At 64.8% G+C, this 57,671-nt stretch carries 44 protein-coding genes and 1 pseudogene (2 of these 45 only partly in view); 18 read left to right on the top strand and 27 right to left on the bottom strand.

What is annotated here, in order from left to right; genetic code table 11:
• On the top strand, positions 1 to 629 hold the 3' portion of the coding sequence (locus AC1MEY_RS28400) for a TerD family protein (RefSeq protein ID WP_480228656.1). 1,006 nt of this gene lie to the left of the window's left edge; the window shows 629 of its 1,635 coding nt (coding positions 1,007-1,635); its start codon lies off the left edge, out of view; its stop codon occupies positions 627 to 629.
• Here the strand turns inward: AC1MEY_RS28400 and AC1MEY_RS28395 are convergent.
• Complete coding sequence (locus tag AC1MEY_RS28395; protein ID WP_480228655.1) at positions 626 to 1,177, bottom strand: HNH endonuclease family protein; 552 nt, start codon at positions 1,175 to 1,177, stop codon at positions 626 to 628. The two genes, AC1MEY_RS28400 and AC1MEY_RS28395, sit on opposite strands and share 4 nt — an antisense overlap.
• A gap of 862 nt (positions 1,178 to 2,039) precedes the next feature.
• A complete protein-coding gene (locus AC1MEY_RS28390) occupies positions 2,040 to 2,615 on the bottom strand; it encodes a TerD family protein (RefSeq protein ID WP_480228654.1) in 576 nt (191 codons plus the stop codon).
• 251 nt (positions 2,616 to 2,866) lie between these two features.
• On the opposite strand from AC1MEY_RS28390, the gene AC1MEY_RS28385 reads away from it, so the two are divergent.
• Positions 2,867 to 3,445, top strand: coding sequence for a TerD family protein (locus tag AC1MEY_RS28385; protein WP_480228653.1), 579 nt, complete (start codon positions 2,867 to 2,869; stop codon positions 3,443 to 3,445).
• A gap of 989 nt (positions 3,446 to 4,434) precedes the next feature.
• Here AC1MEY_RS28385 and AC1MEY_RS28380 read toward each other — a convergent pair.
• The 10 genes from AC1MEY_RS28380 to AC1MEY_RS28335 form a co-directional block, all read right to left on the bottom strand.
• Positions 4,435 to 5,664 carry a TerD family protein gene (locus AC1MEY_RS28380; protein ID WP_480228652.1) on the bottom strand — a complete coding sequence of 410 codons (1,230 nt, stop codon included), beginning with the start codon at positions 5,662 to 5,664 and terminating at the stop codon, positions 4,435 to 4,437.
• 423 nt (positions 5,665 to 6,087) lie between these two features.
• Positions 6,088 to 6,732 carry a hypothetical protein gene (locus tag AC1MEY_RS28375; RefSeq protein ID WP_480228651.1) on the bottom strand — a complete coding sequence of 215 codons (645 nt, stop codon included), beginning with the start codon at positions 6,730 to 6,732 and terminating at the stop codon, positions 6,088 to 6,090.
• A gap of 535 nt (positions 6,733 to 7,267) precedes the next feature.
• Positions 7,268 to 8,413, bottom strand: a complete 1,146-nt coding sequence (locus AC1MEY_RS28370; RefSeq protein WP_480228650.1) for a hypothetical protein — start codon at positions 8,411 to 8,413, stop codon at positions 7,268 to 7,270.
• Between the two features lie 3 nt (positions 8,414 to 8,416).
• Positions 8,417 to 9,262 carry a hypothetical protein gene (locus AC1MEY_RS28365; protein ID WP_480228649.1) on the bottom strand — a complete coding sequence of 282 codons (846 nt, stop codon included), beginning with the start codon at positions 9,260 to 9,262 and terminating at the stop codon, positions 8,417 to 8,419.
• 210 nt (positions 9,263 to 9,472) lie between these two features.
• Positions 9,473 to 12,106: a GAP1-N2 domain-containing protein gene (locus tag AC1MEY_RS28360; RefSeq protein ID WP_480228648.1), complete on the bottom strand. Its 2,634-nt coding sequence runs from the start codon at positions 12,104 to 12,106 to the stop codon at positions 9,473 to 9,475.
• Positions 12,103 to 14,526 carry a SaeA-related protein gene (locus AC1MEY_RS28355; RefSeq protein WP_480228647.1) on the bottom strand — a complete coding sequence of 808 codons (2,424 nt, stop codon included), beginning with the start codon at positions 14,524 to 14,526 and terminating at the stop codon, positions 12,103 to 12,105. Before AC1MEY_RS28355 ends, AC1MEY_RS28360 begins: the two co-directional genes overlap by 4 nt.
• The gene (locus tag AC1MEY_RS28350) at positions 14,477 to 17,164 is read right to left on the bottom strand and encodes a hypothetical protein (protein WP_480228646.1); all 2,688 of its coding nucleotides are present in this window, start codon (positions 17,162 to 17,164) and stop codon (positions 14,477 to 14,479) included. The genes AC1MEY_RS28355 and AC1MEY_RS28350 overlap by 50 nt, the downstream gene beginning before the upstream one ends.
• Positions 17,165 to 17,166: 2 nt before the next feature.
• Positions 17,167 to 20,706 (bottom strand): tubulin-like doman-containing protein, encoded by a 3,540-nt coding sequence (locus AC1MEY_RS28345; RefSeq protein WP_480228645.1) that lies wholly within the window; start codon positions 20,704 to 20,706, stop codon positions 17,167 to 17,169.
• 126 nt (positions 20,707 to 20,832) lie between these two features.
• Positions 20,833 to 23,667 (bottom strand): vWA domain-containing protein, encoded by a 2,835-nt coding sequence (locus tag AC1MEY_RS28340; RefSeq protein WP_480228644.1) that lies wholly within the window; start codon positions 23,665 to 23,667, stop codon positions 20,833 to 20,835.
• Positions 23,664 to 23,936, bottom strand: a complete 273-nt coding sequence (locus tag AC1MEY_RS28335) for a hypothetical protein (protein ID WP_480228643.1) — start codon at positions 23,934 to 23,936, stop codon at positions 23,664 to 23,666. Before AC1MEY_RS28335 ends, AC1MEY_RS28340 begins: the two co-directional genes overlap by 4 nt.
• Positions 23,937 to 24,327: 391 nt before the next feature.
• Here AC1MEY_RS28335 and AC1MEY_RS28330 point away from each other — a divergent pair, with 391 nt between their 5' ends.
• The 3 genes from AC1MEY_RS28330 (at position 24,328) to AC1MEY_RS28320 (ending at position 26,270) form a co-directional block, all read left to right on the top strand.
• Positions 24,328 to 24,948 carry a TerD family protein gene (locus AC1MEY_RS28330; protein WP_480228642.1) on the top strand — a complete coding sequence of 207 codons (621 nt, stop codon included), beginning with the start codon at positions 24,328 to 24,330 and terminating at the stop codon, positions 24,946 to 24,948.
• A gap of 160 nt (positions 24,949 to 25,108) precedes the next feature.
• Positions 25,109 to 25,564 (top strand): tellurite resistance TerB family protein, encoded by a 456-nt coding sequence (locus AC1MEY_RS28325; protein WP_480228641.1) that lies wholly within the window; start codon positions 25,109 to 25,111, stop codon positions 25,562 to 25,564.
• Positions 25,565 to 25,574: 10 nt separating this feature from the next.
• Positions 25,575 to 26,270, top strand: a complete 696-nt coding sequence (locus tag AC1MEY_RS28320) for a TerD family protein (RefSeq protein WP_480228640.1) — start codon at positions 25,575 to 25,577, stop codon at positions 26,268 to 26,270.
• A gap of 3 nt (positions 26,271 to 26,273) precedes the next feature.
• Here the strand turns inward: AC1MEY_RS28320 and AC1MEY_RS28315 are convergent, their stop codons facing one another.
• Positions 26,274 to 27,842 carry a TerD family protein gene (locus AC1MEY_RS28315; RefSeq protein WP_480228639.1) on the bottom strand — a complete coding sequence of 523 codons (1,569 nt, stop codon included), beginning with the start codon at positions 27,840 to 27,842 and terminating at the stop codon, positions 26,274 to 26,276.
• Positions 27,843 to 27,848: 6 nt separating this feature from the next.
• Entirely contained in the window at positions 27,849 to 29,147 is a 1,299-nt protein-coding gene (locus AC1MEY_RS28310; RefSeq protein WP_480228638.1) for a TerD family protein, read from the bottom strand.
• A 169-nt stretch (positions 29,148 to 29,316) separates the two neighbouring features.
• Here AC1MEY_RS28310 and AC1MEY_RS28305 point away from each other — a divergent pair, with 169 nt between their 5' ends.
• From AC1MEY_RS28305 to AC1MEY_RS28295, 3 genes are read left to right on the top strand one after another with little or no spacing between them, the layout of a single operon-like run.
• The gene (locus AC1MEY_RS28305; protein ID WP_480228637.1) at positions 29,317 to 29,940 is read left to right on the top strand and encodes an AIM24 family protein; all 624 of its coding nucleotides are present in this window, start codon (positions 29,317 to 29,319) and stop codon (positions 29,938 to 29,940) included.
• Positions 29,941 to 29,954: 14 nt separating this feature from the next.
• Positions 29,955 to 30,653: an AIM24 family protein gene (locus tag AC1MEY_RS28300; RefSeq protein WP_480228636.1), complete on the top strand. Its 699-nt coding sequence runs from the start codon at positions 29,955 to 29,957 to the stop codon at positions 30,651 to 30,653.
• Positions 30,654 to 30,680: 27 nt separating this feature from the next.
• Entirely contained in the window at positions 30,681 to 31,442 is a 762-nt protein-coding gene (locus tag AC1MEY_RS28295) for an AIM24 family protein (RefSeq protein WP_480228635.1), read from the top strand.
• Position 31,443: 1 nt separating this feature from the next.
• Here AC1MEY_RS28295 and AC1MEY_RS28290 read toward each other — a convergent pair whose 3' ends face one another.
• Genes AC1MEY_RS28290 through AC1MEY_RS28270 form a run of 5 tightly spaced genes read right to left on the bottom strand, consistent with a single transcriptional unit; the run spans position 31,444 to position 37,085 of the window.
• Positions 31,444 to 32,286 (bottom strand): HAD family hydrolase, encoded by an 843-nt coding sequence (locus AC1MEY_RS28290; protein ID WP_480228634.1) that lies wholly within the window; start codon positions 32,284 to 32,286, stop codon positions 31,444 to 31,446.
• Positions 32,283 to 33,395, bottom strand: coding sequence for a cysteine protease StiP family protein (locus AC1MEY_RS28285; protein ID WP_480228633.1), 1,113 nt, complete (start codon positions 33,393 to 33,395; stop codon positions 32,283 to 32,285). Before AC1MEY_RS28285 ends, AC1MEY_RS28290 begins: the two co-directional genes overlap by 4 nt.
• Entirely contained in the window at positions 33,392 to 34,696 is a 1,305-nt protein-coding gene (locus AC1MEY_RS28280; protein WP_480228632.1) for a phosphoribosyltransferase family protein, read from the bottom strand. The genes AC1MEY_RS28285 and AC1MEY_RS28280 overlap by 4 nt, the downstream gene beginning before the upstream one ends.
• Positions 34,693 to 35,862: an HpcH/HpaI aldolase/citrate lyase family protein gene (locus tag AC1MEY_RS28275; protein WP_480228631.1), complete on the bottom strand. Its 1,170-nt coding sequence runs from the start codon at positions 35,860 to 35,862 to the stop codon at positions 34,693 to 34,695. Before AC1MEY_RS28275 ends, AC1MEY_RS28280 begins: the two co-directional genes overlap by 4 nt.
• Positions 35,859 to 37,085 carry a hypothetical protein gene (locus AC1MEY_RS28270; RefSeq protein ID WP_480228630.1) on the bottom strand — a complete coding sequence of 409 codons (1,227 nt, stop codon included), beginning with the start codon at positions 37,083 to 37,085 and terminating at the stop codon, positions 35,859 to 35,861. Before AC1MEY_RS28270 ends, AC1MEY_RS28275 begins: the two co-directional genes overlap by 4 nt.
• Positions 37,086 to 37,246: 161 nt before the next feature.
• On the opposite strand from AC1MEY_RS28270, the gene AC1MEY_RS28265 reads away from it, so the two are divergent.
• From AC1MEY_RS28265 to AC1MEY_RS28255, 3 genes are all read left to right on the top strand, one after another.
• Positions 37,247 to 37,822 carry a TerD family protein gene (locus AC1MEY_RS28265; RefSeq protein WP_480228629.1) on the top strand — a complete coding sequence of 192 codons (576 nt, stop codon included), beginning with the start codon at positions 37,247 to 37,249 and terminating at the stop codon, positions 37,820 to 37,822.
• 93 nt (positions 37,823 to 37,915) lie between these two features.
• Positions 37,916 to 38,995, top strand: a complete 1,080-nt coding sequence (locus tag AC1MEY_RS28260) for a DUF475 domain-containing protein (RefSeq protein ID WP_480228628.1) — start codon at positions 37,916 to 37,918, stop codon at positions 38,993 to 38,995.
• Between the two features lie 254 nt (positions 38,996 to 39,249).
• Positions 39,250 to 40,302 (top strand): aldo/keto reductase, encoded by a 1,053-nt coding sequence (locus AC1MEY_RS28255; protein WP_480228627.1) that lies wholly within the window; start codon positions 39,250 to 39,252, stop codon positions 40,300 to 40,302.
• Between the two features lies 1 nt (position 40,303).
• Here AC1MEY_RS28255 and AC1MEY_RS28250 read toward each other — a convergent pair.
• A pseudogene (locus tag AC1MEY_RS28250) lies at positions 40,304 to 40,681 on the bottom strand (nitroreductase/quinone reductase family protein); the annotation flags it as partial.
• A 130-nt stretch (positions 40,682 to 40,811) separates the two neighbouring features.
• Here AC1MEY_RS28250 and AC1MEY_RS28245 point away from each other — a divergent pair.
• Entirely contained in the window at positions 40,812 to 42,416 is a 1,605-nt protein-coding gene (locus AC1MEY_RS28245; RefSeq protein ID WP_480228626.1) for an MFS transporter, read from the top strand.
• Between the two features lie 147 nt (positions 42,417 to 42,563).
• Entirely contained in the window at positions 42,564 to 42,734 is a 171-nt protein-coding gene (locus tag AC1MEY_RS28240; RefSeq protein WP_480228625.1) for a hypothetical protein, read from the top strand.
• A gap of 1,428 nt (positions 42,735 to 44,162) precedes the next feature.
• Here the strand turns inward: AC1MEY_RS28240 and AC1MEY_RS28235 are convergent.
• The gene (locus AC1MEY_RS28235) at positions 44,163 to 44,567 is read right to left on the bottom strand and encodes a very short patch repair endonuclease (protein WP_480231709.1); all 405 of its coding nucleotides are present in this window, start codon (positions 44,565 to 44,567) and stop codon (positions 44,163 to 44,165) included.
• A gap of 105 nt (positions 44,568 to 44,672) precedes the next feature.
• Between AC1MEY_RS28235 and AC1MEY_RS28230 the strand changes: the two genes are divergently transcribed.
• The gene (locus AC1MEY_RS28230; protein WP_480228624.1) at positions 44,673 to 45,770 is read left to right on the top strand and encodes a DNA cytosine methyltransferase; all 1,098 of its coding nucleotides are present in this window, start codon (positions 44,673 to 44,675) and stop codon (positions 45,768 to 45,770) included.
• A 91-nt stretch (positions 45,771 to 45,861) separates the two neighbouring features.
• On the opposite strand, the gene AC1MEY_RS28225 is transcribed toward AC1MEY_RS28230, so the two are convergent.
• The 6 genes from AC1MEY_RS28225 to AC1MEY_RS28200 all read right to left on the bottom strand — a co-directional run bounded on the left by AC1MEY_RS28225 (position 45,862) and on the right by AC1MEY_RS28200 (position 54,140).
• On the bottom strand, positions 45,862 to 46,716 hold the full coding sequence (locus AC1MEY_RS28225; protein WP_480228623.1) for an NgoMIV family type II restriction endonuclease: 855 nt from the start codon (positions 46,714 to 46,716) through the stop codon (positions 45,862 to 45,864).
• Between the two features lie 390 nt (positions 46,717 to 47,106).
• Complete coding sequence (locus tag AC1MEY_RS28220; protein WP_480228622.1) at positions 47,107 to 47,847, bottom strand: DUF6339 family protein; 741 nt, start codon at positions 47,845 to 47,847, stop codon at positions 47,107 to 47,109.
• The gene (locus tag AC1MEY_RS28215; protein WP_480228621.1) at positions 47,844 to 48,587 is read right to left on the bottom strand and encodes a hypothetical protein; all 744 of its coding nucleotides are present in this window, start codon (positions 48,585 to 48,587) and stop codon (positions 47,844 to 47,846) included. The genes AC1MEY_RS28220 and AC1MEY_RS28215 overlap by 4 nt, the downstream gene beginning before the upstream one ends.
• A 146-nt stretch (positions 48,588 to 48,733) precedes the next feature.
• Positions 48,734 to 50,209, bottom strand: coding sequence for a hypothetical protein (locus AC1MEY_RS28210; protein ID WP_480228620.1), 1,476 nt, complete (start codon positions 50,207 to 50,209; stop codon positions 48,734 to 48,736).
• Positions 50,210 to 50,543: 334 nt separating this feature from the next.
• Entirely contained in the window at positions 50,544 to 51,518 is a 975-nt protein-coding gene (locus AC1MEY_RS28205) for a PD-(D/E)XK motif protein (protein WP_480228619.1), read from the bottom strand.
• A gap of 15 nt (positions 51,519 to 51,533) precedes the next feature.
• On the bottom strand, positions 51,534 to 54,140 hold the full coding sequence (locus AC1MEY_RS28200) for a Z1 domain-containing protein (protein ID WP_480228618.1): 2,607 nt from the start codon (positions 54,138 to 54,140) through the stop codon (positions 51,534 to 51,536).
• A 344-nt stretch (positions 54,141 to 54,484) separates the two neighbouring features.
• On the opposite strand from AC1MEY_RS28200, the gene AC1MEY_RS28195 reads away from it, so the two are divergent.
• The 4 genes from AC1MEY_RS28195 to AC1MEY_RS28180 form a co-directional block, all read left to right on the top strand.
• Positions 54,485 to 55,507: an HNH endonuclease gene (locus tag AC1MEY_RS28195; protein WP_480228617.1), complete on the top strand. Its 1,023-nt coding sequence runs from the start codon at positions 54,485 to 54,487 to the stop codon at positions 55,505 to 55,507.
• A gap of 388 nt (positions 55,508 to 55,895) precedes the next feature.
• Positions 55,896 to 56,411, top strand: a complete 516-nt coding sequence (locus AC1MEY_RS28190) for a 2Fe-2S iron-sulfur cluster-binding protein (RefSeq protein ID WP_480228616.1) — start codon at positions 55,896 to 55,898, stop codon at positions 56,409 to 56,411.
• The gene (locus AC1MEY_RS28185) at positions 56,408 to 57,400 is read left to right on the top strand and encodes an FAD binding domain-containing protein (protein WP_480228615.1); all 993 of its coding nucleotides are present in this window, start codon (positions 56,408 to 56,410) and stop codon (positions 57,398 to 57,400) included. The genes AC1MEY_RS28190 and AC1MEY_RS28185 overlap by 4 nt, the downstream gene beginning before the upstream one ends.
• Positions 57,397 to 57,671: the 5' end (the start) of a xanthine dehydrogenase family protein molybdopterin-binding subunit gene (locus AC1MEY_RS28180; protein WP_480228614.1), read on the top strand. The gene runs 1,819 nt beyond the window's last position; only the first 275 of its 2,094 coding nucleotides appear in the window; its start codon is at positions 57,397 to 57,399; the stop codon falls past the right edge of the window. The genes AC1MEY_RS28185 and AC1MEY_RS28180 overlap by 4 nt, the downstream gene beginning before the upstream one ends.

Genomic DNA, 57,671 nt, shown 5'->3' with positions numbered 1-57,671 from the left:
CCTACGCGCTCACGCCGTTCGCCGAGTGGCTGGCAGCTCGAGACCGGACCGACGCACTGGTCGCCGCCCCAGCATCGCGTCAGCAACGGTTGGTCGCAGGGCAAACACTTGTGCTTTCCGAGCAGGCGATATTCGAAGCGCAGGTGACGTTTTCGTACCGAATGCGGACCCGCGATGCCGATGCCGACCTCGCAATCATTCTGCTTGAGCTCGACGGGAAGGTCGGCAACACCGACGATTTCGTGTTCTACAACCAACCAGCAACTGCCGATCAAAGTGTCCGGCTCGCACGGAAGGTCGTCGACTCCGGCGCGGTTACCGAGCGCGGTGAGCTACACCTATCCATGCTGCCGCCTCGGGTGGTGAGAGTTCTGGTGGCACTTAGCATGGATACCGACGGCGGCTTGTCATGCGGGGCAATCGATTCAATAACGCTTGCGGTCACGTCAGGTGACGACGTCTGGCTGTTTCACCCCGACCCTGACTCAGCGATCAAGGCGATGATCGGCGCTGAATTCTACCGGCATCATGGACCCGACGGTTGGGTGTGGAAGCTACGAGCGGTCGGTCAAGGCTGGGCGGGCGGGCTCGCCGAGTTGGCTCAGACACATGGGATCGACGTCGACTAGGCCGAACACGCCTGTGTCGCCACCATCCCATCGTCGGCAGTGATGGCGAGTTGGTACTTTGCGGCTATCGTCAAATATTCCGTGACGTATTCGCATCCGAACGCCTCATTCGGCGGCATCCAAGTGTCTGGCCCGGAGTCCGACTTGCGTGAGTTCTCTTTTCCTGACACCGCACGGAGATTGTCGGTGTCGTTAGCAAAGGCAACGCGTCGGTCGTAGGGCCAACTCGATGCGCCGGCATCCCAGGCTCGCGCCAGGGCAAAGACGTGGTCGATTTCTACCTTCCGCGGGTTCGCCGTGGTGAAATCGATCGTCGCGCCGGTGTATGGATCGTCGAGCAGGCCAGCGACGACCTTGCAGTCACGCGTCCCGGGCTTGAACTCCACTCGGCGCAACTGGCTTGCGAGCACGCGGTTTCGCGTGTCACACCCGGTGCGCGCGACGTCCGTCCACGCAGGGCCGAAGACGCAGCCCTTGCCCGGGCTGCAACTGCGTTCGTAGCCATCCACATTCGGAAGGTCGGGGACGACGCGGATGCGTCCGAGCAACTCGTTGACCCTCCCGCCAGACGCCCTCGACGGGAGGGCGGCCGGCGGAGTCGCGCCAGAAGTCGACCGGTCGGGCGACGGAGCAACCGCGGACGGCCGTTCGATCAACCAAAGGGCGCCCGCTCCCGCGCACACTAGTGCAATGACGACGCTAACCCACAGCGCCAAGCGGGCTCTCCGCACCGGTGCGCGGGTCTCCGTGTGAAGCGAAGACGTCAGCGATGCGGGGACCGGTGCCTCTTGGTCTCTGCCGTAGGTGGAAGCGTCATGCAGCGACCCGCCAACGAACGGACTGACCGCACCAGGTGGGCATTCGAATGGGTTGACCGTGACGGGCGGGACACTCCCGGTTTGCCCAGTTACGGGAGGACTTGACGGTGGGCCACCAGAACCCGTTGAGGCTGCGATCTCGCGGAGCCGCCTCGACCATTCCTCGTTCATGCTGATCCGTCCATCAGATACCGCCAAACGCGCCAAACGCTGGGCACCGCTCTAGCGTAGGCGGTCTTTGCGATCGATTCCGTACTCTCAAGAGCGCGATCTTGGCAATCACCCGCGCAGCACGCAAACCTTATTACACAAGCTCACCGGCGGGTTGACCGATTGAGGGCGCCGACGTCGATGCAGCGTGTCATATCGCCTACGAAATCGCCGACCGAGTGTGGCCGCGCATTGACCCGCCTCCGAAGCCTTAGCCGCTCGATCGGATTCCTCAGCCTGGTGTGTGCCGTCCAATACCTGCCTGCTGCACTGCGGTATTGACGGCCTTCTCCAGCCAATACGCGCCGTACTGTAAAAGACACCGCATCCCGCGTAATTGCACGGTGGCTCACCGACCAGCGGTGGACCAGACGACGCCGAGTCAGACGTGCGGTCGGACAGCTGGTTCGAGATCCCTAAAAGTCTTCCCGTTCGCGACCGCGCCGATGGCCTTCATGGTCCAACCTCCGCCGTCGCGCGAGACCTTGGCCATCACCTGCGAATTGTGCGTCCCCGACCCAGTGAGTTCGTAGCGAGCTATCTCGGTCTCCGTTGCGTTATCCACAAGGCGACAAGTGGCGTTCTCGATCTGCGAAAAATCTTGCCCTGTAAACGAGTTGACGACAAACACAAGGGTACCGATGTTGGCGGGAAGCGCCTGAAGGTCAACGATGATTGACTCGTCGTCACCGTCACCGTCGCCGGTTCGGTTGTCGCCGGTGTGAACGATCGAGCCGTCCTTGTTGGTGAGCTGCTTCCACCAGACCGCATCGATGAGCGTGCCCTGGCGGTCATAGATCATGCAGGAGGCGTCGAGGTCGATCTCTTGTGCCTTCTTGCCGAAGAAGCCACGCTTCTTCACGGCATCCCAGCCGAGACCCATGCGGACCCTGGTTAGGGTCCCACCATCAGACTTAACCATCGATACGCTCTGCCCTTTGGTCATCTTTACGCTCATAGTGGACACCTTAAATCTTCTCCGGAGGGACCGGATGGCTTTGTCGCCCGTCACCTTCACATTGACTTGCGACGACACCTCCTCTAGCTGGGCTGACATCTATCCGAGCCTGCCAACGACGGCGATCCTTGAGCCTCAAGGTGGACAACGCGCTGCCCTTTCCCGCTGATACCTGAGGTATAACGGCTACGGTCAAATCTCGGATTGGCACTCCGTGCCCGGAAGTCCAACGTTGCGAAAGGTGTTGCGATATGAGCGTCAGTTTGACGAAGGGCAGCAATGTCTCGCTCACCAAAGAGGCACCAGACCTCACCATCGTGGCCGTTGGGCTGGGGTGGGACGTTCGGGTGACTACCGGCGCGAATTTTGACCTCGATGCCAGTGCTATTGCGTGCGGCGACGACCGAAGGGTGCTATCGGACTCTTACTTTGTGTTCTTCAACAACCTGTCGTCGCCCGATGGCTCGATCCAGCACACCGGTGACAACCTCGACGGCTCGGGCGACGGGGACGATGAGATCATCAAGGTCGATCTAGCTGCGGCTCCGCCCGCCATCACCAAAGTCTTCTTCGCCGTGTCAATCTACGACGCCGATAATCGCAAGCAAACCTTTGGCCAAGTGGATAACGCCTATATTCGCGTCGTCGATACTGTCACTGGAGCGGAGCTAGCCCGATATGACCTTTCAGAAGACGCATCGACTGAGACTGCGATGATATTCGGCGAACTTTATCGACACAGCGGCGAGTGGAAGTTTCGTGCAATTGGTCAGGGGTACGCCTCCGGCTTAGAGGGCATAGCGCGGGACTACGGCGTTGACGTAGCCTGAGTCCTCATTTCGTTGCTCGCTAGGACAGCACCGCGCGTAGATCCAGGACGCAGTACGGCGCAAAGCCCATCCGGCTGGAGTTCGGTTGAGCGGAGAGTCTCTCAGCGCAAACACTGCCATTTGTGGGTGGCGCCGGGTCCTCTGCGCTCGGTGTCCGGCTCGACTGCGCTGCGCAACAGAGGTGGCGCTACGCGCTTCTGCGCCCTCGGAGTGAAACAGGTATCCGAGGCATTCACTCGGGTGGGGCGGAAGATACCTCGGCTGACTGGATGCGTCGCCCAGGAGAACGCCGACTTGCGCGGGGTCGAAGGAATTCTCATGACGGCACCTGCGCTCTTCGCCGTGGCGGAGGTCGACCGCCGTATTCGGTGAACCGTCGGTTACATCGACCTTCACCGCGACCGGTCCGGGATCAATTCGATCCGCTCCGTGCTCACCGAGTGCGCCGTGAAGATCGCCTCGTTCACCTACTTCACGACCAAGGCCAGGGGCCCGGTAAGCGAGGCTGTTTGGGCTGAAGCCCCCGCTCCCGATATTCTGCACCAGCTCTGCATGCCAAACGTTGGCTCTCGTTTCCGCGAGATAGGCACACAAAGGAACATTGGTCACGACATGGGCCGTGAACCGGGTGGCCGACTGATGCAAATCTACGGTTTCCAGGGGATCGTGCGCGGCAAGCTGGGGCGTCGTGACCGCCCACCGCAGCCGCTGGCGCACCGCGGCACCCGGATCCGGTTGACTGTCAGTCGGGTGCATCGAGCCGGCCGGATCAGTGGTGGCTGCTTACTTTACCGTTATCGCTCGCCAGTTCGCGGTGCCGTTTCGCCCGCTCTCGAGGCCATTCGAACTACCCATACCGCCCCTCCTCGCGACAGTACTCGGCTAGGACGCGGGCGCTCCGAACCCCCGAAACGTGATGCTTGACTCCAATGCGATGTTGGGTGGCGCCCAGAACTGGCAAACCAACGCGAGATTTAAGAACGCACGGTCTATTTCCGTCGTTTAGACGGTGTGGGACATGTACCGGCGTAATGGGTAAGGCCGATGCCGTCGTTGTGCTTTTTGCTCTGCCCAGACGGGCCGCCTCTTGGTGTTCGTACCCAAGTACCGGCGGTGTCCAGACCTGGCATCTGTTCGCTCATGGTGCGGCTGTATCGGGTTTCACCGTCCACGGTGAGGATGCCGTCCTGCACGTCGATGTGCGCGACGGTGGCCCAATAACTGTTTTTGTTGTTCCCAACGAAAGCAGTTATCTCATCAGCGTCCGATCCCGGAAGCCCGTCCTTTCCAGCGGGGCCGTATCGGATGACGCACCGGGGTCGCCCGAAAGTGTCAATCGCTCCGGCTCCGTTGTCCAGACTCTGGTACACGTTGACGAGCAGATCACCATTCTCCTGCGGCAACACTCTCACCTGTTCCACCGCTGGCTTCTTGTTCTTACCCGGCCCGGTACTGTCGCCGTAGTGAAAGACGAAAGGCCATTTATTTATATCGCCTCGGTGACCTCGGTCACCGCTGATGACGACGAATTCATTGGTTTCTTCATTGCGGCAAAAGAAGTAGACGTCGAGATCACCGCTGCCGAACTTCTTAACCTGCCCGTTCGGGTGGTAGGTGGCGTCGCGACCATCCCATTCGAGGCCGACGGTGAGAACCCAGTTGGGGTTGCCCTGGCTTTTTCGCAGGTCAATGGTCGCCGTTTTCGTCGGTGAGTCCTTCGTCAGAGTGACGGACACTTTACGCAGGTCTATTGGAGCAGGCACCAGGGTTGCGGGCGGTGGAGGAGGCACCGCCGGCTCGTCAATGGCGTCCACTGCGCCTGGTTCGTCGACCGCAATACCGAAGTCCTTCGCGAATGAGGCGAGACCGTTTGCATAGCCCTGGCCGATAGCGTCGAGACGCCAGCCGCTTCCACGCCGGTAGAAGGCGACGAGTTGGAGCACCGTCTCGTTGGTCAGCGAGGGTGGCTGAAACCGAAAGCGTTCGGCGTCAGCGCCGTCTACGATGATTTGTAGACCTGTCACCTCTCCGAAATTCTTATGCTGCGCCTCAGTGCTCGCGGCGATGATGACGCGGTGCACACCGGCGGGAAGGTTGGCGAGTCGTACCTCGATGACCTGATCAGACAGCAGCGCCACCCCCGGCGCCGTGCGGTTATTGAAGAAGACGAGGTCGTCGGCGTGGCGCACCTGTCCGGAGCCGCCGATCAGCACTGCCATCAAGTCAGCGGCTTGGGCGCCCCCACCTGTGACCGCAACGGTGTATGTACTGCGATCCAGATCGGTCTTAGATCCCTTGATCAAGTCATGTTGTTCCGACACTGCCTGTCCCGCTCCCACTCTGATTGCCCGCTGACTGACGCGAGGACGCCCGGCCGGGGCCCCCACACGGCTCCCCGCCAACACAGACGTGCTCTTGGCGAAAATTGACCCCGCTATCGCAGATAGCCAGCCCTGTACGCGAGAACCGGGCGACCAGAGCCGATAGTGCGACTGATGCCATCCTGCGCAGCCCACGTAAGTTTGTAGGTCATTGCGGGCCGCCCCACGCTCGGCTCTATGACCGCAGTCCTTTGCAGGCAGCAAGGAAAGTGGCCCCCGACGGCTTCCAGGACCAACTGACGGCGAACCGTCTGCACCCCGTCACGCTCGCACGGCGCAGCAACCGGCTGTCGTCTCGAGGGCGAACTGCCGAGCCGTCGGCGTCCACATCGCGATGACCGCGGCGATACCGAAGAGCACCATGACCACCATCGGCCCGGCGAACACTAGCGGCAGCGACAGCACCGCCAGGACGGTGCCGACCCAGCGCGGCCAGCGGTGCCCGCCTCGGACCGCCCACCCGATGAGGGCGTAAGCGAGGGCGCAGACCAACCCGACACCGACGCTCGCGGAGATTAGCCAGAACTGTATGTCGTCGGCGTAGCCGCTGGCGAACGCCATCGCCGTGCCGGACGGATCTAGGTGCAGCGCCCGGTCGACGTTGTCGCGCAGTTCGAACAGCCAGACGATGCCCATGACCGCACTGACCAGCGCGCCGAGCGCGGCGATCCACAACGCGAAGTAGGCCACCCGCACGGTCATAGGCCTGGCACCCTGTCCCACCGCAGCAACCGGGGCGATCTCGACGTAGGGCGTCGAACCGCCGAACGGGTTGGCGGGCGCGGGCGGGACGCTGCCGAACGGGTAGACTGCCGGCACCGCGGGCAGCCGCTCCTGGGGCGGGACGCCGTTCGGCATCGCCGACGCCCCGATCTCACGCAGCCGCTTCGACCAGTCGTCAGTCATGTTGATCCATTCACATCCCGCCAGTGCCAAACTCGCGTCCCAGGATAAGTGATTAGCCAAGGTGCAGGCGCGCAATCGCCTCCAAATCCTTGGAGTTGCGGCCGTTCGCGGTGGCGCCTATCGCCGTCATCGTCCAGCCCGCGCCGTTACGGGTGGCCTTCGCCATGACCTGGGCGTTGCGCTTGCTCCATCCGATGAGTTCGTAGGGGCGACCTCCTGCTCGTGGGTCGAATCGACCAGCCGCCAGTACGAGTTCTGGATCTGCGAGAAGTTTTGCGACTAAAGGATTTCACGACGAAGACCAGCGTCTAGGTATCACTCGGGAACTTCTCCAAGTCGACGATGATCGACTGGTCATTCCCGTCACCAGCCCGGGTCACTTGTTGTCCCCGTGTGGACAATAGGCCCCGTTCTTGCCGTGCAACTGCCTATTCACACCAATGAATGGGCCGTTACGTTGCAATCGCGTTTTTGATGACGACATCCTCTTCGACCGTTACGAGCGCTATCGACAACCGTCTATCGGTCACTCGACTCATAGCAAGCCGCGCTCCGCCAGCACCCACCGCACGGGGTCCATGCACCGGAACGGGGAGATCCCGCTCGCGTTGAGTCGCTGCCCCTGCGGCGAGTCGCCGAGTGCCGACACCGCGAAGTACCGGGTGACCTGGCCACGACCCGACGCGTTAACAAGGTGCAACATCGAGCCCGCATCGAGCTTGGTCAGTAGGCTCCGAACTTCCGCGTCGAGCAGCCGGCTGTCGACGTCGTCGTAAGGGCCCCGCAACACGCCCGGATCACGCGAGAACGCGGCACCCGCATGCGACATGACCTGCCCCCATGAGTGCGTGGCAACGCGCCGCATCGCCTGCAGCGCATCGAATTTCGAGAGCACGATGGCCAACCGCGGCGCTCCTCCACTCATCAGTCGGAGCACGGTCCGCAGGACGTCGCGGGGATCGCCGCCCGTGTATTGATTCGTCGGCACCAAACCGGCCAGGATGGCCTTGACCTCCTGCACCCGCATTGGGTCGAACATGAAGATCACCGCATCGGCGGCTGAGAAGAACTCCCATTGAGTGCCACCAACGTTTGGGTCTTCCAAATCCTCGCCTGCGACATCGCGGATCGCCACGTACTGCGGCACGTTGTACCACTGCCCGATGTGGAAGATCAACGGATCGTGTTGATAGGTACCCTCAATGCGACCCGACGACGTGGACGGCATCAGACCGCGCTCCTCGAAGAGCGGTGTCTCGTAGTCCTTGCGGTATCGGGTCTGCGTCTCGACGTTGGCGGGCTCCAAAACCATGCCCAACTGCTCAAGACGGCGTTCGAGTTGTTTGACCATCACCGCGATGTACACGGTCTTGCCCGTGAACCGCGCACCGGCCATCGCAAGACAGGTAACCTGCCCCCAGCGCCAACGAGCGGGAAGCTTGTAGTGGCAGATCGGACAGACCTCGACTGAGGGGCCACCGAGTTCGGCGCTGGCCTGCTCGATCGTCGGATACCCATTCGGGGTGGTGGCGGTGTTGATGTCGAGGACGCGACCCATCTTCACCGGATGGCCGCGATACGCCGAGGCCGCCTCGTCGGGTTGGGTGTCGTCAGGCGATACTCGCGTGAACGACCAGATGTCGGCGGGCAGGACGTTGAAACAGCGCGGACACTTCGTCACACGTCACCGACCTCGGATCGGCGTCAGGATTCCGGCGACGATGCTGTCGAGCAACCGGGGATCGGACATGAGATGTTCGGCCGCGCCAGCACCGGGGGGCGGTGGGGGAAGCAACGCACCGGTGAAGCCCAGATAACTTAGTGCAGATCGTGATTGCGATAGCACCAGCCGAGTCACCTTGCCATGCGAGGAGTTGCGCAGCGTCGGCCCCGGCGCGTCGGTTACCACGACCGTCAGTCCGGCCACCCCTGCCAGCGCGTCGACCGCTGCGTCCAGATTGGCACCGACTCCGTAACCGACCTGCTCGATCGCGGAGCCGATGCGAACGGCGAGCTCACCCGAACGTCCCGCGGGAACTGCAGTATGGCGTTCGTCGGCGAGCAGCACGTTCACGGGTTTGGCACCCGATACCACCGCCGAAATCCCCGCGATCACGTCGGCCACCGCTGCCACGGAGCCGTTCGCGACCGGTAACGACATGGACGCAGAGGTGTCCACCACGCAACCGATCGCGACCTGCTCAGCCGATGGCAGCCGATCCAGACCCAGCACGCCACGACAGGCGATTCGAGCACGCGTCGCCAGGGGCGGGAGCTCGTCGTCACGCTGGATGAGACGCGTGGTGACCACCACTTCGTCGGCGCCAGCGGGAGCGATGCTCGCCAATTCGATCGACGCCAATCCCGAGACATCACGTGGCGATAGCTGCGCCACATCGGAATCGAGGTCACCGACCGCGTCAGGCCCAATCGACACGTACAACACGGTGTTCGGGTCGAAGCGCTCGCGGCCGGCCTCAGGCACAGCCGCGATTACGATCTCTTCCTCCACCCTGGGCACGATCAACATGCCCGCACTATGGCGCCGCACGCCTGGCGCCTCCGCCAGCGAATCCTCTAACCGGGCGACCAAGCGCACGCCGGCCTGCGGACCCTGTAGCGACAGCGTGACGGTCAGCGGCCTACGAGGCAGACGCGCAGATGCCGTGCCTTCGAGAAGGTACGTCGACATCCTCAAAGTTCCTCTCGGTCAGGGCGCCAACGGGTGCGGCGCCGGGGCTCAGAAGCGGTGGTCGCGGAACCAGTCACGGGCCGCCCTGGGAAAACGCTGGAAGAAGTCCTCGGCGCGTTCGGCGGTGCCGAGGCGCACCGTATCCCACGCCACGGTGCGCAACGCCCGCTCGTCACGCGGCCCGCGATAGGCCTTCCGCTCAACCAATCGCGTCACGACGTCATCGAGTCGATGTCGATCGAACGGCACGGATGGACGCTCGGCCCCGCCGTCCATCGTGGACAGAAATGCCTGACTCGCAATCCAATCGACGTCAACGAGGTCCGCAATGACGAGGTCGGCGATCAACTCCACCACCCGTCCGGCCCCGCGTCCGACGCGGTGCCGTAGCGCCTGTGCTACCGGCCCCTCGACACTAGCCCACAGCTGATCGGTGGATTGCGCCGCGACGAACGCCGCGCACAGCGCGATGGCCAGCTCGTCGTTTAGCGGGCTGATGTGCTCAGCAGTGAGATTTGCGACGACGACGGGTGCGGCATCCTCGAGCGCCGTCCTCGCCACGGCCGTGGTCAGCGGCTGAGCCGTGACCAACTGGCGTAACTGCGCCGCGGCTATTGCACTGTCAGACTGAGGATCCGCACCGCCGGGATCGACCGGCAGGCCGGCGACCAGCGCGATAAGATCCGCCGACACGGGCTGATACAGCATCGTCGACCCGAGCATCGCAGGGGTGACACGGTGCCGCCAACGGTTGAACACGTCGCTGAGAGCAGCGCTGTCGAACTGGGCGTGCACCGCGAGCCGCGACGCGAGTTGTCGGCACTCGGCATCGGAGATCCGTTCCGACTCCAAGGCCCAGAGGAGCGCGTCCTTGGTCACATCCCCCAGCTGACCCTGCGGGATGTCCGCGGCATCGTAATCACGGAGTAAGGCATCGACGAACCACGGGTACAACGCCAGGTCCACGGGCTTCGGGTTCGGCGGCAGCACCAGCGTCTCATCCGTCCCGTCAGCCATCACCCAGCGCCAGGTGGCGGAGGACATCGTCGCCAGCGCACCGCTGGGTAGGTCCGCGACAGCCGGACGCAGGATGGCCCTCCTGACATCCGGTGGGATGTCCGGCTGGCCGGTCACGATTGCGGCGGCGGGCCCGCCCAGGCAGCTGAGGTCGGAATCCGTCAGCAATGACCTGACACGGTCCTCGGCGGCGTGGGATTCGGGTTCGTCGACAGCGAGTCGGTCCAGCAGCGTGATCACTCGCAGCAGACGTCGGGCGGCATACCCCGTCGCGTCGGGCAGGCGATCCTCGAGCTGGTCCAATATCCGGCTGACGAGCGGTCCCCATCGGTGCGCGGGCACCGTACGGACCCGTTCTACGTCGGTCAGCGTCAACTGCTCTAGATTGCCCGGATCGGCGAATGCAATTCTGGCGAATTGATCTGCTGCACGCGGGTATCCGCCGCGGGCCTGGGCAGTGCGAAGCCGCTCAAGCGCCTCGTTCATGTCGGTTGGCGCGGTCGCCTCTGCGGCGTCGGCGACGAGATCGGACATCGGACCGGCCAGTGGCAGATGTACAGGGGCCTCGTCGGCGACAGCACGCCGCGCCTCGTCGTGAAACTCGTCCAACTCTTCGCTGCCGAGCACGGCCACCGCCAGTGGCCAGAGCGGCGATAGGTCGTAGTCGCCGATCTCCAAGGCGATGGCGTCCTGGCGTGCCAGGAGCGCTACCGCCGTGGATTCATCGTCGCCGAGGACTCCTTCGGTCAGCGTCGACCAAGGCGTCACCACGATCTGCGCGTGTCTGGTGGTGTGCGCCGCCCCCAACTCGCGGACCGTCGGCTCGTCATCCTCGTCGATTATCACCCAGTCTCGGTGGTCGAGATCCGCCGCCGACTCGCGAGGGATGACCACTACGTCGACGCCCCGAGCCAGATCGATGGCCGCTTGCTCTGCCCGGTCGAACGTCGACCAGCTGAATCTGCGCGCAGAACCGGGTGACATGAAGAAGCTGATGGCGGCAAGCCATTTGGGCCCGTGCTCCTGATCGCTGGTGACGAGAACAACCTTGGGACCGCCGGACATCGCGCTGTACACGGCGTCCAACAGAACCCGGAAGACACCCTGCCTATCGACTGTGGTGCCAATGAGGAAGTCGATGCTGGCGCTCGCGGTGATCTCGGGGTTTGGCGCGGGCGGGCGATCGGAACTCAGCTTGGTCTCCAGCACCTCCGCCGCCCCGTACGGTCTACGCCAGTCGGGCGAACGCCACAGTTGGATCGGCCTCAGCGTCGACGGCAAGCGCACGTCGCGGTCGAGCAACACGTGCGCCATCACATTGCCGGGTCTCCCCGTCGCGTCCGCGCCTGCGGCGGCGGTGTGCCAGTATCCGGCCACCGTCGGACTGAGCGTCCCATACGCGAGACGCGCAGGACGATCTGCGATTTGATCGGTCGTCGGATACTCGGGGAGCGCCGGGTCGACGTCGAACTTCGTGACCACCCTGGCGGTCAGTGCGTCGCGTTCCGCGGCCGTCAACCCACCGAGTTCGTCCTTGACCTGCCAGCCGCCACCGACCCCGCTGACGTCATCGAACGACGAGTAGAGCATCTGCGCATAGCGGACCGTGGACTCCGGAGTGACCTTCGTCGCGGGCGCGGCTGCCGGCAGCGAGTACGACGTCACTGCTGAGCCCCCGCACGAGGTCGCCATAGCTCGTTGAGATCAGGATCGCGTAGCGCCATGGGGACCGAGGTACTCGACTGCCCGAAGAACAGCCGAAAGAAACCCTCAACCCCACTGAGGTCAGCGGTCCACTGCGTGTTCCACCCGTCGTGCCGCGGAATGCGGTCGAGCACGCACTGTGGCACCCCCTGGCCGCCCTCCGGCGGCCGAAGGTAGATGAAGCGGCCATCGTCGGGCGAGAGCGGGAAGCGGTCCGGGTTGTTAATGAGGATCAACGGTGGCGGTACCTCGATGTCCAGCTCCGACTGCAACCAGATCGCGGCCACCGCGCTGTCCTCGCGCACGACGAGCTTGTAGTCCACCCGTGCGAGTCCGGGATACTGCAGCGTGGTGATCTCGCCGCGGATCTCGGTGGCCTCGGAGTACGCGACGGGCACAAGGCACACCGCAACGCCCGTCGCCGTAAGCGGCGGAGCGAAAGTCATGCCACCGTCTCGCTCGTACCGCGCCTCATTGATCTCCGCGAGGGCTGTTCCGCTGCAGATCTCCTCGGGGGAAGCGGAGCTGCGGCCCACGAATGCCTTGACGCTCGCCGCGCCCGCGGGCCAGCCGAAGGTGGCGATCTCGGCGTGGTACCGCTCGATGAGTTCGGCAGCGGTGACGGGAGGCAGGGCGCGGGCAGTTATCGCGATCTTGCCGACGTGCGCTCGCCCGTTGAGCAATGTGACTGGAACAAGAAAAGCACGCTGCCACTTCAAAGGCCATGGTACACCTCGCATTTGGGACCGCACAGCGTCGACCGGGTTCACCGGGTGCTTGATCCGGCTCTCCTCGGTGAGACCCATCGGCCCGAGTGCGTTCTCGTCGACCTCGGCGCCCTCGACCCCGCCGAAGGGCTCGGACGGCAGCCGGTACACCCGAACCGTACCCGCTTCCGGCGTCGTCCAGCTCACGTCGAACTCGGACTTGGCGTCACCGGCGACCGACACGGTCAGATCGTTGACCGGTTGCAGCACAACAGAAACCAGAACTTCCTGTTGCGAGTGCTTGGACAGTCGAGGCGAGTCACCGACCGTCACCTCGGCGAGGGCACGGTACAGATAGCGCTGACCGCGCTCGGCGGTGGTGTCGACGAATCCGGTGAGGTTGAGTTCGTCGGCGCAGATACGGTAGCGTTCATCGTTCATTGCGCCGATATTGCCGCTCAACGGCAGCCGGTATATACGCACACGGTTGGTACCCTCATACACCGACCACTGCCCGATGACGCGGCCCTCGTCCTCGGTGATCACAAATTCGTCGACAGGACTGACCTGTTCGCCCTCGGCCACTAGGAACGGCTGCGATCGGCAGGCGTCCTCCTGGTCGCGTCCGATATGGCACCACACCTGATAGGTCCGCACCGCCGATGTGAAGAAGCGCGGGTCGTCGACGAACAGCCCGGTCGTGACGGCGATCAGGTCACCGATCTCGGGCTTGTACGGCACAGAGTCCTCGCCTGAGACGATGCGATAGAGCACCATCTTTCCTGCGTCCGCGACGTGGGCGTCGAACGACAGTGACACTGTGCCGTCGGCTGCGGTCTTGAACCTGACCTTTGTGGGTTGAACTTCGGAATCGCCGAAGTCGTAGGTCGCGAAGTCGCGGTGCTGCAGGTTGAGGAGTGTCGCGGAAGCACGCGGCTCCTCTTGTGGGACAGGACTTGGCGGGAACGGTTGCGTCGGAGGCGGTTGGGAACCAGTGGGTGGCGCGGCGTGCCGCGGTTGTGTCGGCGGCGGGATCGGCTCGACCGGAGGCGGACTTGGCGGCGGAGGCGCCGACGTCCCGTTGAACGCCGCCATGATCGCGGCGACTTGGGGAGCCAGGTGCGCCGCGGGTCCGCCGATCCGCTTGCCGATTTGCTCCGCCTCGGTGTGGTTGAACTTCACCAGGTTGCGCAGCGTGGCGTCCTTGATGGAGTCTGCGCCGTCGACGCCGTCGGCGATCGACTTCGCCCGCCACTTCATGAGTTCCTCGACGAGATCCTGTGGTACTGGCGGTGCAACCGGATCCGGCGCCGGCTCGGGCGTCGGGCTGGGGGCGGCTGTAGGCAGGGGCAGATCGCGGCTGGGGCGCAACAGATGCGACGTCAGCTGATCGTTGGCAGCCGTCGCGTCCACACCGAACTTCACCTGTGTCAACAGGTGGGCGATGGTCTCCTCCCACGCGGCCGCCTCTGGCGAGGTGACGCGCTGCTGCCAGTTGTCCGGATTCGTCGCAATATCGATCACATCCGCGTCCGACGGAACCCGATGCCCCGCCGCCCGCGCACGCGCGCTGAACAGCCTGAGCACCGCGATACGCCGCGCGTACTTCTTGTCGACTGCCGGATCAGGCACGGAAACCGCCGCCCAGGTCAGGCGGACGGAACTCGCCAGCATCTTTCGACGCCGGGTTCGACGACGCCTGGCCGTCGAAGCCAGCCGTGGGGATGGCGCCCTGCCAACTCTGCTCACGGTACGCGTCGACCGCACCCACCGCTAGGTAGTCAAGAGGCATCGCCTCACTGAACTGCGTTGCTACACAGATAGTTCCGATACCGTCAGCCACACGGTGACGGACGTCGTCCACGACTGCACCTGCGTTCGAGGTGGCGGCCAGGTCGGTGAGTAGGCTGCGGTCGAACGCGCCCGCGGCGGGCACCGGTGCCGGTTGGTCGACCTCGGCAAGGAACTCGGGGCGGGACATCGGTGCGCCGCCCGGCACGTCGACGCGGTTGACGAGGGTGTCGACGAGACCGGCCAGCGGTCCGTGCAGCGCCGACTGCGCCCGGTCCCACACCACGTCGGCGCCGTCAGATGTTCTTGTCCCCGCGAAGAGTTCGTCTGACCACCGGTCCAGCGTCGATCCACTACCCCGGCCGGGCTGGGTCCACACGGCGGCGCTGTCCGCCGTAGTCTCCCGGCCGTTCGTTGCACCGGGTTGGGTGGACAGGACGAGGTTCTCCCAGGGCCCGCTGAGCCAGCTGACGTTGAACAGTTCACGACGCAGGTAGCCCACCGCCCCGTCGACGTCTGTATCCGCAGGCGAGGCATAGGCGATGGCCGTCGACATCGGCAACCCCCACCCGACCCGCAGATCCACGTCGGGGCGGTAGATGTCAGGTCCGAGCGGAGCGGCGAAGAACGCCCCCAGTGCGCGGCTCCAGGAGAGGAACTCGCCATAAGCCTGAGACAGTCGATTCAGGTCCCGCAGCGCGGCCCGCAGGTTCTGATGGTCGACCTCGCGACGATCGATCATCGCCCTGCGTTTGTTGAGCAACTGGAACAGTTCCTGCTGGCTGCGCCAGAACGCGTTGGCGCACAACCCGATCCCGAGCAGGTAGGCCACCAGTGCGATGACCACTGCCCACCACCACTCGAGCTTGTCCTTGTACGCCAGGAAGGCCACCGCGGCCGTCACGACGATCAGCAGGAGGACCGTGACCTGAATCCACCGCGCGAGCCGGGTGTTGCGGCCCGGCTCCGGCGGGAGATCGCCCGCATCCCGTAACTGCTGTAACAGTTGGCGCACCTCGCCGTACGCGTCGGCGAACGCGTCGGCCAGCCTGCGCCCGACCGTGACGCCGAAACTCTGCGAGTTCTCACGCTGCCAGGCGTCAAGGGCGTTGAGCGTGGATCGCGCCTGTAGTCCGTGCTCGGGGGTGCGCTCCAGGTCGTTGAGCTTGTTCCGCAACGACAGGACACCGAGGGGGTCGGTGCTGTCGACACCGTCGGTGTTCACACTCGCCGCGACGGCACCGGGGATCGCGGTGAACCGTTGTGCCGGACCGGGAACGACGGAGGCGGCGTAGGCGAGAATGCCGCGGTTCGCGCCGACCTGAACGGGCGGTAAGTCGCTCGCGCGGACTCCGGCGTCAGCGATGGTCATGGCGGCGCGGCTGTAGTCCTGCCACACACCGGAGAGGTCGGTCCGCACGTTGTGGTCGCCGCGGTCACCGGACTCGAGCAAGTCGTTGAGCCGGCTGGTGGCCTGGGCGATGTCGCCCCACTCCGCGCGTTCGCCGCGCGCCGTGCGGCCGTTCACCACGACCTCGTACTCCGAATCGGATCCGAAGACGGCCTTGTTGACGCTGGCGGCGATGCTGGTCGAAACACCCTCGACGACAGCCTGGTACCAGGCGCTCGGCGCGTTCTTGATGGCGGCCCACATGAAGCCGAAGAACATCTTCAGCGCCTTCCACGCGCCGATCTTCTCCGTGGTGCGGGTCGCATAATCGCGGCGCGGCCCCTTGAGAATGCCTGCGTACTTGCGCCACAGGCTGTCCGACATGTTCGCGGCTGCCAGGCCGACGTCGTGCACGTGGACGACCGGCGACCGCTGATCGCTGGGCAGCGGCAGGGTGCCGTCCTGCGCCAGCAATCGCCGGCGCAGGCCCGCCTCAGCGTCACCGGTCTCGACCTTGCGGTAGAAGGAGCGGGCCAGCCGGACGACCTCGCCCGGCGGAACCGAGGCGTCGTCGAGCGGACGGTGGTCGATCTCCGACCACAACCCGAGCAGCGCGGCGATCACCGGCGCCGCGTGCCTGCCGATCGATTCGGCGGACGAATCGCCCGCCAACTGCACGTGCCCCATGCGGGGCCCGCGGCCGTCTTCGGGGTTGACGAGGATGTTGTGCCAACCGTCAATGGCCGCACGGGAACCTGTGGTCCTTGGTGCACCGGGACGTGCCAGCAGGCACCGCACCCGCACGGTCCTGCCGACTCCGGACGTCGAGGCCAGGAGGTCGGTGGTGAACCGCTCCTGGGCGAGCGTCAGCGGAACGTCGGTGCCCGTCAGCGGCACCACCGCGCACACGCGCGTGATGTCGGCGCGCTGGCTCGACACGATCTGCTGGACGGTCACGTCAATCTGCCGCCCGGCAATCACCTGCACCATGGTCGACGGTGGCGAGACGTCGGTCGGATTGGTCACCCAGTAGAACGGCTCGATCAACTTAGCTGCCGACAAGTCCGTCAGCGCGGACAACACCCCGTCAGCGGCTCCAGCGGGTGCGAGGAACACCGTCAAGGCCCTCATGATCAGAAACTCCCTCCCTTGGGGACCTCGAACGTCGTTCCCATCTGCGGAGGTTCGAAGGTCGGACCGCCCGGACCCGACGGCGGTCCGGGCGGAAACTGGTCGCCTCCCGCCTCCGGCTGAATCGCGGCCTCGGCGCAGTCGGGGATGAACTCGATCAGTCGCCGCGTCGCCCAGAAGACGTCCGGCGCGACGTCGCGGAAGATCGGCGTCTGCGACGCCTGCGGCCGAATCGAGATCGTGGAGAACGTCCCTCGGCCGGGCGCGCCCGGCTCACCCGGCCCGCCGCCCTCACCGGGCGCCATGTAATGGGCACCCGCGAAGTCGTGGAACTCCTTGAGGTAGGCACGCACCCGCGTCGCACGCTCATCGACGGACACGCCCTCTCCGGTGCCAGAGATCACCGACGGCACGCCAGTCCCCAGATTGCCGTTGCGCAGGAAGCGGGTCAGGTGGGTCTTCGCGGCGAGCGTGTGCAGACCCGCCACCGGATCCTCGTACGCGTCGTCGTAGATGCGGCGCAGCGCACGATAGGGATGCATCGACGTCAGCACCGGTGGCTGATGCGACTGCGCGATGGCGATCAGCAGACCCTCGAGAATAGCGGGCAGCCAATCGTAATCGGCGAGGAAGTTCCCCGGCGGCGTCAACAGCGGGTTCGGGAACGGCAGCCACCGCTGGTCCTTGGTGTCCCATACGTGCGCCGGTTGCGTGAACGGCTCCGCGGGCAGGTTGATGAAACCCAAGGCGCGGCCGAGGACGTAGCCCGCGACCATGGTGCGTCGCTCGATCTCGGTCATCGGCAGCGCTGCGGCCAGCGGGCGCGCCCTGCGTCGCGTCCAGAACGCCTCGCGCGCAGTCGGCGACGCGGCCAGCCACTGTCGGGCGGCTCCTTCGACCACAGCGGTGTACGCGAGCGGCGAGTAGTTGGGGTACGAACCGAAGATGTCGATCTTCTTGATCTTGGCCTCGTCGCTGAACGCCCGGCGCAGTCGGTCCCCACTGTTGTTGTCGATGCGCTTCTTGTCGGACAGCGAGGTCACCAGCGCCTCGCCGACCGCCATCTCGCGGAACGGCACTGACGAGAACTTGTAGTGGTAGACCATCTGGCTCACGCCGTGGAGCGCCTGCATGGCGTTCTCGTTGACGCTCGCCAGCGGGCGGGCGAGATCGATCGCCTCGCCGAACTTGAGCAGCACGTCCTGCGCCCGCTTGGCCAGTTCCGACTCCGGTGGCCTATCGGCACCGGTGACGTACTCGCGCAACGACACCGAGCAGAAGTTAGCGAACGAGGCGCCGGGACGCGCGACGAAATCGCGTGCCCTCGCCACCAACTCGAACGGTCGCACGTGGACGTTATAGCCTGCGCGCTGGGCGATGAGCCCCTCTCGGGTCTCCGGATGGGTGGGAAACGCGCTCGAGCGCCATTCCGTCGTACGCTCGATGACGGGCTGGACGGCCCCCGGCGCGGGGATGCCGCCGACGGCGTTCCAGAGACCGGTGATCACGTGCGACACCGCACGCGCAGTGCCCTCCTCGAAGCTGCGCCGGTCGGTCGTCTGAATGTCGACCGCCTGCGGCAGGTCGATCTCGTACCTGCCCTTGAAGGCCGCTGAATTCGTCAGCATGACCTCGTTGGTGGCCTCCGAGAAACGCGCTGCCACAGTCTCATCCGCGTCCGACGGCCACGCCGAGTAATGATCGGTCTTGAGGTGGGCCAGGCCCAGATCGCCGGATGTCGCGGCGGCCGCCTGGCGCAGCACACGCTGGGTCTCGTCGAGAGCGTCGACGAGGGGGTCGAGCACTTCGCCGGTCATCTTCCCGACGGCCACGCTGATGAGTTCGGCGAGCGACGCGTAGATCTGCCGCTCCACGGTTCCGCCGGTACTACCGAGCACGCGTTCGAGTACCTCCGGCGGATTTCCGAGCGTGCCCTTGCGCTGGGCCAAAGCGGCGACGTCGGAGGGCATGTCGGCGATGTCGGCGGGTGCGTACTTGGCGAGGTCCTGCCCGCCGGGAAGAACCACGTCCTGCAGGGCGCGCTGCACGCGTTTCAGGAGACCGGTGGCGTAGGGCATCCCACGCAGGGCGAGGGCGTCGGCGACGGCACGCTCGAGCCGGGTGACGAAATCCTGCTGCCAGTGGAAGGCCACGGCGTACGCGACCTCCTGAGCACCGCTGCGCAGGAACTCGCTCCGTTCGGTGAGCACCTGGCGCACCCGGCCAATCCACTGGCTGGCGGCGATACCGTCCGTCTGCGGCATGTACGGCCGCAGCGTCCCGTTGACGACGTTGCGCGCGAACTGGGACACCGCATCGGCGGGAAGGACGGTGCTCCCGATCCACGGCCCGACGCCACTGCCGGCGTCGGGTAGCCCGAGTTCGCGACCGATGTTGATCCACTGGTTGTCGAGGATCGCGTTGACCTGCTCCTCGTCGGAGGCGGTGTTGCCCGGCTGCTTGTGCCCCCACAGCAGTTTGTCGACACTGCCGCGCGCCAGTCGCTGCGACGCGTACTCGGCGTACCGGTCGCGCCCCATGCTGAGGCTGGCGAATCCGAAAGAGCCCCAGGGCAAATTGTTCCACTGCGCGTTGCCCCAGCCGAGGAACTCGCGGTAGCCGGCTACACCGCCGCCGTTGGTGAGGTCGTACTCGACGAACTGCTGACTGGCCGAGGCACTGAGAATCAGCGCCGCCAAGCCGCGTCCGAGACCGCGATACACCGCGTTGGGGGTGCCGTCCCCGAACACCGTGCGATCAGCGCCGACATACCGGCCGACGGGGAACACCCGCGCGAACGGAATGATCTCACCCTCGCCGTTGTCATGACCGAGGGCACGCAGCAGGTTGACGTCGTGTTCGCGCGCGGCGCCGGTCTGGCTGGCCACGATCTCCCCCAGCATCGCCAGAGCGTTCGCCCGAACACCGGTGCGCGACGACTCGTCAAGCGTCTCGAAGATGTCCGGCGCCACCATGAAAACGCCCATCAGGCGCGGGTCGACTCCCGAGACCATAGTGAGCACGCGGCAGATATCCAGTGCCATCGACGCTCCCGCGCCACCGGCCATCGAGGACACCACCAATACGACGGGCTGATCGCCGGACGAGTACTGCCCGGCGCCGGGGATCGACAGCGATTTCATTTCGGTGTCAGTCGATGTCAGATAAAGCTTGTCCCAGGCTCGTTGGAGCGAATCCCGAACCTCACTCACCCGACTCAGGGTGATCATTCGCCCGAGTGAGCGGTACTGGCCGGCACCGGTGCTCAGCGGAACGTGCACGGCTTCCGGATCCCGTGGCGCCCAGGTCGCGATGGTGTCCAACGCCGCCTTGCTCGCCAATTGCGCTGACATCGCATTGTCAAGGACCTTGTAGGAATCGCTCAGCGGTCCGGTGCCGACGTACGTGCCCCCCTGGTCCTTCACCGACCCCACGTCGCGCAGCGGCGACGGCGACGTCGGGACGTCGAGGTGGACGAACTGCCATCCCGCGGGGATCTTGTTGATGCCGACGTCGGACAGTTCGGACCGGAGTTGATCCATCATGTATGCGAGCGCGGCCCCGCCAGAGCCTCCGCATCCAACGATGAGATACCGGTTCATTCGTCTCCAATCATCAAGTGCGAAAAGTACCTATCGGGCGCCCGGCCCAGCGGGCGCCTATCAGGTCTAGTTAGGACGGAACGGATTCGATGAATCAGGACCTGGACCCGGTTGAGAGCCACCCCCGAAGGGATCCGGATTCGCCGGACCAGGCCGTGGTGGCGGCGGGGTGCTGCCGGGCGCGCCGAACGGATTCGGGTTGCCGGTCGGAGGTGGCGAGTTCAAGCCGAACGGATTACCCGAGGGCGCTCCTCCTGCGAACGGATTGCCCGACGGCACCGCGTTGCCACCGCCGGTGCCGAAGGGATTGCCTCCGAACGGGTCACTGTCGCTGGGCGGTGCGGTCGAACCGTTCTGCGGCGCCCCCAGTTTCGCCCGCCGTCGGAGGTCGGGCAGGACGCGCGGGACGGCCTCCTTCACCTCGGCGACGAGCCGGTCGATGACCGACCTGCCCGCATCGCCGCCGACCAGGAGCACCACGACCGCGGCATCCTCGGGTCCGTTGGGATCGTGCAGCAGGAACCAGGTGTTCTGCACCGCGAGGGGCAGTTTCGCGTCCGGCGTCTTCTTGTGCGTGTCGCCCGACCGGCCGCCCGCACCCGCCAGGCCCGGCGCCGAAGCGACGACGAATCCCGCACCGAAGGGCGAGAGGCCGATCCTAGCCCGCAACTCGACGTCACCGACGGCCAGTCGACGCGTCGGACCCGCGAGACCCTCGACGAGGCGCACTAGCTCCCCGTCGCGCATACTGAACGGCTGGTTGTCGCGGAGCACCGAATTGCCACTAATGCGTACCGGAATCCGTTCGGAGCGAAGCGCTTTACCGGGGATCCGGGACGCGAGCCACTTGGTGAGGTAGAGCAGCCCGATCGGGATGCCGGGGCCGAGGATCAAGCCCACGACGATGGCGATCCACAGCGTCATCTGGTCGAGAGGCTTCTCCATGCCGAGGGTGAACGGCACGTCGACCGTGACCGGCGGCCCCTCGCCGTCCTTCGGCGCGAGGGACACCTGCACGGTGCCGTTCACTGCACCGTTGCCAGCTTGGGACACCTCGACCGTCAGCGGAAGCAATTGCGTATCACCGTCATCGACCCTTGTGCAGTTCGACTGCCCGTTAGCGGTGGACGTGATCTTCGGCGTAGGCAGACCATCGGGGCCTGCGACCACCGTCACGGGCGCGTCCCCTGCGACCCACGCGCAGCCGGGACCCTTGACCTGGAGTTCGGCGGTCCGGGTTCCCACTCCCTCGAGCTTGCCGAAGTCGACCGACGCGCTGACCGCGGGATAGCCGACCGGTGCGTTGACCACGACCGGCAGGTCGACGGCCTGCGGCGATAGCGACGTCCCCGGAACGGCTGCACCGTCGGGCCCGGTCGCCGCGGCGGTGGTCACCCCCAGAACCATGTGGAGCGTCGCTCGGCCGAGCGGGACGTCCTTGAGGTCGAGCTGCTGCGATGTCAAGATCTGGTCCTTGGGAAGGGCGTTCGCGACGGGGTGTTCCTTGCCCTCGGCGTCGATCAGCGTCACGCTGAGATCGGCGGTGCCCAGCAGAGCACTCGGATCAACCGGGCCCTGCTTGCCGTCGATTACCGAGAACGTGACCGGCACAACCTGACCCTGATTCAGGGTCGTGTCGCCGCTCTGCGGCCAGGCCGGGTAGAGGTCCCCGGAGATGTGCAGGCTCGACTTGGTCTTGACACTTGTGTCGCCCGAGGGATTCTGGAAGACAAGGGCCCACTGCCCCTGCCACGTCGGCGCGGTCGAGTTGACCATCCGGAACGACACCGACTTCTCCGAGCGCCATTCGTAGTTCACGTTGACGCCACCGAAATCGAGGGTGCCGGGCGCACCCGTAGGCAGGTCCTGCGGCGGCCCCGTCGGCGGCACGAGGACGGCGGTCAGTCCGGGAGCACCCGCGGTCGCGAGAGCGTTGACGCTGCGCACCGACCGGTCCAGGACGAAGCTGTGCTTGCCCTCGTCGCAGATCTCCTCACCCGGGCACGCGTTTGCCTCGGTGTCCACGGGGGTGTTGCCCGGCGCGCCCAGATTGTGAAAGGCCTGCAGCAGGTCGTCGATGTTCTGCGCCAGGTAGAACTCCCCCGGCCGCGGCGTAGCGACGTCACCACAGGCGCCGGTTGGTGTCTGTTCGCCGGTGACGATCGATTTCAGGACGTCGAAGTCGGACGGATTCTTGCCCTCGGGCGAGAGTCCGATGCCGAACGTGATGATGTCGGACGTGCGCAACTGGTCGGCGACGCCCCCTGGTCGGCAGATGTCCTGTTGCGCGGCACGGATTGTCGCGTCGATGCCCCCTTGACTGCCGAGGTCCACACCCGGCGCATAGGGCTTCTCGACACCGGGTTGCGTGTCGAAATCGATCTTGCCGTCGGTGAACCAGGCCAAGGCGTGGCACGGACGTGCCCCGGGGTTATCGCTAGGTTGGTCGGCTAACGCCTGCCTCGCACCGTTGAGCGCCTGCCAGTAGTCGGTGTCACGGCCCGTGTTGCGATCGCGGAAGTTCGCGATCTGGGACTGCACGGATCCCAGGCTGCCCGGATCAAGCCGAATCCATCCCGATGGTGGGGTGAAGTCGGAGGAGAAACCCGACACCCCCACCTCGAGCGCGACGCCGGTGTCCGCGGCGTACTGCGCGAGTTCCTCGACGAAGAAGTCCGCCGCCTCGACGCGCGCGGCCTGCGGGTCGGTGGCGGTCAGGCTGCCCGACTCGTCGAGCATGATCAGAACCTGGCCTGCCTTCTGGGCGTTCATGCAGGCGCCGAACCGCTCGACGGCGTTGTCGGAGGCCGCGTTGGCAGGGGGCGCGAGCAACATCGTGGCCACGCTGGCCAGAAGAGCCAGAAGGCCGGCGACGGCGAGCCTGCCGAACTTGGCGATCACAGGCGTCCCATCCACATGGCGAACCCGACGGCACCGACGATGATGCCCGCGATTGACGCCACCGCAACGAGCGCATACGCCGCCCCAATCCAGGTGGGACGGAGGTAACCGGATTCGGCGCGACGATCGGTGTCAGCCCGGACGAACGCGCCCATGAGGCTGATCGCGATAGGCCCGGCCAATGCCCAGCCGACGATCGCCAGCACGTCGCCGAAGAACAATGCGCTCACCGCGGTACCGACCACGGCGACGACACCGGCGACGATCAACGTCACCAGGGGCGGTCCCGTCTGCTGCAACGGCCCGTCAGATTCGGACGACGTCGCCATCCCCGGCATGGGTCCGCTCGGCGGGGCGGGTCCCCAGCCGGGGCCGCCCGTCGGCGCCGGTCCCGGTGCTGACCCGCCACTTTGAAACGGATTGAACGGTGACCCCACGCTGCCCCTTTTCAGCTCGACGTACTCGCCCCGACGTTACGGCCGACGGCAGACATCTGCGGACCATCCTGGCATAATCGCGGCCAGGTTGAGGGCGGTAGTAGCAACGAATTGGTACGTACAACCGACAGCGTGTCGCCGGCCTCGGGTTGAGCACAGATCAGTTTCACCACCGGACCAAACAACCCGCCGCTCGCTGAAGCAGCGGGGATACCATCGACCCATGAGCGTCTCTCTGGCTAAGGGTGGGAACGTATCGCTGTCGAAGGCAGCACCGGGGCTCACCAAGGTGATGGTCGGCCTGGGCTGGGATGCCCGCGAAACGGACGGGGTGCAGTTCGACCTCGACGCCAGCGCGCTGGCGTGTGGGGAAAACAAGAAGGTGCTGTCCGAGGACCACTTCGTGTTCTACGGAAGCAAGACCCGCACCCCACCAGATCCCGAGAATCCGAAGGGTCGCCCCGTGTCGCCGGACGGCTCGATCATGTGCGGGCCGGACAACCTCACCGGCGAAGGTGAAGGCGACGACGAGTTCATCGACGTCGACCTCGAATCGGTGTCGGCCGACGTCACCAACATCGTCATCGTCGTCTCCATCGACGAGGCTGAAGCTAGGAGCCAGAACTTCGGCCAGGTGTCGAACGCCTACATCAGGGTCGTCGACAGCACCAACGCCACCGAACTCGCTCGCTACGACCTCGCAGAAGACGCGTCCACGGAGACCGCCATGGTCTTCGGCGAACTGTATCGACGCGAAGGAGAGTGGAAGTTTCGCGCGATCGGAGACGGCTACGCGTCGGGCCTCGCGGGGATTGTTCGAAGCTTCGGCGTCGACGTCGCTTAAGGCGCATCGCAGGTTTGAGGTTGATAAGCCCGACGCGCGAGGAACCATCTTCAATCGCCACTCGTTAGCCCGTGGCAGACTCGCTCGGTAGAGTCGTCGCACGTTCCTCGCGCATCCCACCCGTGCGTTCTTGTTCGATCAACTCAAGGAGCAGCCAACAGTGGCATTCTGGGACCAGCTCAAGGTCAAAGCGCAGGAGCTGAATACGCAACTCGCGACGAAGACCAGCCAGTTCAAGAACAAGGAATTTGCTAACGGGTCGATGGCGATGTGCGCCCTCATCGCCGCTGCCGACGGCAGGATCGACCCGTCCGAGCGGCAGAAGACGTCTGGCCTCATCGCGACCAATCAGTCGCTGAGCCACTTCCCGCCTGCGGAGCTGCAGCAGAAGTTCGATTGGTACTGCGACAAGCTCTCCGGTGACTTCGAGTTCGGCAAGGTCGAGGCCACGGCCACCATCGGCAAGCTCAGGGCGAAGCCAGAGCAGGCACGCGCAGTCATCCAGATCGGCATCATCATCGGCGGCGCCGACGGTAACTTCGACGACCATGAGAAGGCCGCTGTCCGCAGCGCCTGCCACGCCGTCGGCATCGATCCTGCTGAGTTCGAACTCTAGAGGAGTCACCATGGGAATCGACTACTCCAAACGTCCCAGCCGTAACTCCGCCTCGCCGAGCGCACCGACTTCTGCACCTCCGGTGTCGCCGACGGCTCCTACCGCGATCAGCTTGACCAAGGCTGCGCCCCGAGTAAACCTTGCAAAGGGGGGCGACGGTCAGGGGCCCATGCGGGTCAACCTGAACTGGTCGGCCCAGAAACCCGCGGGTGGCTTTATGGCCAAGCTGGGCGCAGCCGTCAACAAGATCGATCTCGATTTGGGCTGCCTCTATGAACTCGCCGACGGCAGCAAGGGTGTGATCCAGGCGCTGGGCAACAGCTTCGGCTCACTTGACCGGCCGCCGTACATCCAGCTCGACGGAGACGACCGCTCCGGAGCCAGCGTCGCCGGCGAAAACATGCATGTCAATCTTGCTCGGCCGGAACAGTTCCGCCGCATCCTGGTTTTCGCCATGATCTACGAGGGCGCCCCGAACTGGGCCGCCGTCGACGGCGTCGTGACACTCTTTCCGACGTCGGGGCCGCGAGTCGAGGTACGCCTCGACTCCGCTGAGAACAAAGCCCGCATCTGCGCGGTAGCGCTTATCGAGAGCGACGGGCGCACCGTGTCAGTCCAGCGCGAGGTGAAGTACGTAACGGGCAACCAGGCCGAACTCGACAATCTTTACGGCTGGGGCATGCAGTGGAAGACCGGCCGAAAGTAGTCCTTAGGGCCCAGCGAGGCTGCTGATGAACTGCGAGATCGGCTCAGCGTCGGCGGGCAACGCATCGGGAGTGAACATCCACTCGTTGCCCGCCCACCGATCTCGCACCCGCGCCTCGCCGTCCACGGGCAGATGTTCGCAGAACTGAGCAATGTTCTGCAGCAACGGTTCGGACGAGCCCGATGCATCGGCGCCAACAATCAGTAGCGACAGTCGGGCCGCGGCCCCGTGAGCCGCCAACGCGCCGATCTGCGTGAGGTCGTCGACCTGCAGACCGTGCCCGAAGTCCGACAGCACCACCACCCTGGGCGGCAGGTCCGCCGGACTGAGCCCGCTCTGCACCCCCAGCAAGGCTAGGTCCACGGCGTGTGCGAGCGCCGCCAATTTCTCCGACACCTCGAGATGGCTCCGCACCACCTCGCCGATCATCATCGGGCGCAACCGGCTGGTCAGCCCGTCCAGCCCCCCGGTGAGATCGACGACGTCGAGGATGGGCGGCTTCGGGACGGCCGCCAACAGCCGCAGGACCAGCGCAGAGACGACCGGTGCGGCCGCCGCGGACGACGGCGCGTCCACCCACAGTGGCCGCCGCAGCGGCAAGGGCAGACAGAACGGGATCGCGAGCCGCTCGGCGCCCGGGGCGCACACCTGCCCGAGGCGGATGCCGTCGGCAACGCGCGGCGTCGTGGCTGCGGCTCGCCACGACGCCGACTGCCAGGACGACAGCGACCGCGGGAGCTCGTCGTCGATCACGACCAGCTCGCCGATCAGTTGGCGTGCATCCGCGTCGTAGCGGGCGTCGGCGTCGGCGATCAACCCGTCGTGGCGTCGTTGCGCAGCAGCTCTCGCGAGCTCAGCGGCCGGGCCCGTCCGCGCCGAGGGATTGGCGACGGCCGCTGACAGGTCCTCGTCGAGCCGGTGGGCAGCGTAGCCACGTGCCGACAGCAGAGCCGCCGTCGAGCGTGCGGCGTCCTCGAAGATCATCTCGATGCGTTCCAACGGATGCTCGCGGTCCAGCGGCTCGACGAAGCCGGTCCCCGCGCTGGACGACTGACCGGGTTGGCCCACCGCCGTCGGGGTCGCTGGTGCCGCGTCGTCCACCTCGACTCCGTGCGTCGCCAGCAGCTGCGCCAATCCCCCGGCGTACCCCTGCCCGACCGCCCGCACCTTCCACTGCTCGGCCCGCTGGTACAGCTCGAAACAGACTACGGCGCAGGTGGCTTCGTCCCACGGGATCGTGAAATCCGCGACCACCGCGCCCTGGGTATCGAACAGGGCCGCTTCGATCGCGAGCCCGCGGCGCGTCGTGTCGCCGTCGGCGCTGACGATGCAGAGCACGCCTTGGGCGTGGGCTGACAGGCCGTCGAGATCGACGTGCACGCCGTCGGGGCGCAGCTGTACCCCCGCGGTGCCGGGCTGGTTGTAGAACACGAAGTCGTCCGACGACGCCGCGGTCAGGTGTGCGCCGACGACGATCGCGGAGACGTCGAGGTCTGCCGCGGTTACCACCGCGAAACGTAGGACACGCTGCGCCAGTGGCGCATTCTGTCCGGAAACCAGCCGCAGCGTCATCTTCGGCTACTGCGTCACGAACCGCGTGAGCAGCGGCGCGGCCTCCCCTACGTGCTTGGCCTGGATCGGCTCGCCGATGGCCTGCAGCTTCCAGTCGCCGCCGGCGCGGAAGAACTTCGCCATCACCATTCCGGTGGTGCGCAGTCCCGCGCCAGCGAGGGTGTACCGCGCCAACTCGCCGCCATTCTTGCTGTCGTCGATCAGTCGGCAGAAGGCGTTGGACAGTTGGTCGAAGGTGTGCCCGCGGTAGGAGCTCACGATGAACACGACGGTGGTGACGTGCGACGGAATGCGTTGCAGGTCAACGACGATGACCTCGTCGTCGCCCTCGCCCTCGCCGGTCAGGTTGTCGCCCTGGTGCTGGACCGAACCATCCTTGGACTTCAGCTGACCGTAGTAGCAGACGTCGACCATGGTGCTGTCGGCGAACAGCACCGCCGACGCATCGAGGTCGACGTCGGGGGTGCGTCGGCCGAACATGCCGCCGGCCTTCACCGGATCCCAGCCCAGGCCCATCCGGACCCGCCCCAGCGCGACCCCGCCGTCCTTCTTCAGCGTCACCTTCTGGCCCTTGACCAGGCTGACCGGTCGACCCTTGGTCAGGTTGACCTCGCCGCCGGACGAGCCGCCAGCGGCCGGAACCGGTGGCGTTACAGGTGGGGGCGGGTACGCCGGCGGCGGGTAGTTGGGGGGCGGGGGATACGCGGGTGCCGCGGGCGGCCGCGGGTAGGCCGCGGCCGGTGGTGGGGGCGGCCCGGGCGGCGCGGGCGGTGGTGTAGCCGCCGCGGCCGGTGCCGGTGCGTCGTCAACGGACACCCCGTGATCGGTGACGAGTGCGGCGAATCCACCCGCGTAGCCCTGCCCGACGGCCCGTACCTTCCACGAATCCTGGCGCCGGTAGATCTCCAGGGCGATGACGATGGACTCGCTACCGAGACCGTCGATGCGGTACTCGTACAACGGGTTTCCCGCACCATCGCTGACGAAGGCCGTCGGCGGCGCCGATTGGCCGAACGTGGAGTTCGTGTCGTCGAGGGTGATCACCGCCCTAATCTGCGTGATGTCGGCCGGCACCGCGGCGAGTGACACCGCGAGGCTGGCCGGTTGCCCGGCCTGCCCTGCCTCTAGCCGTACACCCGGCCCCGACGGTTGGTTGAAGAAGACGAAGTCGGCGTCCGACCGCACCTTGCCGCTGTCGGTGACGAGTAGTGCCGACAGGTCAGCGGCAGCGCTGAGCTGCACCGACACCCGCAGCTCGTGGACGGTGATGGGCCCGTTCTGGCCCTTGGCGAGCGGAGCAGACACTGCAGATCCTTCGACTAGACGACGGGCCGCGGACTCGATCGGAGATGGCGGGAGCAACTCTACTGAAGCCGTTCGGAGATTCGGCGGGTTGCGTCCAGCAATTCCGCGGCGGGAACGCAGCGATCGACTAGGGTTTTAGCGTCTGAGTCCCCCATGTAAGCGAGCACCGATGGCACGACTACTGGAGAAGTCCAAGAAGGTGATCGAGGCCCAGCTTGCGGGCACCAGCATCAAGGCTTTGACCGGCTCGATGGTCGCCTTCGAGGGGAACGTCTCGTTCAAGTCCGCCGGTTTCGGCGGCGGCTCGGGAGTCATAGCCGGCCTCAAGCAGCGTGCGACCGGCGAGGCGCTCTCGTTGATGGAGTGCAGCGGCGACGGCCGGGTCTACCTAGCCGTCAACGCCCAGCACGTGACGGTCATCGACCTCGCTGGCGAGCAACTCAAAGTCGAGTCCCGGCAGCTGCTCGCGCTAGCGGGCAACCTACAGACCAACGTCACATTCGCCGGCCTGCGGGGCGCCACCTCCGGGCAAGGACTGTTCACCACCACGGTCACCGGACAGGGCCAGGTGGCCCTACTGTCCGCGGGCGGCCCGCTGATCCACCTCGAGGTCGGCCCCAGCTATCCGCTGGTGGTGGATCCCGATGCGTTCGTCTGCGCCAAGGGCAATCTGCAGCAGTCCTTCGTCACCGACGTCTCCTGGCGCACCGCGATGGGCCAGGGTAGTGGGGAGAATTTCTCGCTCCGCTGGGAAGGAAGCGGGCTGGTATCCATCCAGCCCGCCGAGCGGTAGAAGGGGTTGTGCGCATGTTCGAGAAGGTGAACTCCAAGGTCGTCAAGATCGACGTGGCGCGCGCCGGCGGCGTGGTGGCCCGCACCGGCGCCATGCTGTTCTACACCGGCGACGTGCGCTTCATGCCACACCAGGTGCCCGGCGCCGCCCAACTGGGTGGCCTCGGCGGCCTGACCCGGATGGCCGGCCGGATGATGCAGGGCGAGCACGAGCGCACGATGCTGGCGCAGGGTCACGGCGAGGTGCACTACGGCTTCGCCGGCCTTGACCTGCACGCCGTCGACCTTGCCTCCGGCATGACGCTGCGCGCCGAGGCATCCCGGCTGCTCGCCAACACCGCCGGACTGCAGAGTTCGGTCGTGTCGGTGGCGAGCTCGTCGAGCGGCGGCGGCGGCCGCGGCATGATGGGCGCCCTTCGTGGCGCGGCGACCGGTGCACTGACCGGCCAGGGCATATTCACCACTCAACTCTCGGGCCAGGGCGCCGCGGTGCTGCTGGCCCACGGCGGTGTATTCGAGCTGCAGGTGGGTGGCCCGGTGCCGGTGGTCGTCGACCCGCAGGCGTTCGTCGGGTCGTACGGGAACGTCCAGACCGAGCTGAAGACCGCCCTGAGTTGGCGTGACGCGGTCGGCAAGGGGTCCGGTGAGGCCATGCAGCTGCACTGCCATGGCCAGGGTGTGGTTTTCGTGCAAGCGTCCGAGGAGAAGCTGTGATGGGAGTGCTGTGATGTGGGTCCTGCGATGAGCCAGATCCTCAACCCATCGGTGCTAAACGGCAACGACAACCTGCCCGACAACGGCTACGCGTACTGCATCGATCTGACCTCGCCATGGTTCATCCGGCGGGGTGCGATGATCGCCTACTACGGGCAGATGGAGTTCAGGGCACTGACGCACGGCTTGGCCGGCGGCATTCTGCAGATGGTGGCGCAGCAGTTCTCGGCGCCGCTGTACCTCGGGGAGTATTCCGTTGCAGAGGGATTGGGCAAGCTGATCATCGGCGACCGTGGCTATGACATCAACTCCTACGACCTCGACGACGGCAACCTCACCATCCGGGCGGCGAACCTGCTCGGCTTCGAACCCGGGCTGGCGCTGAACCAGTCGATCGTGCCCGGCTTCCTCACGCTGATCGGCACGGGCACGTTCCTCGCGTCGTCGAACGGGCCGGTCCTCTTCGCCGAGCCGCCGCTGCGCGTGGATCCCGAGGCTCTGGTGGGCTGGTCCGACTGCCCCTCCCCGAGCCATCACTACGACCAGGCGTGGGTCACCAGCTTCATGGCCGCCGGCGCGGCCCGAATGGGCATCAACTCCGGTGAGGAGCGGCAGTTCGACTTCACCGGCACCGGAACGGTTCTCATCCAATCGAGTGAGAAGATTCTCGACGACAGCAGCATCGTCCGGACCATCGAGGGTCAGCTGTTCGGCATCAGCCCGCCGGGCTTGCAACGCCTGAACACCGTCATCACCGGTCAGCTGGGGCAGCAGCAGCAGCGGCACTGAGCTAGTCGACCGGCCCCTCGGTGGCTAACCAACGCAGAATCTGTTCTCCCGCAACAATTCCCGCACGGGTTGTGACGAAGACCCCTGGGTGGTGCCACTGCAGCGCCTCTAGTTCGCCGTGCCGGGGTCGGACAGCGGCGTCGGCGGCGGCCAGCATCTCGGCGTCCAGCCCGCCGTCCCCGGCGGCCAGCACCCGGGCGTGCGGGTCCAACGACCCGTCGGCCGTCAGCCGCGACCGCACCTCGGCGACGGCGTGACTCTTGCAGACCGCAGCCGGCATCGAATAGATCTTGCGCCCCTGCCGCGAGACGGTCCACCCCCGCTCGGCGCACCACCGCCCCCACGCCGGTAGGAAGTCCGCGGGCAGGGCCTCGGGCCGAATCACCAGATAGCAGAACAGTTCATCGGCGGAGCGCACCTTGTCGACCCAGTCCGGACTGACCCTATTTCGCAATTCGGTCGTCACGTCCTCCAGGGAGGCGCCGGCCTCGCGCATGGCGTCGGCGACGGTACGCCGCCAACCCGCGTCGGCGACGCCGTCGACCAGGATATTGCCGCCGTTGCTGGTGATGGCGAAAGGCCATGGCGCGCCGGGCAGGTCGATGCGGTTGAACTGCTCGATGGTACGGGTGGTGGCTGGTACGACGAAGTACTGGGCGGCCAGCTCGGTCAGCGCCGCCGCACCGCGACGTGTCATGTAGGACAGCGGCGCACCCTGGTAGTACTCGACGCACTGCAGCTCTGCATCGGCGACGGCCGCGCCGATCGCGTTGCGCGAGTAAATCATCGTGCGATCGAGGTCGGTGACGATCAGCTTCGACGCCTGGCGGCCGGGGTCCGTCATTCGCTGACGTCCTTGACCAGACCCATGCACGAGTAGGCCAACTCCGGATCCACCTCGACGGGCACCCCGCGCGCTGCGGCCAGCATGCGGATGTGCTCGTGTTCGGGCGCCTCGGCGTCACGCACCAGGATTCGCCACGGCACCCGGCGCAGCAATACCCGGGTGGTCTCGCCGACGCCGGGCTTGACGAAGTTCACCGTCGAAACCCCATATTGCTGGCGGACCTTCTCCACCGACGCCCAGCCGCTCCAGCTGGGGGTGCGGTCGGAACCGACAATCGAGCGGACGCTGCGCTCCACGTCTTCGCGCACGCCGGCGAATCGCTGGGTGACGGCGTCGAGCAGATGGTTGGACACGTCGGCATCGGCAAGCTCGCGGTAGAATTTGGCCCCGTGGAACTCGCCTGGCCCGATCACCCGATCGTTGAGGACTGTCCGCGAAATCAGCCCGGACACCGTCGAATTCAGACATGCCGACGCGATCAGGAAGTCGTCTCGGGTGCCATAGGTGCGCACACAGTGGCCCGGGTCGGCCAGCACCGCGAGTTCGTCGTCGAAGACCACGCCGGTGACGTCGGCGTGCCTGCGCAAGGCATCGGTGAGTTCGCGGGCGATCGCACCCTTGCCGGTCCAACCGTCGACGAACACGATCGAGCTAGGCGCATGTTGCGCGGCAAGGAAGTTCAACGCTTCGGTGTCGATGCCCTTGCCGCGGACGATCGAGATCGCGTAATGGGGCAGCTCGAGCCCGTGACTGCTCGCCGCCCACCGGCGCATCAGGATCCCGACCGGAGTCCCGGCGCGCGCCAACGACACCAGCACGCTGTTCGCGCCGCGTTCGGCCAGGACGATGTCGGTCACGGTGCCGACCGCCGTGGCCAGTCGGCCGGCACTGGTGTCGAGCACGCGCTCGAACAGTTCGCGGTAGGCGGCATCCGGCTGAAACTCGATCGGCAGCGACTCAGCGTAGTGGGCCTGCCCGGATTGGATGCGCTGCTCGCGGTCGGCGACGTCGGCTTCTAGCGCGAGGTGGGACAGATCCTTCAGCAGCCATTGCACTTCGGCGGGCGCATAGGACCCGAACCGAGGCCCGCTCAGCGGTGCCGTCACGAGCGGACCGCGCGCTCTCGATGCAGGACGTCAGGGTCGGTGCTCGGGACCACGGCGACCAAGACGTCGCTACCCGCCGCGGCCAACACGTAGACCAGTCCGCCGTCCTCCCACAGCCGTGCGGTGTCGGCGGGCGAGTCGACGATCAGCACCAGCTGCGCATCCTCCTCGGCTGCCCCGTCCGGGTGCGGCCACCGCGCGTTGTACAGGTAGCGGTACTGCGCCTCGTCGTCTTCCGGTGCGGTGAAACGGAATCCACGCCGCAGCGGGTAGCCAGGTCGGTCCAGCACGTAGGCGGGCGAGCGCGTGGTGGTCTGGAACAGCGCCCGCAGGCCGGCGTCGGCGAGGGCCTGCGCCAGGCGTAGCGGCAGGTACATCAGCTCCTCGTGGCCGACGACGATGACCGGCCGGGACTGGTCCAGCTGCGTCGCCAGCGTGGCCGCCGCCTCCGCGACGGCGCGGGTGAAAGCTGCCTCGTCGGAGGCCAGGAATCCATGCCGACCGCCGTCGGGTACCGCGGCAGGCCAGGACAGCTGCACTCGGCGCACGGAGCCACGCCGACGTCCCGGCGGGTTCAGCGCCGGCTCCGGCAGTGCGCACACCCGCTCGATCACGCCTTCGGGCAACGTGACTCGGCCCCGGGCCAGGCTGACCGAATCGATCCGAGTACCTAGCTCCGCGGCCGCCGCGGCCATCGCCGCATAGTGCACCTCGGCGCGAAGGTCCACCAGCGAGGCGACGACGTGTCGGCGGCGCGGCTGGCGCGCCGCCAGCGCTCGGATGGCCCCGATGGCGGTGGCTCCGGTCGAGAATTCGTCGTCGACGAGAACCAGCGGTCCGTCGTGGTGGAGCAAACCCGCGTTCGAAGGTGTCAGAAGGTGGCTCGTCGCGTGGGAGTGACCTTCCTCGAAACCGGCCTCGACCGTCGCTCCGGGAACCTTGCGACGGGTCGAATGCAGATAACACCTCGCCCCGATCCGCGCCGCGACGCAGTGACCTAAACCCGTTGCTGTCTCGGCAAACCCGAGCACAGTGGCGGCCTTGGTCGAGTCACCCAGTACCGCGGCGACCAGATCGCCGAGGCGGTCCGCCGCCGCCAGCACCTCGGCGGGCGGCGCCGGAAGATGCTTGCCGAGCACGGTAGAGACCAGCAGGTGCGCCCGGCGCGGATTGCGGCGCAGCCCCGGCTGCACCAGTCGATCGACGGTGTCCCCGAGGCCCGAGACGTCCGAATACAGCCGGATGCCCAGCTCGCGTGTGACCCAGGGTTGGAGGTCCGAGCCGGTCGGGGAATCGGTCATGGTGCGACCAGCGCGGTCAGCAGGTCGACGAAGCTGACTCCGGTGTTGGTCACCCCGAAGACTCTCGCGCGCAACAAGGTCTGGCGCGCCCAGCTCTGATGGGGTTTGGTCTCGTTCATCTTATTGCGGTACCCAGACGGTTGCACACCGACGGACGATCCGAGGATGTCGAGCGCGTCCTGATACTCCTCGTGGGTGACCGCCGAAAGGGCGTGGACCGCGGCGACGTGTGAGGGGTGAATGACGGTCTTGCCGCAGAGGCCGTTGGCACGGTCGAGCGCGATCTCTCGCAGCAGGCCGTCCAGGTCACGGCTCACCAAGTGCTGCCGGAAGAGGACGGCGTCGTGCTCTGCGAACGGGGTGGCGCGGAGCATCGGGCGGAACATGCGCTCCCGGTCGGCGAAGTACTCCCATACCGGCCCGGTGATGACGAAACCCGTGCCATCGGAGCGACCGAAGTAGTTGACGATGTCGGCGATCACGTCGACAACGACCTTGACGTCGTAGATGGTCAGGTCCCGATCGCGTCGGATGCCGAACGCACCGCACATGTCCGTCGCCCCGATGCGCACGGCCAGCACCTGGCTGCGGTACTCCGAGAGCAAGTCGCTTATGCCGCGAAGCTCGTCGTCCCGTCGCTCGCGGAACACCAGCCCGCTCGATTCGAGCACCGGCATCGAATAAAGCTGCTTGCCGAGCCTTTCCGATGCCGCCGCTACCTCCTCTAGGAACGCCGCGCCTCCTTCCGCCCCGAACTTCGGGACCACGAATCCGCTGAGCGCCGCGACTCCGTCGCCCAGGGCATCGCAAATCATTCCGATTGCCTGCGGTGTGCGGATCCGGACGAATAGCAACACGTTCGACGCCTGCGTCGCAGCCAGCCCGTCGAGCGTGCGCACGGTGTTCTCGATCGCGTTGTCGACCTCGTGATCGCCGATGGCGTCTTCGAGATCGAGGACCATCGAGCACACCCCCTCTGCCGCCCGCGCGGCGATCGCGGCTGTCAGATCGGCGCGTGTCGCGGGGACGTAGAGCGTGGCACCGAGGGCGACCGCAAGGGTGTCGCGGTCGTCGGCGTCGCTGAAGGAGTGCGGCCGTTCCAGGAACAGCTGCGAGGTGACGTCGTCGCGAAGTTGGCTGAAGTGCCGGGCGACCCCAGGGCTCACAAGGTGCCGTCACTGGACTCGGTGCGCATCCTCTGCACCACACCGGAGATGAAGGACGAAACCGCGTCCAGACCGGAAACGTAGCCCCAATAGTCGGGGTTTCTTCCGTTCAGCTGCCCCACCACCCGATCTATGCGGTCGACCTGAGCGTCGAGTACCGACGCCCACTCCCGCACGACTCCGCGGGTGACGGCCAGCATCTGGGCGTCGCGCAGCTTGAATCGGACGTCGCTCTCCTTGGCCTTGGGGTTGTCCCGCACGGACCGCAGCAGTATCAGTCGGTCGGTCACCATGTCGACGAGTTCCTCGGCCCGTGCGAGGTGGGCTCGCACCGACGTGGTGAGCGCGGTCGCCCGCTCCGGTTCGCCGTGGGCCAACGCGTCGCGCGCCGCGGCCAGGTCGGCTTCGGCGTCGGCCAGGATGCGGCGGCTGTTGCGCTCGTTGTCGGTCAGGTCGGCCGAGCTGGCGGCGTTGAACTCACGCAGCAGCGACGAGAACGCCGGGGCGAGCCCCTCGGCGCGCGTCGACACCGCAGCCATCCGCGTGGCGACCGACACCAGACCCTGTGCCGCCACCCGCTCCTGGTCCGGGGCGCGCAGCACCGCCTGGTCGACTGCTGCAGCAGCGCTGCGCACCCCGGCCGCAGCCTCGCGAATCTGCTTGGCGTTACGCACGGCGAGTGCGCCGTCCAACGTGGCCATCGCGGCGCGCAGCCCGGCGTCAGACGTCTGCACCGACAGGTACTTGGCGAACGACGCATCGAGAGCGTCCAGCCGCTGCCGAGCTGCGTCGGCAACGGCGACCGCCTGCTCCGCCTCTGCGGGCGCCGCCGACAGCAGAGCCTGCGCGTCTTCTAGATGGGCTCGATTCGCCTCGTAGAACTCATCGACTCGGCGCGAGGCCGCAATCAATTGCTCGCGGGCAGCGTCAAAGGGATGGCCTGCAGACCGTGGAGCTGGAGTCCGCCGCGAATCGCTCTCATGCGATTGCGTTGCGGCGAGATATGCCGCTGAGGCTGCGTAGCAGGTGCTGACCACAGGATCCCACGCTTGGCGCAGCCGGCGCTCCGGAAATAATTGTTCCGAGGCCTCGACCGCCGACTCGGCGATGCTCTGGCGCTTGTCCATGTCGAAGAAAGCCCTGGTGAGTTCAACAGGGACAGCGGGTGGCGCCGACTCGGTGCGCGCCCGCCGAAACAAGCGTGCCGACCAGCTGGTGCTCACCGCCCGATCGTACGTCCGGCAACTCCTGGACAGTTCTTGGGTGTTTTCGACCTATTACGACTCAGCTACTAAGCTCTTAACCAGCGCTGCGCACAGCAGGCTGCCAGTTATTGCTCGGGGGGTCGACACCCTTGCGAGCCACGCAACGGAAAGGGCCCCTCATGGGAGTCAGTTTGAGCAAGGGCGGAAACGTTTCTCTGACGAAGGCTGCGCCGAATCTGACCGCTGTGGCCGTCGGCCTCGGTTGGGACATTCGGTCGACAACCGGAAGTGACTTCGATCTGGACGCCAGCGCCATCGCGACCGGCGAGTCCAAGAAGGTGCTCTCCGATCAACACTTCGTCTTCTTCAACAATCTGCGTTCGCCCGAGGGATCCATCGAGCACACCGGCGACAACACCACTGGTGAAGGCGACGGTGACGACGAGATCATCAACGTCGACCTGGCCGCCACGCCGCCGACGATCACCAACATCTTCTTCCCCGTCTCGATCTACGACGGCGATACCCGCGCGCAGTCCTTCGGCCAGGTGCGTAACGCCTACATCCGGGTGGTGGACCGCTCCAACGGGACCGAACTCGCCCGCTACGACCTCAGCGAGGACGCGTCCACCGAAACCGCGATGGTCTTTGGGGAGCTTTACCGCAACGGCGCGGAATGGAAATTTCGTGCCATCGGGCAGGGTTACGCCTCCGGTCTCAGCGGCATAGCACGCGACTACGGCGTAAGCGTCTAAGTACGGAATTTTCAAAATCCGGGTCTCACCAAAACCGAGGTGAGACATGTGAGCGCAGTGTCGCTGCTCGAAACCTACAGATAGGGCTCCTTCGTGGTGCTGCGCGTGTTTGGACTCTCGATCGTCATCACGATCGTGTCGCTGGGGGTTGCCTACGTCTACGGGCTTCGGGGCGGCAACCCCTGGGAAGCCCTGGCGCTTTGCGCGATCCTAGGCATCCTTGAGGTTTCGTTGTCGTTCGACAACGCGGTGATCAACGCGACGATCCTTGAGAAGATGAGCCAGTTCTGGCAAACGATGTTCCTCACGGTGGGCATCCTGATTGCGGTGTTCGGCATGCGGCTGGTGTTCCCGTTCGCCATCGTCTGGGTGACGGCGGGGCTGGCCCCGGTGGAGGCCCTGGATCTTGCGCTGAACCCGCCGCCGGAGGGTTCGGGGCAGGCCAGCTACGAGCAGCTGTTGACCGCGGCGCATCCGCAAATCGCTGCGTTCGGCGGCATGTTCCTACTGATGTTGTTTTTGAACTTCATCTTCGAGGAGCGTGAGATCACCTGGCTTTCTTGGTTGGAAAAGCCCCTAGGCAAGGCCGGCAAGCTCGATCAGCTGGCTGTCGCCGTGGCTGGCTTGGCGCTCACGCTGGCGGCAGTGTTCCTCGCCGCCGACGATCAGACTGCAACGGTGATGCTGTCCGGTGTCCTTGGGCTCATCACCTACATCGTGGTCGACGGGCTCGGCTCGATGTTCCATCCCGAGGACCACACCGGGCCGTCGAACGCCGTCAAGGCCACCGGCAAGGCTGGATTTTTTCTGTTCCTCTACCTCGAGGTGCTCGACGCGTCGTTCTCATTCGACGGTGTGATCGGCGCGTTTGCAATCACCGCGGATCCGATCATCATCGCGCTGGGCCTAGGCTTCATCGGCGCGATGTTCGTCCGCTCGATCACCGTGTACCTGGTACGCACGGGCACGCTGAGCGAATACGTTTACCTCGAGCACGGCGCGCACTGGGCGATCGGCGCGCTGGCCACGATCCTTCTCGTGTCGATCGGCGTTCATGTCGACGAGATCATCACCGGGCTCGTCGGCGTCGTCCTGATCGGTGCGGCGTTCATCAGCAGCGTGCGTCGCAACCGAAACGAAGAACAGATTTCGTTGGAGAAAGCTCCGGTCTAAATTCCCAACGGTCGCAACTCAGGAATCAGCCCAGCGCGAGTCGCCGATTCATCGAATCACTCTCGAAGGCCGGGACCGTCGCACTTTCTACCTGACCTGACAGCCCATCGTCCGTGCTGCCCAACGTCACGCGCGGGCCGTGCTGGCTGGTGGTTCGGCGGTGCCCAGGTTGGAAGTCGTTGACTCCCTCGCCGAACCCGCGCGACGGGCGGAAGTCACCGACTCCCACTCCAGCACGCGCCTACCATCGAGGCATGGACTATCGCAGCCTCGGCCGAACCGGAATCCAGGTCAGCCCCCTCTGCCTGGGGGCCATGATGTTCGGCGCCTGGGGTGAGCCCGACCACGACGAGTCGGTCAAGGTCATCCATCGCGCCCTTGACGCGGGCATCAACTTCATCGACACCGCCGACGTGTACTCCCAGGGCGAGTCGGAGGTCATCGTCGGCAAGGCCCTCGCCAACGGCAAGCGCGACGACGTGGTGCTGGCCACCAAGTTCCACGGGCAGATGGGCGTACCGATGGGAGAGGTGGGCGACCCGAACCAGCGAGGCAACTCGCGGCGCTGGATCATCCGCGAAGTCGAGGAGAGCCTGCGCCGGCTGAATACCGACTGGATCGACCTCTACCAGGTGCACCGCCCCGACCTGGACACCGACGTCGAAGAGACGCTGTCCGCGCTGACCGACTTACAGCAGCAGGGCAAGATCCGGGCGTTCGGCTCGTCGACGTTCCCCGCGCATCAAATAGTGCAGGCGCAGTGGGTCAGCGAGCGACGAGGGCTGGGCCGCTTCGTCACCGAGCAGCCGCCGTACTCACTGCTGGCCCGCGGCATCGAGGCCGACGTGCTGCCGGTCGCGCAGGAGTACGGGATGGGCGTGCTGCCATGGAGTCCGTTGGCCGGCGGCTGGCTCACCGGCGGGTACCGGAAGGGCAAGGAGCTGCCGGAGTCCAAGCGGCGGCAACGGATGCCCGCGCGCTACGACCTCGACAGCCCGGACGGCCAGCGCAAGCTCGACGCCGCGGACGCCCTCGGCGGGTTGGCCGACGACGCCGGACTGTCACTCGTCCACCTAGCGCTGGCGTTCGTGATGCAGCATCCCGCGGTGACCGCGCCGATCATCGGCCCGCGAACGATGGAGCACCTGGAGTCGCAGCTCGGCGCCGCCGACGTCACGCTGTCGGTCGACGTGCTCGACAGGATCGACGAGATCGTGCCGCCCGGCGTGACGATCTCGAGCGCCGACGCGGGCTACCAGCCGCCGTCGCTCACCGACCCGTTCCTGCGACGCCGCCGCACCTCGTAGATCAGGTGCTCGGCGCCAACTCGAAGACCGGGATGACGCGGTCGGTCCGCTTCTGGTGCTCGCCGAAGCCGGGTGCGAGTTCGACGATGCGCTCGTAGACGTTATCCCGCTCCGCCTTCGGCAGTTCGTGGATCACTATCCGCGCTGGCGGGCCGGGCCGGATCTCGACAGTGACGGTGGGTCCGCAGCGGACATTGAACACCCAGGCGGGCTGGATCGCAGCCGGCGGCCGGCGGCCGAGCCCACCACGTAGATCTTGCCGTCGACGTCCAGTGGCCGATTAGGTTCTCGCGGCATGCGCGCTCGTGGCGCCCGTCGACTTCATGATCAGCAGCGGGAAGCCCTCGAACTGGTCGCCCACCTTTTGGTCGTTGGCGCGGACTCCGCTGGCGGTCGTCGGTAGTGAGGTGAGTCTCGAGGCGCGAGGTTTGCCTGCTCCCTTGCGCGGTAGACGCATCTCTGGGTCGCGCGCCCTACAGTGTCCCGAGGGCCAGACGGCGGGAGTGCGGATGACATCGGTGGGCGCGTCGGCGCGGCCTATCTCGACGTGGGCGCCGCTGCGGTCGCCGGTGTATCGGGCGCTGTGGATCGCGCAGTTGGTGTCCAATCTCGGCACCTGGATGCAGACGGTCGGGGCGCAGTGGATGCTCGTCGGCGATCCGCGCGCGGCGGTCCTGGTGCCGCTGGTGCAGACCGCGACGACGCTGCCGGTGGTGCTGCTGGCGCTGCCGTCAGGGGTGCTGGCCGACCTGGTCGACCGACGTCGGCTGCTCATCGCGACACAGGGGGCGATGGCCGCCGGGGTGGGTCTGCTCGCCACGCTGACGGGCTTCGGGCTGACGACGCCGGCGGTGCTGCTGATGCTCTTGTTCGTCATCGGCTGCGGGCAAGCGTTGACCGCACCGGCGTGGCAGGCGATTCAGCCCGATCTCGTTCCTGCCGAGCAGATCCCGGCCGCGGCCGCGCTCGGCAGTATGAGTTTGAACGGAGCCCGAGCCATCGGGCCCGCGATCGCGGGTGTGCTGGTGTCGCTGTCCGGGCCAACGCTGGTGTTCGGGCTCAACGCGGTGTCGTTCATCGGGATCGTGTTCGTGCTGGTCTGGTGGCGCCGGCCACCGGTGGTGAACGACTATCCGCCCGAACGGGCACTCGCAGCGCTTAGTGCGGGTGGGCGGTTTATCCGCAGCTCGCCGATCGTTCGGCGGATCCTGCTGCGGGCGGCGCTGTTCATCGCGCCGGCGAGCGCGCTGTGGGGGCTGCTGCCGGTGATCGCGGCCAACCAGCTCGGGTTGTCGTCGTCGGGGTATGGGCTGCTGCTGGGTGCGCTCGGTCTGGGTGCGGTGATGGGGGCGTTCCTGCTGTCGCGGCTGCGGGCCCGGTTCGGGCAGAACGTCCTGCTGACAGTTGGTGCAGCGGGCTTCGCGGTGGCGACGCTGGTCCTGGCGCTGGTGCCGGTCTTTGGCTTCGTATTCGTCGGCTTGGTGGTCGGCGGGGCGTCGTGGCTGCTGTCGTTGTCGACATTGAACGCCTCGATGCAGCTGAGCCTGCCGGCGTGGGTGCGGGCGCGCGGGCTGTCGGTGTATCAGCTGATCTTCATGGGCGGGCAGGCATTCGGGTCAGTGGCTTGGGGCGTGGTCGCCGGGTCTTTCACGAGTTCGGTCAGCCTCTTGGTGGCAGCGGGTCTGCTGGTGGTGTGCGGGCTATCCTCGCTGTGGTGGCCGTTGCACGCGAAGACTAGCGACCTCGATCTGACGCACTCCGCTCACTGGCCGGAGCCGGCGCTGATCTTCGAGCCGGAACCGCTGGACGGGCCGGTATTAATCATCACCGCGTACCGCGTCGTGCCGGAGAACGAGGAGGCGTTTCTAGCCGCGATGGCGGTGTTGGGGCGGTCCCGTCAACGCACAGGGGCGTCGCAGTGGCGGCTGTTCCGCAGCATCGAGCACGAGTCGACGTTCGTGGAGACCTTCGTCGTGCGGTCCTGGGGCGAGCACACGCTCCAGCACTACACGCGGCTGACGGGACAGGACCGGCTGATCGAGGAGGCCGTAGAGCGACTCGTCGACGGGGATGCGGTGTCGGAGCACTACTTGGCGGTGCGGGAGGGGCGGTGAATTTGATGTCTTTGCCCCGCGGCTTGTCGGCGCACTGCTGCCGTATTTGTGCTTCAGCACTAACATTGCGGGGTTGGTTCAATCCCAGTATCGCGCACCACGCCGTGAACTGACCCCTCGGTTAGCAGCAGCCACCGAGGGGTTTTCATGACTTTCGCCACCACAGATGCCATCGCCGAGCTTCTCCGCAAGGAGATGGACGCCGAAGAAGTCTGCGACCTCCTGCGGACACTTAGCCGCAGCGGCCTCACCGTCTGCGAGATGGCTGGCCTGCTCACCATCCTGCGCGGCGCGATGGACCGTCGAGTACCCGGCTGACGGGCCAACGCCCGCACCCGTCCTCGAGCTGGTCGAGAAGGTCGGGCCGGTCGATGAGCGCGACGTTCGTTAGCGCCCTCTGCTGCGAGTGCCAGCGAGAGAAGGCCAGCCATGCCTCTGCCGGCTGTCCGGACTGCCGCTGGGATACACGCATCTTGGCCGCACCGAGTAGCTCGAGCAGCGCGGCCTGGGCAAGACGTGTCCTGTGTGCGGAGCGAAACCGGGATCTGCGTGCATGAGCGTGGCCGCCGGCCAGACGGTGGTGCCGCCCTCACTATTCCCGCCTGGGAGATTGGAGCCCCGGCAGGGGAACCGAAATGACCACCCACCCGCGTCCAAGCAGTTGTGGCTCCGTCGGTCACAACTATCCCTCGGTCCGTCCCCTCTCCAGGGCACGGGTTGGCGTTCCGCGTCCCATAAGGCGAAACCCCCCTGGTCGAATCGAACATGCACCGATCCGTCGCTGCTTAGCTGGCTTGCACGGCCAGGTCGGCTTCCAGCCGACTTCTGTGAAAGTGCTTTGGAAATCCTGCAGTTGCGCAGAAGGTCTGTCATGATCGCCCGGTACGAACACATCCGGGGGGTAGCAAGTATCTAATTTCTTCTGCGATTCGACGCCGTATAACCCTGTCAGGGTGCTGCTTCCACGGCTGCGGACATGCACTCTCAACATGCCGAAGTTCGACCGAGCGCCAGCTTTCTAGTGGTTGCTCGCTGGCGGTAGGGATAAGGAGCAGCTAGGTACCCTCCACACCGCGTCGAATTCGCTGAACGGTCAGTTTCTCGCTGACTGCCACCGCAAGTAGCTCCACAACTCCTGTTATCTGACGACCTAATGAAAGAGGAATCGCATGAGTTCGACCCGGGGGAAAGCCTGGATGAACACTGTGTCGGCACTTATCCGTCGCCTTACCGTTGTGTTCGCTGCCGTCGTCATGGCGGTTGGCCTTGCCACTATTTCACCGCCCACCGCAGGCGCCACTGGCGGCGGGTGCGGGGCGCAGCATGCGGGCAAGGATGGGCGCTGCATCGTGCGTCTATCGAGGGACGAGACCCGACTGCTTTCACTGGGGAAGTTCTCTCCCGCACCTCCCGCGTGGGTGCCGTGGCAGATGCGTCTTGCTTACACCGGGCTGGTGAAGGGCCATGCCGCGATTGCAAAGCAGTACACGAACCGGGGTTGGTGCTCTGCGTTCCTCTTATCGATGTACCCGTGGGACAACCAAGGCTATACCGGCTATAAGTGCTGAAACTCGGCACCAGAGGCGCCTATCAAACTCCATGGCGGTCGGACATCCCAGCAGACCGGAGCCGGCGGGCCGCCAAGTCCGTTTCGATGGCCTCAACAGCGGCATCACTAAGAGCGAAAGACAAGGGCGATAGCGATCTGCCACCGTCTGGACGGAACCGGACGGGCGCCCGCCACGTCTAATCGCAGGACTGGGCCGACCTGGCACTTGGTCGCCGCGCCTCGACGACGGCCTTTACGCGGCGGGCCGCCTCCACGGGGTCCTCATGCTCCCAGACGCGGAAACTCAGCCACCCGGCGTCCGCGAGCCGACGGTCCGTGTCGCGATCTCGCAGTCTGTTCGTCTCCACCTTCGCCGCCCAGAACTCGGCGTTGGTCTTCGCGACCGTGTGGTGCTGCGGACACCCGTGCCAGAAGCATCCGTCGAGGAAGACTGCGACCTTCACCCTGCTGAACACCATGTCAGCAGTCCGTCTGACCCCTGGGAGTGGTCGAGTCGACACTCGGTAGCGAAGACCCAAGGAGTGGACCACGGACCGGAGCGCTACTTCCGGCTTCGTGTCCCTGCCCTTGTTGGATTGCATACTCGCCCGAACTTCGAGCGACGATGCCCACGACTCCGCCATACCCCCAGCCTAGAAACGGCGCGCCGGTACACACATGTCAGACCGACTGAATACGATGGGCTTGTGCTTCAACCGCTGACGATGATCGACCTGTTCGCAGGTTGTGGCGGCATGACGGCCGGGTTCAAGCCGCATGGTTTCGAGCCTGTGTTGTCGGTCGAGTGGAATCTCCATGCGGCGGCTACTTACGCGGCCAACTTCGGTGAGGAACACACCTTCTGGGGCGACATCGATGACGCACTTCATGGGGAGATCCCTGAAGCGGACGTCGTCATCGGCGGCCCGCCCTGCCAGGGGTTCTCAAACCTGGGCAGCAAAGACGTCGACGATCCACGGAACAAGATGTGGAAGCGCTATCTGCAAGTAGTCGAGCGCGCAAATCCTCAAGTCTTCGTCATCGAGAACGTCGAGCGGTTCCGTCGAAGCGCCGAGTTCCAACTGCTGCTCGACGAAGCCGACGGCGGGATGCTGCACGGTTACGAACTGACTCACGGCGTGCTGCTCGCGGCGGACTATGGGGTCGCCCAACGCCGGCCCCGCGCGATCGTCATCGGGTCGAGAGTCGGAAGGATCGAGCTGCCGGCGCCCACCCACGCCAGAAATCCTGCCGACGACCTAGAGCCTTGGTCGACCGTCCGAACACGCATCAGCAAGTTGCCCGAACGCCCCGCGACGACGTCACTGCCGGAAGCCAAGACCACGTTCTTTGGACAGACGGTGCCCGGGACCTTCAAGTGGCTCGATCTGCACTTCGGCCGTAATCCTCGCGAACTCTCCCTTCGGCGCTATGACTGCATCCCTCCCGGTGGTGGGCGATTCGACCTCCCGGACGAGCTCCTGCCCGACTGCTGGCGCAATAAACCGACCGGCACGACGGACGTCATGGGACGTCTCCGCTGGGACGAGCCATCCGTAACGATCCGCACTGAGTTCTTCAAGCCTGAAAAAGGCAAGTACCTCCATCCTCAGTGGGATCCGAACGCCCCAGCCAATCGAGTCAACCGGGTAATCACTCACTTGGAAGCGGCTCAGCTACAGGACTTTCCGGAGACGTTCACCTGGTGTGGCTCTAAGATCGAAATCGCAAAGCAGATCGGTAACGCCGTCCCTGTTGGGCTCGCGTCGGCTGTTGCGCGACAGATTCGCCAATCGCTCAGATAGCAACAGGCCGTTCCCGGGCTTACGCTTCAGTTTATCTGGGCGCCAAGATGCCCGTGGACTGAGAGTCGCGCCTCTCGAATCAGGGCTGGCTTCAGTCACCCGGGAGTCGCAAAACTTCCCCGACAAGCGCGCTGTACGGGCGGATGCGACCCTGCAGGACCATCCGCTCCAATAATCTTCGGGTCGGCCAATCCGGCTTGTTGCGCTTCGCCGCGAGATCGGCCGCTGCTTCCAACAATTCGTCGAGAGCGAGATGATAGACGCAGTCGACGGCACCGGACCCGTATGCAATGAGCTTGAGCATGGCGGGCCGAGGCTCCATCGTCAATACCGCATAATGCGGCATCTGCCCACGCCTCAGATTTACCAATTTCGAGCCCTGGGAAACGCAGTCTTGAGCGCGATCCGTCCGAAGTGACCACTTCGAACTAATGCCGGCGAGCAGTCGCCCAGTACTGGGCGAGGAGATGGCAATGTCCAGTCGTAGCATCGATTCTTCCGGCAGCATCATGATTAACTCCCTCACCCTGCGATCGTCGGACGACACCGCGTCTATTCCGCGAAGTAGTGAGTCTCGGATCTCCTGCCGCGAGCCGCCTTCGGGTAGTTCCTCGACCAACATCAACGCCTGCTTCAAGGCAGAGCGATCGCCACCGTATTCTTTCGTGAACGTAGACGACACGCCAAGATGTCGGTACTGCTGAAAGCCAACCGCAGGCTTGCTACGCCCAACAAACAAGTCCGATCGGACATCTGTCAAATCGTCGATGACTGCGGATTCCATTGCGGCGCCAACCGACGGAACCTCCAATTTGTGACCGGGAACAAGGAGCTTCTCGAAGAGGGCATGCCCCCATTCCACCGAACCGGCGTCATGGCTGTCAGACGTAGACGGCATTCCGTTCGGTCTGTAGCCACACAAATCAGGAGCGAACGGGGCGGTCAAGTGTCTCTCTCCCTTTTAGGAAACTCAGACGACCACCGCCGACAAGCCGCGACTTGCATCCGCCATCATCTTGGAGCCTCAAAAAGCCGTGCAACACAGTCCGACGTACGGCGCAGGGGGTTGCGTTCATCGGTGGGTCGCTTGTCGCCCATTCTAGCGAAGGTCTTTGGGCCATTATGACAAACAACCGACCACGTCGTCCGATTCCAAGGGCATCGGATTGCCTAGTCATTTCCGATCCAATCAACATTGACTAAGCTCCCCTAAGCGCGTCGTGTCAAACCATCAGGAGGACGACACACGCACCAGCTCACGACGCGATGGCCAAAGCGAACAAGGCCCGGCGCCTCCGGGACTCGCTTTTTAGACTCTGGACGCGAACTGCTTGGGTCAGTCGACTGCCTGGGATCGAAGGGCTTCGAGCACCGTAACGCCCACTAAGGCATCGAGGTCGTCGTCACTGAGACCTGCGAAGTCGATGAAAGCGGAAAGTCGACGCAGCTTTCGTGCTACATGACGCACCGTCGCTCGCCCCCGTTTGGGGTGAGCATCTAACTCGCGTGCAACTGCGCGGGCCAGTCTGTGATTGCCGCCAAGGCTGCGCCGCTCAGTCAATTGGTTGAGATCGCTTTCGGACAGTGAATGGAGCAGTTGAAAGTCAACGCGTCCATCGCACGGCTGGCCGAAGGTGAAAGCCTGCCACCACAGACGCGAAAACATGTGCCGGGTGAGATCGGACGCTACCCAGCGCTCTCTATTGTTAAATCCGAAGCGCCACAGCGTTATGTCTGGCATGGCAACAAGCGCCAAGAAGTTCCAAACCCCCGGTTGCGAGGCTTCGAAAGCCGTTATCGCCATCATGCCAAAGATCTCCTCGGCAGCCTCGCGATCGAAAGCGATGCGATCAGCGACCGGTGAGTTATTCGGGAACCCGTATCGCGACGCAATTTCAGCAAGGACATTGGTGAGGTCGCCGACCATCTTGGGCGTCACCCTACTGCCACCGGTTGCGGCGAAAGTCTGCAGCGGATGCGACGTGGCACCGACGGGAGAGGTCGCCGAGTTCTCCGCCAACTCATCGAAGATCTGTCGGGCTGCACTGCTCGCGAGCCGCGGCCATAGTTGATTCATGATAGTGCTCTACCGAGCCCAATTCGGCGGGCGCCATCAATGATCTTGGCGTGCAACTCCATTGCGTCGCTCTCGATCGCTGACCAGCTGACAGGATCCGGAAGAATACGCTCAGTGAGCACGCGCGCGACCGATCCCACGGACGAGTCATCGAGATCCTTCAGCTCCTCCCATCGCATGAGGGCCCACCGAATGAGGTGACCGGTGACATCCTCTTGAAGGGTCTGAACCAAGACCCGCTGCTGATCGTCGGGCGTATGGGCGGACACCGCCGCAGCCAGGGCGTGATCGGAGGAATTGACGAGCAGGAGCAAGCCGCCCAGCACGGGCTGTTCCACCGAGTCCGGCAGTTCGAGATACCAGCTATTGCGGGCCAGACGGGCCAGTGTAGGCACCTTGGCGAAGTCGACGATCTCGGTGGGGAACGAAGCGCCTGTACCGGATAGCCGGATTTGTTTCGAATCGGACCAGAGAATCGAACCTGGCATATGGGCTCGCAGCGGCGAGCGGGGCGTGCTCGGGGCGCTGACAACAACGAGCCGGCGGGTCAGCCGAATTGTGTTGCCGGTGTAGCGCGGCGGAACGAAAAGGTCAACCTCCACCTCGTCGTCGCTCACAGCGATCGTCTGCGACGGCCCGACGAGACCAGTCTCGGTGACCTCCCAGCCGATCGTCCATCCTAGAGTCGACTGTGGCAGTCCCGTAACCTCTTCGATCTTCGAGACGCTAGCGACGACCATGCACCTGAAGTGAAGCTCTGTGTTTTGGTCCCAGTCGGGAATGTAGTCATCGACTAAATCAGCCGTTTCCTCTAATACGCGGATCCAGTCGGTTGCCCGGATATCGCCACCCGAGGGGACCAAAAAAGGGGGAACGTCATCTCTTCTCATCCGCCCAACTCCGTCAGTCGCACCGACACGCGGGTGACCGTGTCGGGGACAGGTTCAACCCGCACAACCCACCTATCTTCGGTGCGTCCCTCCGTGACGAGAAACCGCCCTTCGACTACCCGACCCGTACCTTCAGCGGTCCAACTCAATGGAACCGGACCGTCGATGCCGTCGTCATTGACCTCAACACCGTCGGGTGTCACCACAGCAGGCACTAGCTCCGCAACCTTGCCCGCCGTGTCGCCCGTGAACTCGATGGTCGCCCGGACAATTGGCCGCCCGGCTTCAAAGACCAGACTCGGCTTTTCAACGAAGCGTGTACCCGGACGCCGCCTTCCGCGTGACTGCCTCGCTGCAAGACCATCGTCAACGGACGCGGTTGCCGATTCACCCTCAGCGGTGGCAATTACAGACGCGAATTGATTGGCGAAGTGTCCCAACGGCTCTGAGGAAATAGTCGGATTCTGCATCCCAGCGGGAGTCGAAGCCGCCTTGAGCTTATCCCGCACGTACTTGTGGGCCAGCTGTACCACGCCGCGAGCGGTCCCGGTGAGACCCGACAGCACCCAGGCGTCGTGGGTGGGCGGCTCCGCCTCAGCGAAATATTGATTTGCCTCCGCGCTCGCTCGAAAGACCGCCCCATACTGGAGCAATTCATTCGGCGGCGGGTCACCGGCCTGGTACTCAACTACAAGATCGGCCTGTCGCATTAGAGCGCAGTGATGCGCCGGCCCGGTGAATGGGGCTGCCGGACGAAGTACTTCGTCAGTCCAGGTTGGAGCCATTCCCTGCCTCAACGAAAAGCGGCCGACATCACGTGGACGCTGTTTTCGCATCGGAATTTCAAACTCATCGGTTTCCGTAACTTGTCGGTACGCCGCCGCAAATGGCGCCAAGAGAGGAAGTTCCTCAGGGTTTGGGACGTCGGTCCGGAAACCGTCGCGACGTACACTGCAGGTGAGCTGGTTCCTTCGGCCGTCCAACATCCTCGGCCACAAGTTCCACAGAATGGTCGACACCATGAATGCAGCGGCTTCTTCCGGGTCACGCGGCTTTTCGCCGTTCATACCGAGGTCGACGCCGACAATCGCTATCGACGTCCCTGTTGCGCCTTCCTCGAACTTTGGTAAGCCTAACTGCAGAGCCACATCGGTCGCGGCATCGTCGAGCAAGGGAGCGGGATAGCCGTCAGCGTCGACATCACCCAGCCAATGACGGCCGGTATACAGCCTCGACTTATGCCGGTAGCTGTCGCCGAGCGCCGCGCCTATCAAACGCCTCTGGCGCACTCCGCGAAATTCGCACACGCTGTCCGCGACTACAACGTGGCAACGACTCAGATTGTAAAGAATCCCCTTACCAAATCCGTAGGATCCGCCGCTGAGTTCGCCGGCCTTGGTTTCACCGACATTCCGAATGAAGTTAACGAAGTCGGCGCGCTCTCCGGGTAGAGGTATCTCGTCGGATCGCATCGGGCCGCCTAGTCCCGTAGTGCCGCGATCGGACACTGTGAGAACCAACGGATGGTCCTCGAGAGTTTTGTTTATCACCAGCCCCGATCCCGAGGGTTCTGGATTGAGAAAGCTTGTCCAGTTCACTAAGCGGTTCCCGGATAGCCTCCATAGGCGAATCGAATACTCGACGTTTCCCTCGCCAACTGCTGCGTCACAACTGTTTTGCGCCGTTTCACGAATTAAAATGGTCAACGGATCGAGGTTGGGCTTGCCGAGCTGACGCCGAATTCCCTCTGAAGCAGTCGATCCCTCAGCAGCCACAGGTTGGGACCACCACTTCGCGCCCACAGTGCTAACGCCCCTCATTCAGCTCTTGAATCCAATCCCGCAGCGGCGCAACTCCTTCTATCAGCATGCTGTCTAACGCTGCGACCTCGATTCCATAAACCAGATAGAGAAGTCCTTCCGGAAGCGCTCCATCTGCAAATTCTTCTGGCGTAATCCTTGGGGTTTGGCGGCCCACGATCAGGTGACGGACTCGAGTAACCTTGAAGTTCGCCGAGTTTGAGTCGAGTTGGCTGAAATCAACGCCCGCCATCCTAAGTCTGCGTTTTGCAAACTGATGGTCCGTTGCCTGTTCGATCAACTCTTCGGCGAGGTCGGTTAAAGACTGCCCCGAAGGCTCTTCTCTTAGTTCGACCAGTACAAGCGATAGGGGACGGCCCGGCTCTGATAGCTGTAGCGCGCCGTGCATCTCCACCGACCGAGTGTCTCGGCCCACGGACTTGACCTCAATGGCGAGTGTCGGCATGAGAATGTCGTGTGGCTCTTTCAACGGTCCTCGCCAATGCGAGAAGTCAATCGAGCCATCCGGTTGCGCGAGACGCAACACCGTGAGTTCCGCGAAAAGGCCGCGCTGCGCGGCGAGCGAAAGTGTCTGCCGCCCGCGTACTGCGAGCAAGCTTCGCCAACCCTGAATGACTCCAATGGCCGCGTCGGCACTTCCTCCGGCGTCAATCGTGTCCATTATATCGGTGAGTAGTTCGTCGAAGACGTCGAAGAGGTCTCCGCGAGTGCACTGGACGTCAAGGTAGAACAACGTAGCTTCATTAAAAGTGTAGGGCCGCCGTTTTACCTTTAGGGCGCCATCGACCTCTTCTGGCACCCGCTTGTCACTCGGCCGAACGGCCACCAAAAGGTGCCGCATGCCATCGCGATCTACTGCCAATCGCGTATCAAGACCTGACTTGGTCGGCAAGATCGATGACAGCACGCTGTCGCCTTCGCTCGCCGCGCCGAGCATCGACCAGCGGCTTGAAAAGTTCACTGGCTGGGTGATCTTCTACCCCTCGCTCAGCGCTGCCAACGCTTCAGCGTCCGCATCGCCTTCAGTATCGGCGTCGTCTTCGTCCGGCCTAAGATCGACTGCCACGCTGCTCAGGTCCACTGCGACGAAGTTGTCGGTCGACCTCTCCGAAGCCGGGAACACCAACGCAAGTCCTATGACCTCCGCACCGGCTGCAAGGCGCCTACGGCTAACTTCGTTCGCGGTGGCCGGAATCGAGTCGGGATCAATCGGATACAGGAGAAGGAGTCCTGCGTCGGCCCGCACCGGATCTGCATTTCGGATTGGCACGAGTTCTTTCTCGTCCAACCTCCTTGCGACAGTAGGTTCGATGTCGAGATCCACTACACGGTGTTGCTTCGACATAAGCGTTTTGATGTCTGCGCGGTGTGTCGGAGAGTCCTTGAGCGGAGCACGAGTGACGCGATTGAAATCCATGCCGCCCATTCGGATCGGAGTTGCCGTGCCGACTTCTGCCGCCGGCGCCATTATCGCCACGGTCCATTGCTCAAGCTTGCCGAGCGTTAGCTCTTTCTCGATATAGGTCCTCAGCAGTGAGCCGTTGAGATCCGGAGAGTGGTCATGTACGAGGTACTGAGCGAGGAACTTAAGTATGCGGTCCGCACTCACATCACGCAGTAGTGTCGCACCCCGTTCATAGTCGGTGTAAGGCTGTGCTCCATCGGCTCTCGCATCGGTCACCAGTCGGTCTGCAGCCTTATAGTTCGCGTTCAGCCATGCTTCGTCGTCCTCGCGGAAGTAGCGTGTCTGGACGCGGGCGTCACTGAACGACGCCGCCACAGGCTTCGCCGCGCCCATCTTTGCGGTCACAGCCAGTTTGGGGTGTGTGCGAATTCGCACCCCAACTTGCATCGGCGTGAAGCCCTGCTCTTCATAGCGCTCGATATCCGAACGGATTTCTCGCTCCACGGTGGCCAAATGCCTGAACCACTCGCGGAGCGTGTCGGTCATCCATATCCGAGGCAGGTCTTCGTAGCCGCGGCGATAACCGAACCACCGCGCCATTTGGAGGAGAGTGTCGTACGCCGTCGAAGAACGCACGAAATAACTAACGACCAGCCCTTCCAGCGTCAAGCCTCGGCTCAGGGTATTACCGCCGACGGCGATGGCGACCTGGCCGCTCGTTGAGTAATCGAGTCGATCCTCACTAGAGCTGTTATCGATTATTATCTTCGTGGTCTCTACCACGCTCTCGAGTTCATTCATCACTTGATCAAAGGTGACTTCGACCATGGCCGGAAGGTCCTCATGGGGCACTCGGTACGCTTCGTCATCCCAAAGCGTCCGCAACTCCGCCTGCGCATCTTCGTAGTTACTATTTAGCCGACGGAGAAAAGTGTCCCTGAAGTCAATCAATGGCGCCTTGAAACGGTCGTGAACTATGCGGCTGACGTGCGTGTGCACAAGCATGGACGAGTGGTCGTGATCGCCGCGGGCCCGCCGCGCAGCGGTAGCGAGCCAGAACCATTTAATAGCATTGGCCAGAGAGGTCGTTACGTCCGGCTCAAACCCCGGAACGTCCTTTCGCTTCAATGGCCGAAGTGACGACAATTCGTGATCACCGATGATGCGAACCATGTCATATCCGTCGAGTTCAGCGCCGTTCGCCTCTTCTCCTTCAACCGCGTCCCTTCCAAATACGCGATCCGTCCCGAAGTATCCGGCCGCCCTCGATGGAGGGGGGAGGTTGAGGATGAAGTCCGCAGGATAAAGATCGTCAGCTGCGGGATCGATGAGGACGTTAGCGAAAGGAGTTGCGGTGTACCCGATGTAGGTGCATTTAGGAAGAAGCTCCATAATCGCCATGATCAAGGGATTGATTGTCTTGGTCGCTACGCTCGCCTGATCAGCTTCGTCATCGATGATGAGCACAGGAAGGTCTTGGACCGCGTTCTGGTCAGCTGCCTCCTGGATCCATTTCCGCAGACGGGTAAGCGGAGCCTTGTTCTTTTTCACCACGGCTAACGCGGTTCCCTCGCTCTTGTGCAGGAGCGACGCCATAGTCATAGTGGGTCGGCGAAAGTCGTCATCGAGCGTGGTCAGCTCAATCCACGCCTGCGGATTGTGGGTCTTCAGCTGAGTCGCCAGACGTTCCTGCGTTTGTCTACGCAGTCCGTTGTGAATCCCGGAGAGAACGATGATGAGGCGATATCTGACATCCGCAGCCTTCGCTATCACCGCTGTGAAGTTGGTGGTCTTGCCGCTCTGCACGTATCCGACGACGAGCCCCTTCGCCGTCCACTCGGTTTTACTCGGCTTCGGGGTATAGGCGACGACCTTCGTGGAGGCACCGTCAACCGGGTCGATGGTCGGGGCCTTCCAACCCATGTCATTTTGCAAATACTTCCGCAGCGCACCCCAGTTTTTATCTTGCGCAAGCGGACCCGCATACCAGCTTTCGATGCCCGGTGGGACTACGCCGCCGGGCTTTCCCTTCTCGATCGTCTCTACCAGCCGGTCGTACTCGCGTTCCATGTCGGCGAGCTGGCCATCGGGAATGTTGCCCCGATACGCGGCGAGAGCGCTGTCTTTGCCTTCGCGCCGCGCCCACTCAGCAAATATCCGGAAGAATACGTCGTCCAACGAGCTACCCCTTTCTAGGCCATGCTAGCGCGACCATCGACATCCAACCCGACTCGCCCGCCCGCCCGCCCGTAGTGCAACTGCCATCATCTCGGTCAACGATTCGTCCTCCCTGGGCAAACGCCGGCCGAGGGGGCGGCGCTGGCGATGCTGGCTATGCAACACCTACGCCCAGATCCTCGAGCCTGACAGGTAGCCACTCCCCGTGCGCGGAGAGCCCTCGAGCCGGAGACCAGGCGTCACTTCGACTCCAATTCGCGCCAGCCTGATGCCTCTGAAAAATGAGGACGTTCATACTTGCGAACGAGCGACAGCCGTCCCCGGTGCTAGATAGCCTTAGCGACATGGCGCGAGCAGATGTGGAGCGTACAGATGTTCTGGCGGCGCTCGCCGAACACGACGCGCTCGGGAGCGACCGCTTTCTCGACAAGTACGGGTTCAAGAAGGCCACCTCCTATCTCCTGCTCCGAAACGGCCAGGAGTACGACTCCAACGCAATCTTCGCCGCAGCACACGGGCATCACCCCGGTCTTGCTCCGCTCGCGGCTAGCGAGTTCTCGGGTGGCGTCGACGATGCGGTCAAGTACCTCCGACTCCTCGGGTTCAGGGTGCCTCCAAGCCGGGCACCCGACTGGACTCGCGACGAGGTCATTCTCGTCTGCGATCTTCTGGTCGACACTGAATGGAAGTGGCGACCGGTAACTGATACACGCGTGCAGGAGCTGTCCGCCCTTCTCCAACTGCTGCCGCTCCACTCGATGGAGGTGAGAGGTCCTAAGTTCCGAAATGCCAACGGAGTGGGTCGGAAAATGCAGGACCTGGCCACCCGCCACCCCACGTACACAAAGAAGAAGACCAACGGCAGCGTGATTGACGATGCAGTGGTTGCAGATTTCGTGGCCCGCGAAGACGAGATGAGAGGCGTCGCCGAAGCGATCAAAACTGGGATCCGTACCGGCGAGTTGATCAGGGACTTCGAACAGCTTCAAGACGTAGACGACGGCGCGGACGACGACTCAGCCCCTGAAGGACGGCTGCTTGTGCGGCGTCACCTCACCCGAGAGCGTGACCCGCGACTACGCCAGCGCAAGATCGAGCGACACCTTGAGTCCCACTCGAGCCTGGCCTGTGCCACTTGCGGATTTGATTTCGAAGCCGCGTACGGCCAGCACGGAGCGGGGTACATCGAATGCCACCACGTCGTTCCCCTCAGCGAGTTGGGAGAGACCACGACCAAGCTGGTCGACCTCGTCCTCATCTGCGCGAATTGTCACCGAATGATCCATCGAAAGAACCCTTGGCTCACGCTCATCGAACTGCAGGAACAGATCGCAATGTCGAAATCGAAGCCCGAGGATGATGGTTGACGTCGCCGGGCTGAACTTACTCGACACCGCTCGCGAATTGCAGACCCAGGGGATTCTCGAAGACCTCGTCGTCCTCTGGCCTTAACTCACAAAGGTTCGGCCAAAGTTCTCGATCTGCCGGGTGGCTCGAGAGGTCAAGTCGTCACCCGCAAGCGCCGCGACGCACCGCTCACCGACTTCGCCCGAACCGGGGACCCGTGGTGCCGCAGCTCCTCGTTGAACGCTGGTGCCCGAGAGTCGCAGGTTGAGTAACAGCGAACAGTCGATCTCGCCAGACTCACGCACCGGGATGACGTGCGGCTTCAGCTGTTGTGCCACGATCCGCGACCAAACGCTGGTACCGCAACACCTCCCGTTTCACCGACCCTCCCCCGGGTAGCCCCCGCCCATGAAGTCAGCCCACTTCACCGACGTATCCCTGCGCGTCGACGGCACGGACCACACCGTGCACGTCGACAACCGCATCACCCTCCTCGACCTGCTCCGCGAGCACCTCGGCGTCACCGCGCCGAAGAAGGGGTGCGACCACGGCCAGTGCGGGTCGTGCACCGTCCTGCTCGACGGCCGGCGCGCCACCACCTGCCTCGCCTTCGCCGTCGCCCACGACGGCGCCGAGGTGCAGACCGCCGCCGGTCTCGGCGACCAGGACCACCTACACCCCGTCGCTCAGGCCCTCCTCGAGCACGACGGCTTCCAGTGCGGCTACTGCACGCCCGGCCAGATCTGCTCAGCGGTCGGCATGCTCGACGAGGTCAAGTCCGGCTCCCCCAGCCACGTCAGCGACGACCTCGAGGACACCCCCGAACTCACCGACGCCGAGATCCGGGAACGCATGAGCGGCAACCTCTGTCGCTGCGCCGCCTATCCCAACATCGTCGACGCCATCCAGAAGGCCGCCCGATGATCCCCTTCGAGTACCACCGCGCCAGCAGCGCGCAGGATGCCGTCACCGCCGTCGCCGACCGCCCCGACGCCGTCTTCCTCGCCGGCGGCACCAACCTCGTCGACCACATGAAGCTCGGCATCGTCGAACCCGGCCTCGTCGTCGACGTCGGCCACCTCCCCCTCGCTGACGTCGAACGCCTCCCCGACGGCACGCTGCGCATCGGCGCCGACGTCCGCAACAGCGACCTCGCCGCCCACCCCATCGTCCGCAGCCACTACCCCGTCCTCGCCCGCGCGCTGCTCTCCGCCGCATCCGGCCAGCTGCGCAACCTCGCCACCACCGCCGGCAATCTCCTGCAGCGCACCCGCTGCGTGTACTTCCAGGACGTCACCACCCCCTGCAACAAGCGCACCCCCGGCACCGGCTGCTCGGCTATCGGCGGCTACACCCGCTACCACGCCATCCTCGGCGCCTCCGAGCAGTGCATCGCCGCCCACCCGTCCGACATGGCCGTCGCCATGGCAGCCCTCGACGCCACCGTCGTCTACCTCGACGCCGACGGCGAACACCGCATGCCGCTCAGCGACTTCCACCGCCTCCCCGGCGACCGCCCCGACCTCGACACGACCCTCCCCCGCGGCGCGCTCATCACCGCCGTCGAGATCCCACCCGCACCCGACGGCGCCCGCTCCACCTACCGCAAGGTCCGCGACCGCGCGTCCTACGCCTTCGCCATCACCTCCGTCGCCGCCGAACTCGTCATCGACGACGGCACCGTCACCTCCGCCCGCATCGCCCTCGGCGGCGTCGCCCACAAGCCGTGGCGGGCCACCCGAGCCGAACAGGCGCTCGTCGGCCAACCCGCCACCGAGGAGGCGTTCCGGCGGGCCGCCGACGCCGAACTCGCCCAGGCAGAACCGCAGCAGGGCAACGAGTTCAAGGTCGAACTCACCGCCCGCACCATCGTCGCCACCCTGACCACCCTCGCGGAAGGACGGCAGCGATGACCGCCGTGCAGCCCCGGGCCATGGGCACCCGCCTGACCCGCCTCGACGGACCCGCCAAGGTCACCGGCACCGCGTCTTACGCCTACGAATACCAGGTCGACGCACCGCTGTACCTGCACGCGCTACAGGCCACCATCGCCAAGGGCCGTGTCACCGCCATGGACACCAGCGCCGCCGCAGCGCTCGACGGCGTCGAGGCCATCCTCACCGTCTTCGACGCACCCACGCTGGCCGACACCTCCGACGGCGACGTCACCATCCTGCAGGACGA

This window comes from Mycobacterium sp. PTI7 (assembly GCF_056679845.1).
This window is presented reverse-complemented; position numbering and strand designations above follow the sequence as displayed.

Coding starts and splice junctions, on each gene's coding strand:
- AC1MEY_RS28390 (WP_480228654.1), bottom strand. CDS start 2,615: ATGAGCGTAAAGATGACCAAAGGGCAGAGCGTATCGATGGTTAAGTCT.
- AC1MEY_RS28385 (WP_480228653.1), top strand. CDS start 2,867: ATGAGCGTCAGTTTGACGAAGGGCAGCAATGTCTCGCTCACCAAAGAG.
- AC1MEY_RS28380 (WP_480228652.1), bottom strand. CDS start 5,664: ATGGCAGTGCTGATCGGCGGCTCCGGACAGGTGCGCCACGCCGACGAC.
- AC1MEY_RS28375 (WP_480228651.1), bottom strand. CDS start 6,732: ATGACTGACGACTGGTCGAAGCGGCTGCGTGAGATCGGGGCGTCGGCG.
- AC1MEY_RS28365 (WP_480228649.1), bottom strand. CDS start 9,262: ATGTTGATCGTGCCCAGGGTGGAGGAAGAGATCGTAATCGCGGCTGTG.
- AC1MEY_RS28355 (WP_480228647.1), bottom strand. CDS start 14,526: ATGCTGGCGAGTTCCGTCCGCCTGACCTGGGCGGCGGTTTCCGTGCCT.
- AC1MEY_RS28350 (WP_480228646.1), bottom strand. CDS start 17,164: ATGAGGGCCTTGACGGTGTTCCTCGCACCCGCTGGAGCCGCTGACGGG.
- AC1MEY_RS28345 (WP_480228645.1), bottom strand. CDS start 20,706: ATGGATCAACTCCGGTCCGAACTGTCCGACGTCGGCATCAACAAGATC.
- AC1MEY_RS28330 (WP_480228642.1), top strand. CDS start 24,328: ATGAGCGTCTCTCTGGCTAAGGGTGGGAACGTATCGCTGTCGAAGGCA.
- AC1MEY_RS28320 (WP_480228640.1), top strand. CDS start 25,575: ATGGGAATCGACTACTCCAAACGTCCCAGCCGTAACTCCGCCTCGCCG.
- AC1MEY_RS28315 (WP_480228639.1), bottom strand. CDS start 27,842: ATGACGCTGCGGCTGGTTTCCGGACAGAATGCGCCACTGGCGCAGCGT.
- AC1MEY_RS28305 (WP_480228637.1), top strand. CDS start 29,317: ATGGCACGACTACTGGAGAAGTCCAAGAAGGTGATCGAGGCCCAGCTT.
- AC1MEY_RS28300 (WP_480228636.1), top strand. CDS start 29,955: ATGTTCGAGAAGGTGAACTCCAAGGTCGTCAAGATCGACGTGGCGCGC.
- AC1MEY_RS28295 (WP_480228635.1), top strand. CDS start 30,681: ATGAGCCAGATCCTCAACCCATCGGTGCTAAACGGCAACGACAACCTG.
- AC1MEY_RS28290 (WP_480228634.1), bottom strand. CDS start 32,286: ATGACGGACCCCGGCCGCCAGGCGTCGAAGCTGATCGTCACCGACCTC.
- AC1MEY_RS28280 (WP_480228632.1), bottom strand. CDS start 34,696: ATGACCGATTCCCCGACCGGCTCGGACCTCCAACCCTGGGTCACACGC.
- AC1MEY_RS28265 (WP_480228629.1), top strand. CDS start 37,247: ATGGGAGTCAGTTTGAGCAAGGGCGGAAACGTTTCTCTGACGAAGGCT.
- AC1MEY_RS28255 (WP_480228627.1), top strand. CDS start 39,250: ATGGACTATCGCAGCCTCGGCCGAACCGGAATCCAGGTCAGCCCCCTC.
- AC1MEY_RS28245 (WP_480228626.1), top strand. CDS start 40,812: ATGACATCGGTGGGCGCGTCGGCGCGGCCTATCTCGACGTGGGCGCCG.
- AC1MEY_RS28240 (WP_480228625.1), top strand. CDS start 42,564: ATGACTTTCGCCACCACAGATGCCATCGCCGAGCTTCTCCGCAAGGAG.
- AC1MEY_RS28235 (WP_480231709.1), bottom strand. CDS start 44,567: ATGCAATCCAACAAGGGCAGGGACACGAAGCCGGAAGTAGCGCTCCGG.
- AC1MEY_RS28220 (WP_480228622.1), bottom strand. CDS start 47,847: ATGAATCAACTATGGCCGCGGCTCGCGAGCAGTGCAGCCCGACAGATC.
- AC1MEY_RS28215 (WP_480228621.1), bottom strand. CDS start 48,587: ATGGTCGTCGCTAGCGTCTCGAAGATCGAAGAGGTTACGGGACTGCCA.
- AC1MEY_RS28210 (WP_480228620.1), bottom strand. CDS start 50,209: ATGCGATCCGACGAGATACCTCTACCCGGAGAGCGCGCCGACTTCGTT.
- AC1MEY_RS28195 (WP_480228617.1), top strand. CDS start 54,485: ATGGCGCGAGCAGATGTGGAGCGTACAGATGTTCTGGCGGCGCTCGCC.
- AC1MEY_RS28190 (WP_480228616.1), top strand. CDS start 55,896: ATGAAGTCAGCCCACTTCACCGACGTATCCCTGCGCGTCGACGGCACG.
- AC1MEY_RS28185 (WP_480228615.1), top strand. CDS start 56,408: ATGATCCCCTTCGAGTACCACCGCGCCAGCAGCGCGCAGGATGCCGTC.